Below are 57,671 nucleotides of genomic sequence, written 5' to 3' on the forward strand. Positions count from 1 at the left end.
GCAACTCCGAAGTAGCCGGTGCAGTGGATACTGCAGTGGGAGAAGCTCTGGGACACTACCTGGAAGAGAATCCCAAGCAAGCGAAGATGATAGTGGACAAGGTCGTATTGGCGGCAAAGGCACGTATCGCTGCTCGCAAGGCGAGAGAGATGGTACAGCGCAAGACACCTATGTTCGGAGGAGGACTTCCGGGCAAACTGTCGGATTGCAGAAGCAAAGATCCTGCACGTTGTGAGCTGTTCCTTGTCGAGGGAGACTCGGCGGGCGGTACGGCGAAGCAAGGTCGGGACTCCATGTTTCAAGCGATCCTTCCATTGCGCGGAAAGATTCTGAACGTAGAGAAAGCCATGCCGCACCGTGTCTTGGAGAGTGATGAGATACGAGCCATGTACACTGCGTTGGGAGTAACCATCGGCACGGAAGAAGATCCCAAGGCACTCAACATCTCGAAGCTGAGGTACAACAAGGTGATCATCATGACGGATGCCGATGTGGATGGAAGCCACATTGCCACGCTTATCCTTACGTTCTTCTTCCGCCACATGCGTGTCCTTGTGGAGCGTGGTTGCATTTACCTTGCCACACCACCGCTTTATCAGTGCAAGATGGGAGATGTCGTGGAGTACTGCTGGGACGATCGCCAACGGATGGAGTTCATCCAGAAGTATGCGGAAGGAAACGAGTCGAAAGTCATTACACAGCGTTACAAAGGTCTTGGAGAGATGGATGCCGAGCAGCTTTGGGAGACAACAATGGATCCGGACAATCGTCTTCTCAAGCAGATCACGATAGACAATGCGGTTGAGGCGGACGTTGTGTTCTCCATGTTGATGGGAGAAGATGTTGCTCCTCGTCGCGACTTTATTACGGCGAATGCGGACTATGCGAATATAGATGCCTGATCGAATAGGGCAACGTTAGTCGATAACGTACCAATACACAGAGCCTGAGAGTAAATAGCTACTCTCAGGCTCTTTTTGAAAATTAGTCCTTATCATTTTTCGGATTTGTAATTATCGTTTTTGAGGTTGATAATTATCATTTCGTAGATTGGTAATTACTGTTTTGTGGATTGGTAATTACTGTTTTGTGGATTGGTAATTACTGTTTTGTGGATTGGTAATTACTGTTTTGTGGATTGGTAATTACTGTTTCGTGGATTGGTAATTACTGTTTCGTAGATTAGTAATTACTGTTTCGTAGATTAGTAATTACTGTTTTGTGGATTAGTAATTACCGTTTCTCGTTTTGGTAATTACCGTTTCTCGGATTGGTAATTATCAATCTTTGTCTTGATTGTCGGCTTGTACGGAAGAGGGCAGGACGGTCTCTTTCGGGAGATGGAGAGAGGTTTTGTATTCTTCCGTAAGTGGGGGAGGAGTGGGGAGGTGCATTCCATTGAGATTGGGGCATTATTGTTATCTTTGTTTTCGTCTATTTGACGGATGGTTTTTATTGATAATATCAGAGAAATAGTAGTTATGAGAAGAAAGTTAGCGGTACTCGCATTGGTTGCGGCAGGGGCGATTCAGCTCTCTTACGGACAGAACGGAGGGAAGCAGCTTACGATAGATTCGATCACGAACGGAACGTTCGCGGCAAAGAGTGCCGGCGCGGGGTTCCGTCCCATGGAGGATGGAGCGCATTATTCCGTGGTAAGCAAGGATAACAGAGCCGTGCTGAAGTGCAGCTATTCCACAGGAAAGGTGGTGGATACGCTCTTTTATACGAAAACGGCAAGGGAGTGCGAGTTCGAGACGTTCGACGATTATGAGATAGCTCCGAACGGTTTGCAGATCCTGCTGTTTAAGGATACGGAGTATATATATAGAAGGAGCCGGAAGTTTAATGCGTACCGGTATGATGTGAGGCGGAATTTGGTGCAGCCTCTGTCTGCTTCCGGGGGAAAGGTGCGTATCCCGACGCTCTCTCCAGATGGGCGGATGTGCGCTTTCGTAAAGGAGGATAATAATATATATGTTGCGAAGTTTGACTACAATACCGAGTCTGCCGTAACAACAGATGGTAAGCCGAACGCGATCCTGAACGGTACAACAGACTGGGTCTATGAGGAGGAACTCTATGCCACGAACCTTATGCAGTGGGCAGACTCTTCGGAGCAGCTCATATTTGTGCGAACGGATGAGTCGAAAGTACCTCTCTACAATATGCAGATCTTTGGAAACAGGCTTTATCCTGAGGATTATCGCTACAAATATCCTAAGCCGGGAGAGAGAAACGCAGAGATCTCTTTGCGTTCGTTCGATATTCGTTCCAAGAAAACGGAGGTGATAGAGTTGCCGATTCGTGGCGAGTACTATATCCCTCGCTTGGATTATGCTCACGGTGCGCTTCAGGTGTTTACGTTCAACAGGAATCAGACCCACTTCCGACTCTTTACCGTGAATCCGAAGAGCGGACTCTCGAAGCTGCTCCTTGAAGAAAAGAGCGAGAGATACATAGACCCGGAATGGGCAAGACAGCTGGCATATACTTCGAACGGATTTACTTATGTCAATGATAAAAGCGGCTATAATCAGCTCTATCTCTATTCCAAACAAGGTGCTGTTCAGAAGAAGATCAGCAGAGACAATGCAGATGTTACTGCTTTTTACGGTGTGTCGAATCAGGGAGAAGCAATCTATGCCATGGCTTATCCGACCCCTATGGACAGGATAATAGTGGCAACAAATCTGAAGAACGGAAAGAGCCGTACTCTCTCTCCGGAAAAAGGAAACAGCAGAGCCGTATTCAGCAAAGATATGAGCTATTATCTGCTCACTTCGTCCAATATGGAAACGCCTGCAAGATACTCGCTCAACAGAACAAAGGATGCTAAAGAGATGGTGCTGCTCGAAGATAATGCCGCTCTTCTGTCCAAGATGAAAGAGTATTCGTTTGCTCAAAAGAGATTCTTCCAAGTAACCACCGCTTCCGGAGTAACCCTCAACGGCTATATCATCACACCCAAGAATATGGAGCCGGGAAAGAAATATCCTGCTCTGTTTACACAATACAGTGGTCCGGGCTCTCAAGAGGTGCAGAACAGATTTAAGTTCGACTGGGAATACGTGCTTCCTGAGAACGGCTACGTTGTGGTCTCTCTCGATGGAAGAGGAACGGGAGGACGAGGAGCAGAGTTCCAAAAGTGTACCTATCTCAATCTTGGTCTCCTTGAGTCGCAAGACCAGTGCGAAGGAGCCACCGCCACGGCCAAGCTCTTCCCATATATAGATGAAGAGAGAATGGCTATCTGGGGCTGGAGTTTCGGCGGATATACTACTCTCATGGCGATGTCTCACACCTCTCCCGTGTTCAAGGCAGGTATAGCGATAGCTCCTCCTACATCGTGGCGTCTGTATGATACGACCTATACGGAACGTTTCATGCGTACTCCGCAGGAAAACAACTCCGGATATGACCGTACTTCTGTCATGACGAGAGCCGCGAATCATTCCGGTAATCTTCTTATCATACACGGTTCTGCGGATGACAACGTGCATGTCCAAAATACAATGCAGTATGTGGAGGCTCTTGTGCAGGAGGATAAATACTTCGAGATGCTGATATATAAGGATCGCAACCACAGTATCTACGGAGGGAATACGAGAAAGCATCTCTACAACAGTATTCTAAGATTTTTGAACAGATCTCTTTAATTCCGAAAATGGTAGAAAAGAAAACAGGAAGAACATATATACGTAAACCCGAATGGCTCAAAATCAGCAGAGCCAGCATAGACAGCTACACGCACACCGGACGAACCATTTCTCAGGGAGCACTCAATACGATCTGCGCAAGCGGAAAGTGCCCGAATCAGGCAGAGTGCTGGAGCAGAGGGACAGCTACGTTTATGATCTGTGGCAATGTCTGTACTCGTGCGTGTCGTTTCTGTGCCACTCAGAGCGGAAAGCCCGACTCTCCGCCCGATCCGGTAGAGCCTTTAAGACTTGCGGCTTCTGTTTCGCAGATGAAGTTGAAGTACGCAGTCATCACATCCGTGGATAGAGACGATCTGCCGGATTATGGAGCCGGACACTGGGCGAGCTGCATCAACGAGATACGCAAACGCTCTCCGGAGACTAAGATAGAGGTGTTGATTCCGGACTTTCAGGGAGACGAGGCGTGTGTGGATATGGTCATAGAGACAGCACCGGACGTGATCGGACATAATCTTGAGACTGTTCGGAGACTCACACCGCAGGTCAGACATCGCGCTACCTACGATTGCAGTATGAAGGTCTTGAAGCAGATTGTCGACAGAGGCGCCATAGCCAAAACGGGAATCATGGTAGGGTTGGGAGAGACAGAAGAAGAGGTTGTGGAGCTGATGAAAGATATTGCGGCGATCGGAGTATCTACCCTGACCATCGGGCAGTATCTGCAACCGACATCGAGGCACATCGAAGTGAAAGAGTATGTGCATCCCGACCGGTTTGCACGCTATAAGCAGCTCGGAGAGAGTCTTGGCATCACTCACGTGGAGAGCGGACCGCTCGTGCGTTCTTCGTACCATGCAGACGACCATTTCAATCAGGCATCGAAAAAGAAACTCGATCTGAGAAAGATCGGAAAAGGAAGCGCTTAGCTCGTAACGGCTTCGGCTTACACTCGAAAAACAAATCTTCTTGGAGCATTACCGCTCAGATATTCGGACATGAAATACTTACACTCAAAGGCGACACTCCTACCGCTGCTCGTATCTTTTGCTTTGGCTCTCTTCTCTTGCGGAGAGGGCGGGTCGGCTTCGTCATATAGCGATGTTGTGAACATCTCATCCGTAGAGATCAGCAGAGACAGTGTGTTATACGCCGAGCCGGGCTTCTTGCAGGGAGTTTCCGGAGCGTTCGGAGGAGCTGTCGGGGATACATATATATATGGTGGCGGGTGCAACTTTCCGGACATCCCCGTGGCAGACGGCGGACAGAAAGTCTTCTACAAATCTCTCTACGCACTCTCCGGGAAAGGGGAGAGTTGGGAGACAACTTTCATTTCGTTCCTTCCCAAGTCTCTTGCTTATGGGGCATCTGTCTCTCTCGGCGGGGGAGATATGCTTTTGCTTGTGGGAGGTGTGGGAGAGCGGGGAGCTTCCGGTGAGATCATGATGCTCTCCAAGATGACAGACACCGGGGAGATCAGGCTCTCCAAGTATCCGTTTGCACTTCCTTTCGGGTGGTATGAAGGTGCGGCGGCGGAGCATGGAAAAAGTCTTTATTTCACGGGCGGATGGAAAGATGGGGAGCTTGTGACGGATCTTTATGCCTTTTCGTTGAGATCAGGAGAGACAACGAAAGTGATTTCTCTGCCCGATGGTGCAAGGCTCCAGCCCAATCTCTTTGTCATCGACGGCTATCTGTTTCTTTTCGGAGGCTTTTTCCCCGGTGGCGATGTGCGGATTCCGGGGCAAGAGCCTTACGTTCACAGGACGGCATGGAAGCTGAACCTGAGTGCACCGAAGAGCTGGGAGAAGCTGAATACTCCCGAAGCGATGCCCGGTTCTCCGCTCAGCTTCATCGGTGTCGCCGTGGCACAAGACCAAGTTTCCGGGGCGGTTTATGCTGTCGGCGGTGTCGATCCCGTGCTGTTTCAGGACGCCATCTCTCGCGGTTATCTTCTGAAGAAGGCGGTATTCCGTCGGGATGCCGAGGCGGAGGCGAGGCTGAAGGAGGAGCACCGCTCTTACCTCTTGCAGCCGGAGAGCCGCTACCGCTTCTCGCCGCGTCTGCTCCGGTACGACCACAGGCAGGATCACTGGAATATTTTGAAAGACTCTGCGATCTTCTCCACCGCGGGAGCCGTTTTGGCTGCCAAGGGAGACGAGCTTCTGATGATAGGCGGCGAGCGAAAGCCGGGCGTGCGTACCTTCGATGCCTATCTCTGTAACATGAAATAAGACGACCCACAGAAAAAAACTGTTTCTCATGCGGATAGATATTATCACAGTGATACCGGAGATGATAGACGGATGCGTCAACACCTCCATCCTCAAGCGCGCACAGGACAAAGGTCTGGCGGAGATACACCTCCACAACCTCAGGGACTACTCCACGAACAGGTGGAAACGGGTGGACGACTACCCGTTCGGAGGAGAAGCCGGCATGGTGATTCAGGTCGAGCCTGTCGATCGTGCCATCTCCCACTTGAAGAGCCAACGGGCGTACGACGAAGTGATCTTCACCTCTCCCGACGGCGAACTTTTTTCGCAGCCGTTGGCAAACAAACTCTCTTTGCTGCAGAACATCATCATTCTCTGCGGACACTACAAAGGGATAGACCACCGGATCCGCGAGCATCTCATCACGAAAGAGATTTCGGTGGGCGACTATGTCCTCACCGGAGGGGAGATGCCGGCAGCCATCATCGCGGACGCGGTGGTTCGGCTCATACCGGGAGTCATAGGCGACGAGCAGAGCGCGCTCTCGGACAGCTTTCAGGACGGACTCCTCTCCGCACCGGTCTATACCCGCCCTGCGGACTACAACGGCTGGAAAGTGCCCGACATTCTTCTCTCCGGGCATGAGGCAAAAATCGCCGAGTGGCGTCTCCGACAAGCCGAAGAGCGCACCCGTCTGCTACGCCCGGAGCTGTTGAAGCCGAACAGATAGCCCCTCCCGCTCCGAGAGGTGCGCAGAGCACTCTGCCTGAAAGGCTCCCCGGCTTTCGTGGGAAAGGCACGAAGGAGCTGATATAAGCCATTGAAAATCAAAAAAATAAGAGGATGTTTTGACACTTCTTTCGCAACGCGTGAAAAGTTTCGTGAGTACGGAAAAATACTTCCAAGCTCACGAAACTTTTTTTCTGTGCGCACGCGGATAAATTTCTGCATATGCAAAAAATTTTTTTCGCATATGCAGAAATTTTTTTTGTATATGCAGAAATTTTTTTCTGTGCGCACGTAAATATTTTTTTGTGCGCACGTAAATATTTTTTTGTGCGCACGTAAATATTTTTTTGTGCGCACGTAAATATTTTTCTGTGCGTACGTAAATTTTTTTTGTGCGCACGTAAATTTTTTTCTATGCGCACGTAAATTTTTTTTCTATGCCCATGGAAATTTTTTTCTATGCCCATGGAAATTTTTTTCTATGCCCATGGAAATTTTTTTCTATGCCCATGGAAATTTTTTTCTATGCCCATGGAAATTTGTTGGGTGGTATTGCCCGATATAAGTATGATAAATATATTCTCTCTTTTGTCGTGGAAAACCTTCTGAACAAGAGTGTTTTTGCCTACACCGTTCGTGATGCTTTACAGTCTCATTCGGCATCTTATCCTTTGAGAGGACGTTCCGTAAGACTGGATTTCTCGTATTACTTTTAGGACAATCCCGTTTGGTCGGGGCTATAAACGAAAAGCTGTGCCGAAGGGATCCCTTCGGCACAGCTTTTCGTTTGTACTTCAATAGAGTTATTTCGTCTTATATATCCAGGCGTCTTTGAATCTCTTCTCCCGATGAAGCTCTCTCATCTTGTTCAGAGCCTCCTCTTGGGAGGCAAAGTTGCCGAGATAGAGTCTGTACGATTTGCCTCTGCGATCTATGCCAAACTCCGGATAGTCGTTCAGCTTATGGTAGCCGACAAACTCTTCCACCTGTTTTTCTGTGGAGAGTGTGGCTATTACCACAAGAAATCTGTTGCTCTCCACGTGAGTCTCCTTAGGAGCTTCCACGCTCTTTTCTTCGGTTACTGCTTTCGCTTCTACCGCTATTGCAGGTTCTTCCGCTTTTGTTGTTTCAGCTGTTTTCTCTGTCAGGAAGTGAGGCACAAAACCGGCTTGGTACTCTTTCATCTCGGTCTCCACAGCGCGGAACGGCATCAGCAGACCCAGCGTTAAGATCACCATGGCGGCAGTAAAGTACTTCAATGCTTTCACATTGATAGGCAGATAATAGGTGTTATCTGCCACCTCTTTCGTCTCTTCTCCCATAACAAGCAGCTTGGGCAGAGACGCAATATCGGTAAGGCTGTACAGATTTGTTGCAAACGGATGGTGCGGATTCGGTTCAAATATGGGAGTGGCTCCTTCCGAGCTGTGTCCCAAGCGAATGCGCCCGATCTCCTCCAGCTCCACGTAGGTACGGCTGCCGAGATGATGCAGTAGAGCCTCTACATCTTTCGTCAACATCTGTTCTGCTCTTCTGTAACTTATGCCGTACCGAGCGACATAGCTGTGTATCAGAATACCGTCCGAGACGTGTTTCAACTCGGCATTGAAGCAGAGTGATACCTTACCCGGTCCGAGCATGCCTCCTGTGGAAGAGTGCTCTTCGGCTTTTATGAATGCACCCAACTGTGGTACCACCACACACGGATGCTTGAACAGACAACGCTGCAGATGTTGTACTACTCTTTGCATGATCGGTTTACCATTGGGAGAAATAGAGCTTCAGACCTGTGCTGAATGTCGAAACATTCGGTCCGAAATCTTTTTGGAAAGGAGAGATGGGGGAGTAGGTTGCAAAAAGACCGAAGTTGCCTATACCTGCCTGGACGATAAAGTCGAGGTGTACAGGTCTTAGTCCCAAGCCTTTATCTATGATCTGCTTGGATGCAGAGTGATTCTCTTCCGATGCTGCCCACCAAACTTTCGAGCTAGAAGCTGTCTTTACCTTGAACAAAACACCGAAGTTGAAGAACATCGGTGATGATGTCCCGTGTCGCTTACCGCTGTTTACCTCTATGAGAGCAGGGATCTTCAGGTATGTCGTATGAAATCTCGCATTGGACATATTCTTGCCTGCCGGGATGTCATCGGTAACGAATGCTTGATTTTTGGCAAAGTTCAAGAAGTGGTTCTTGGTAAAGTGGATGGAGTTGAACTCGATACCCAAACCGCTGACAAAGCTAAGATTATTCGCTCCCAATGAATATTTGACATCAAAGAAAGAGAGATCGTACTTCAAAGACGAAGACATATCCACATTTCTCGCCATATCTTTACCGCTGTCATCCATAGGACTCATAGAGATGAAGCCTACTCCGAAGCCACTGAAATGTGCTGTCTTGGAATGTCCGCGATACATATCTTTTCTTCCGGTAATGTCTTTTCCCATAACCAATCTTCTCTCTCGGTGAGAGTATGTGGTCTCTTTATCCGTATCACCCACGATGATGGTGTATTGTCTCTTCTTCGCCGGTTGAGAAGGAGGTGTCTGAGTTTCTTCTACTGTATTCACTGTCTCCTCTGTTGCGGCATAAACACCAAAACTCATGGATGCCAAAAGGACCCAAGCAAATGAAATTAGCGTCATTTTTCTCTTCATAGCTCTGTTTTTCTGTTATTTAGATGTTATAAATATCCATTTGTTTTGTCTCCTCTTATCTTTTAACCATCATGGTTGAAAGTGAAAAAGAGGTGTTGATGAGATTGAATTTGCGACACATCAGCGGAGCAAAACTCCGGCAAAGAGTCCGAAAGCTTTGTTGCTCTGCTTCTACCGCACTACTCTTCTCCCTACAAATGTAGCAAAAAATGAGTATAGGAGCTTTATTCTTGCTCTTTTTCGGGGATAAATACTCCTTTTTCTCCTTTATACTCAAGGCTGTAGATATATTAAAAATATGTACCTTCGTGTCGATGAAAGCAGAAATTCTAAATAAATATAATATTCCTGTTCCACGATATACCAGCTATCCGCCGGCAAATCTGTTCTCTCCTTTGTACGATTCTGTGCGGTACGAGACAGATCTGTTGCTTTCCAATAGTAATGGTACGGACAAACTCTCCTTCTACATACACATTCCGTTCTGCAACAGCTTGTGTCTCTATTGCGGTTGTAATAAGCAAGTGATGCCGAAAGAGGGGGATGGGGTGGCTCTTTATGTGGACTATCTTCTCAAAGAATTGGAGCTGTTGTCTCAAAAGATAGACCCTCTCCGAAAGGTTTATCAGATCCATTTCGGTGGCGGATCGCCGACCTCTATCCCATTGAACCATATAAAGAAAATTTTGGAAGCGATACGATCGAAGTTTGTCATCGCACCCGAAGCAGAGGTGGCTATCGAATGTCATCCCGGATACCTGAATGAGCAGGCTTGGAAAAGCCTTATAGATATGGGATTTACGAGGATGAGCATCGGTATTCAGGATATAGACAGCAAAGTCTTACGGCAGGTAAAACGGACAGAGAGCAAGCTCCCTCTTCACGAGATTGTCTCTCTCCTGCGTTCCAATGGTATCGAGATCAACATAGATCTTATATACGGTCTTCCGTTGCAGACGGCAGAGTCGTTCGGTAAAACCATCGAAGCGGTGTTGGATCTGAGACCGGACAGAGTCGTAACCTTTTCGTATGCTCACGTTCCATGGGTTCATCCCATACAGAAAGCATTGGAAAGAGTGGGGCTGCCTACCCCGCAGGAGAAAGCCGTGATGTACTCCAAAGCATTGGGTGTCGCTTTGGAAAGAGGTTATGTACAGATTGGTCTGGACCACTTTGTCCTTCCCACAGACGCTCTTGCCATGGCTCTTCAAGAGGGGAGTCTGCATCGAAACTTTCAAGGCTACTGCACAAAAGAGATCACCGGACAGGTCTATGCTTTGGGCATTACAGGCATCTCTCAGCTTTACGGCTCATACGCCCAAAACTGTAAAGATATTTCGACCTACTACTCATTCCTGAATCGTGATACGCTTCCCGCAGTTACCGGGTACAGCCTTACCGAAGAAGAGCAGGTTATTAAAGAGATCATTACCGAACTGATGTGCAACTATCGCTGCAATCCTGTTCGGATACTTTCCGATTTCGGCATAGATACGGATAGCCTGCATACCATATCATTTCTCAAGTATGATGCTCTAAAAGAGATGGCGGAGGACGGACTCTGCTCGGTGGATGAAGATACCGGAGAGATTGTCATGGAGAAAAGCGCACATGCTTTTGTACGAAACGTTGCAGCGTGCTTTGATATTCACTACAATCCTAAAGCTCCTGCCGGATACAGCAAACCAATATAAACAGATAAACAGATGGAACAGACAAGAGAAATATACCTCGCAGGAGGTTGCTTTTGGGGAGTGGAGCACTATATCAAGAAGATTGCCGGCGTTTGCTCTACACAGGTAGGATATGCCAACAGCCTTATTGCCACCCCCACTTATAAGGAGGTGTGCAGCGGACGGACAGAGGCAGTGGAGACCGTAAGAGTGATTTACGACCCCTCCAAAATAGCTTTGAGCTACCTGCTGTCTGCTTTTTATCGCATCATCAACCCCACTTCTCTCAACAAGCAAGGTGGAGATGTCGGAACGCAGTACCGTACGGGAGTTTACTATACAGATCCGAAGGATGCCGTTATTATTGCAGACAGCCTGGCTCTACTGCAGAAAAAGTACACGAAGAGTATCGTTGTGGAGTGCATGCCGTTGAAGAACTATTTCAGTGCAGAGGAGTATCATCAAGAGTATCTCACCGCCAATCCCGCAGGGTATTGCCATGTGGCTCTTGAAAACTTTGCTTTGGCAAAGACCTTTGTTTGCCCTACCGAACAGATAGAACGGGATGAGAAGCGACGAAACGAGTAGTCTGCTCCCTGCGAAGATAGACAGAGAGAGTCCGGCAATGGTGTCGGACTTTTCTTTTTAACGCTTCCGAAATATCCTCTTACCACTTTAATATTTTCCGTTTATCGTGTTCGGAACTCTTTTTCAAAGTTCGGTTCCTGCAAACCGGGCTTTGAATTGTGCAGATCAAATGTTGATTTTTACAAATCAAGCCTTGAAACCGGATTCTATGTACTTTTAGACCGGTTTATAATAGTGTTTAGCTCATTTTGCAAACGGGTTAAACGAAAAAAAAGACTGCCGAAGAGAGATCTTCAGCAGCCTTTCTGCAATAATCTTTGCGTGATCGCGACAGGATTCAAACCTGTAACCTTCTGATCCGTAGTCAGATGCTCTATTCAGTTGAGCTACGCGACCGATATAATCATTGTCAACAAAAAATTTGTGATCGCGACAGGATTCAAACCTGTAACCTTCTGATCCGTAGTCAGATGCTCTATTCAGTTGAGCTACGCGACCCTATCCTTTTCAGGAAAGACGGTGCAAAGGTAGGTATTCTTTAGGATATATCAAAACGCTACTCTGCTTTTTTGTCAATCTCTTTCCCTTTATGACTCTTTTTGCCTATGTCGCAAGCATTGCAGCCCGGACACTTGTCGTTCTCTTTCGGAGCCTTGAAAAGCTTCGCCGCATTCCGTAGCAGAATGAGCGTTACAGCACCTATGATGATATATACTATAATGTCTTGAAGCATGGTTATAGGAATAAGGACTATGTGAACAGCTTTCCGACCAGTGTGGCAGTAAAGGCTACCAACCAAGCCAAAGAGCAGGAATATATCATGCTAAAGAGTGCCCACTTCGCACTGCCGCTCTCTCTGCCGATCGCAACTATCGTTGCAATACAGGGGAAATAGACCAGCACAAACAGCATGAAGGAGAACATCATTACAGGAGTATAGGCAGGAGAACCATCGGAAAGCGTGGCTTGAGAAAGCTTGTCCTGTAGTCCGGCTTCGTTTTCCATGTCTCCGGTGTACAACACTCCCATAGTGCTTACCACAACTTCCTTGGCAGGCAGTCCGCTAAGCAGTGCCATGGTCAGCTTCCAATCGTAATCCATGGGTGAGAATATCGGTTGGAGAGCTTTTCCCATCTTGCCTATGTAAGAGTTTTCCTGCTGATACATGGATGCCAACTGATCGTCAGAGAGATCTTGGAGCGTGTTGTTCTCTGCTTTCATCTGCTCTATACCCGTTGCAATGTCTGCTTCGTTTCCTCTTGGGAAGTAGCTTAAACACCATATCACAATGGATGCAAGCAGAATGGTGGTACCCATTTTGGTGAGATACTGCTTAGCTTTATCCCACATATGCAACAGAATACTCTGAGTGGTGGGAAGGCGATAAGGAGGCAGCTCCATAACGAAAGGTATATCTTCTTCCTTGATAAAGAATTTTCTGAGGAAGAATGCCGTGAGCAGTGCAAGCAGTATACCTATAATGTAGATGGAGAAAACCACAGTCCCGGCGTAGGCACTGAAGAACGCACCCGTGAGTAGAATGTAGACCGGAAGCCTTGCGCTGCAACTCATAAAGGGAAGTATCAGCATCGTGATGAGTCTGCTGTTTTTGCTCTCTATCGTTCTGGTTGCCATGATAGCCGGAACATTGCATCCGAAGCCCATGATAAGAGGAATGAAACTCTTCCCATGAATGCCCATGGAGTGCATTAGCTTGTCCATGATAAAGGCTGCCCGCGCCATATACCCGGTGTCTTCCATAAAGGATATAAAGACATAGAGGATCATGATATTGGGCAGAAAAACTATGACGCCCCCTACTCCTCCGATGATACCATCGCAGATAAGGTCTTGAAGAGCCCCTCCCGGAAGAATGCTTCGTACCGCTTCTCCCAGCCACGCAACACCTGCTTCGATCCATTCCATAGGATATTCTCCCAATGTGAATGTGGTTTGGAACATCAGGTACATGAAGAGGAGAAAGATAGGGAAGCCCCAAATACGATGCGTGAGCCAGTAGTCTATCTTTTGATCTCTGCCTTTGAGGTGATCCACTTTCGAGTCGAGCGTCTCTCTTAACGCACCATTGATAAATCCGTAGCGGGTATCGGTGATTACATCCGAGAGGTGTCGAGAGTAGCTTTCGGAGTATGTTTTAGAGATGTATCTTGCTTTGGTGAGCAGAAAAGCTCCTTTCGGGATCTCTTTTTCCACCTTGCCGGTGTAGAGAGGATCACCTTCCAAGAGTTTTATGGCAATATACTCTTCGGCACCATGACACCATGAAAGGTGTGGCTGATCTGCTGTTGCCTGTCGTATAAACTCGGCTAACTCGTCCCGATGCTTGACGATCTCCAAAGAGTAAGGCATAGGCACTTTGCGCTGAAGGGTGCAAGAGCCGGCATAGACCATGTGAACACAGTTGAACAGCTTCTCTTTTCCTTCTCCTTTTCTCGCTACGGTCGGAACAACCGGCGTCCCTAATAGCTGGGACAACAAGGGTATGTTGAGCTTGCTGCCACTGGCTTCAAACTCATCGAACATATTCAGAGCGATAACCATGGGGATACCCGTCTCAAGCAGTTGGGTTGTGAGATAAAGGTGTCTCTCCAAATTGGTGGCACTGATGACATTCACGATAACATCCGGTCGCTTATCTCCCGCAAGGAAGTCCTCTATATACTTCTCTTCCGGGCTGTATGAGGAGAGAGAGTAAGTACCGGGAAGGTCTATGATGTCGAAGTTTATGTCGCCTGTTTTATACTTGCCATGCTTGGCATCGACCGTAACACCGGAATAGTTGCCCACGTGTTCGTGTGTTCCGCAACAAGCATTAAACAGAGAGGTTTTTCCGCAGTTCGGATTGCCTAAAAATGCAACGGAGATTTTTGTATCGGCAGGGATCTCTTTTTTTGTCCCATTCCCTAAAATATCGGGATGGATATTGGGGTCGTGCTTAACGACAGGAGCCGATGCGTTGGTGCTGTGCTCCTTGCTTAAACTCTTGTTTACATAGATATGCTGAGCCTCTTTTCTACGAAGAGAGACCTCATAGTTCATTACCTTGTACTCTATCGGGTCTTGTAGCGGAGCATTACGAACGACCAGAACATCCTGCCCCGGAACAAATCCCATTTCGAGAATACGTTTTCTAAAATGCCCGGTCAGACGGACATCAACAATACTACCGGATTCTCCTTCTTTAAGTTCAGAAAGTTTTACTGTCATGGTTCAAATATACTTTCTTTGTCTATACCCCAAAATACCTATATATAGTTATTTAAGTGAATGGTATCGATCAGCTTTTTTTGTTTCCGAATATTTTGTAAGCGATGAGGCTGCTCAAGAAACCGACCAATAAGATTGTGAAGATGGAGACAACAATATCCAAGAATCTCAACTCTACCGGATACGAGTCTATGAGAAAAGCTCCACTGTTCGAGGTGGCAAGCTTTACAAGACCGAACTGTGCCTGTAAGACTACCAGGAAGATACCTGTGGCTATTCCTATAACCCCTCCCATAAAGGAGAGTATAAACCCTTCCGTGATGACGATACTTCTGGTCATCCACTTTTCTGCACCCAATGCTCTGAGCGTTTCTGTGTCTTTACGCTTCTCGATGATAAGCATCCCTAATGTGCTTACAATGCTAAACAGAGAGAGCAGGAGTACAAATAGCAGGATGGAAAAGGAGATCCATTTTTCGATCTTATTGATTCGGAAGATGTCGGGATGCTGTTGTTCCCGGTCTTTGACCACAAAATTGCTTCCCAGCAAGCGAGATAGTCTTTCCGCTGTTCGTTTTGTGGTGCTTTCTTGAGCAAGTTTCAGAGATATTTCGCTTATGGTATCCGAGTCGTACTGAAGGAGTGTGCGGAGAAGCTCAATGGGAAGAAAAGATATTGTACCGTCTTCACTCTGATCGACTCGAAATACCCCGGAGATAAAAACATCCGATGTCCTGAAGTTTCTATCCGGTCTTACCATGGAGAGAGAGCCTATCCGCCGAGGCACGATAATCTGTACCGGCAGATCCATACCGGCATTGACGCCGAGCTTGGAAGCTATCCCTACTCCCGTTATGAGCTGTGGAAGAGAATCTTTTTCCAGCAGAAACTCTCCATCGAAGAGGCTTTGATGAAGCGGAATGACTTGAGAAAAATGATCGTCTATACCATAAAGAATGACCGGAATGGTATTCTCTTCAAACACAAGCATGGCTTGACCTTTCAGCCCGAAAGCGTATTTCTCAATCTCCGGATCGTTATCCAGCAGTTCGGCGACAGTGCTTAAAGAAAAAGGCTTACCCTCTTTCTGCTCTACGATCAGGTCGGGAGTGAAATTTTTGTACAGCCCTTTCGTGAAACTCTCAAAGCCGTTAAAGACGGAAAAGAGAATAACCATCGCAATACCGACCACGGCAATGGAAGATGTGGCAATGGTTGCGATAATGTTTACAGCGTGTGTGGATTTCGGAGCATGGAAGTATCTCCATGCAATGAACAGGATTGTCTTCCACTTATTAAAGATCATTGCTTCAACAGCTCATCTATTCTACTTATGATCTTTTCACTATCATCTTTGAGGAAGATAAGCTCCGGAATGATTCGCAGCTGTGTATGTACTCGCTTCCCAAAGTCGTATCGGATTGTCGCTGAATTCTGTTGAATTGCTTTTATCAGCTCGTCAGCCTTACTGTCCGGAAAGATACTGAGGAACACTCTTGCCTGACTAAGATCCGGCGTTACGCGTACTTCGCTCACGGTGATCAGTACTCCCGGAGTTTTTTTAGTCTCAAGGAGGAAAAGCTCTCCCAGCTCTTTTTGAATCAGACGAGAGATCATGCTCATTCTTTTATTGTCCATACTATTGTCGTGTGTCTGTTTGTTTAATGCTTAGAGTGAGTCCGTCTCGCAGAGGGAGTATGACGGTGGAGAGTTCGGGCTGCTCTAAAAGATAGTAGTTAAAGTTTCTGATGGATACCGTTTGCTCGTCCTGTGCCTCCGGTTCTATCACTTTCCCGTCCCAAAGAGTATTATCGGAGATGATGAGCGAACCTGCCGGCAGTCGCTTCAAAACCAGCTTGACATACTCGATATAGTGCCTCTTATTGGCATCTATATATACGATGTCTGTCTCTTCAAGCGGAAGAGTAGGAAGAATCTCCAGAGCATCTCCAAAGTAGAGACGGATCTGCTCTTTCTGTTCGCTTTGGTCGAAATATCGTCTGAGAAAATCCTCCATTTCGTCATTCAGCTCAATAGTGTGGACTATCCCTTTTTCGGATAATCCCTCAGCCAGACAGAGTGTGGCATAGCCGGTATAAGTGCCTATCTCTATAATATTCCGAGGAGATTTGAGCTTGGACAGAAGAGCCAGTAAACGCCCCTGATGATGCCCGGACATCATTCTCGGTCTCACCAGATGGGTATGTGCATCCCTGTACAGCTTCTTGAGGAGTGGCGGTTCCGGAGATATGTGCTCCAGTATATACTCCTCCAAAGCCAGTAGTTCTGCCTCTGTTTTATCGTTCTGTCCGGATATCATTACTGCTTATCGGGGTTGTTTTTATGGTAGAAGTCCAAAGCCTCCTGCACTTTATTCAGTTCCAATCTCGTTGTACCCACTTCTTCTGCCAAAGTACCGCTGACGTAAGCGACCATATCCTCTTTCTCTATCTGTCCCTTACGCAAAAGCTCTTTCAGCGCACCTATGTAGTAGTCTATCTTACCTCCGCACTTCTCTTGTACAACGGCCTTTACGCCATAAGAGAGAGCAAGTTCTCGTGCCGTCCGTTCCTTATAACATATTGCAAATACGGTGGCACGCCCTCTGTATGCTGCGATATTTCTGCAAGTGCGTCCGGTAAAGCTGTCTGTAACAATCGCTTTAACTCCCAGTTTACTGATGCTCTTCACGGCTTGTTTGGATAGAAAAGAGGTAACGTCTAAGTCTTGAGGCTCTATCGGTACCCTTATATCCTGCTCTTCGAGCTTGCTTTTCTCTGCCTCTCTTATAATGCTCGTCATGGTTCTTACAGCCTCTACCGGATATTTCCCATTGGCGGTCTCTCCGGAGAGCATCACGGCATCCGTCCTGTAAAAAATAGCGTTGGCAACATCGGAGACCTCGGCTCTTGTCGGGCGAGGCGAGTATATCATGGTGTGCAACATCTGTGTTGCTACTATCACAGGCTTTTTCTTCGCAATGGCTTTCCGTATGAGCAGACTCTGTATAGCCGGAATTTTCTCTTGCGGCACCTCTATGCCGAGATCTCCCCGTGCGATCATGATACCGAAGGCATGGTCTAATATCTCATCTATATTGTCTATACCCTCTTGGTTTTCAATCTTTGCGATGATCTTTATAGGGCTGTTGTGGCGATCCAAAATCTCTTGGATGTCCAAGACGTCCTGCTTGTTTCTGACGAAAGAGTGTGCTATAAAGTCCACATCTTTCTCTATGCAGTAGTTGATGGTCTCTATGTCTCTTGGAGTGAGAGAGGGCAGATTGATCCTGACACCCGGTACATTTACGCTCTTTCTGCTACCCAAGATACCATCGTTAAGTACAGAGCAGACGATCTTATCCGGAGTCTTCTCTATGACGCAAAGCTCCAAAAGTCCGTCATCTATAAGGATGTGAGAGTCGGGAGCTATATCCTTGTGAAGATCCCGATAGGTTACGCAGATACACTCTTTGGTTGTAAGTGTATCCGGATCGCTTTTCAGCAGAACGGTGCTTCCTCTTCTAAACTCTATGGGTTCGCTACATATCGTTGTCCGGATCTCCGGTCCTTTCGTGTCCATTAAGATAGCAACATCCCCGGCTACGGCGCGAGTGTTATCCACTACCCGGTCAAAGCCCTCTCTGTCCATGTGTGCAGAGTTGAGCCTGACAACATTGACACCCTCCTCTATAAGCTCTTTAAGAAAAGGGATGTCGCACTTTCTGTCCGATATCGTTGCTACGATTTTGGTCGCTTTCTTCATATCTGTTTTTCTAAATCTTTAATATATCCGCTTCGGATAAACCTTTCTCGGACTATCCGTTACGTCTCGACAACAAGTGGGCTATGGCAAGTCTGTAGCCATCCAGCCCAAAGCCGGAGAGTATTCCTGCTGCTTCTGCAGCCGTGACCGACTTCTGTCTGAACTCTTCCCGCTTGTAGAGATTGGATATGTGCACCTCCACCACAGGAATAGTTATGGCAGCGATGGCATCTCTAAGGGCATAGGAGTAGTGTGTCAAAGCTCCCGGATTGAGAACAATGCCTCCGGAGAGCGATCTTATATCGTGCAGATAGTCTATGATCTCGCCTTCATGGTTGCTTTGGAAATATCTGATATCCACGTTGTGGTATATATCTCTCAGCTTCTCCAAGTATTCCTCAAAGTCCGTACTCCCGTATATCTCAGGCTCTCGTTCGCCCAAAAGGTTCAAGTTGGGGCCGTTGATGATGTGAATTATCTTCATATCCGCAATCTCTATTTCTTATTACACAAAGGTAGGATAATTGCTTCACTTTATAAAATAGAGGTGTTGAAAAAGTATCGGTCGTTGTAAGATGCAAAAAGGTTGGTATTTGAGATCCTTTTTGCATTCGTTTGCCTCACGAGTGGGCCTCTGTTTTTATATATTTCATCCCCTCTGGAAAATGCGTTTTTCTCCTTTCTCTATTTTCTCTTTTCGGGTTGTTTTCAGAGTACATCCGAGTTGTTAAATCGGGGTCGTTTTATTAACACAAATTTTGATGCCTGTTCACCCAAAACGGTAAAGCAATATATTTTGTCGGCTTAACGTGTTTAATTTTTCAGTGAACACGTTTACTGATTTCATTTAATACGTTTACCGGATTCAATTAACGTGTTTAGAATTTTTATTAGTGCGCTGATAATTAGGTGTTTATCGTTTTGCTCCATTTTTGAGGCTCTTTGGTGTGATTTCTTCATTAAGATTTCTAAACACAATAATGAGGATAAATTGATCTTTATTAACTCGAAAACAGCCCATGAAACCGACCGAGAGGAGAAAAGTTTTGGAATCAGCCCTCTTTTTTATCCTTTTGGTTATTAGTGGTTTGTGTCGGTTTTAGTGTGATTGGCTCTATTTTTCTTCAAAAAATCCTCTTTCGGAAGGAATTTTTAGGGGTGAAACACGAACCTTTTGGGGAGTTTTTATATAAAAGAAATGTTATAAATGGGTCTTTGTTTGAGATTATGGCGGTGTGCAAATGTGATATTTATTTTTGTGATGTCTTGATTTTGATAATTGATGATATAAAAAGAAAATTGGAGGAGTGGCTTAATCGGGATAGATGGTCTTGTGCCTTCTTTGGTTGTTCCCGGTTTATTGTATAAGTCTGGCTCTGTTTTACGAAGAAAGTAGTTGATAATTATTGATTTGTATTGTGTCCGAAATGATGCGTGTGGCTTTCGGAATGAGGTAATGACTCCTCCTTTTATTCCCCCTTTCCACATCCTCTTTTTATCGTTTCCAAGTGTACGCTTTTCCCGTGATATTAACACCGCTTAAGTGTTTGATGTTGGGTGGTTTTTAACTTCCGATACGGGGATGCAGAATATCACTAATTATATGTATCTTTGCAAGCGTATTAAACGAACTAAGAAGAATATATGAATCGCTGGTTGAAATATCTACTCATAGCCATGTGGGGCTTATTCCTTTTGATAGGAAGCGGAACCCTGCTTATGTTCTTTCTTATAGCCAAGGGTAAGATAGGCTATATGCCACCCATTGAAGACCTTCAAAATCCGATAGATAAGTATGCTTCTCAGGTGATTTCGGAAGATGGACAGCTCTTGGGATCTTATGCTCTGAAAAACAATAATCGTATATACATCACCTATCAGGATCTCTCTCCTGCTCTTGTCAATGCCCTTATATCCACAGAAGATGTCCGGTTTACCCAACATTCGGGTATAGATATGCGCGGATTCTTGCGTGCGGTAGTGAAGACAGGATTGATGCGGCAGAAGAATGCCGGTGGGGGTAGTACCATAACTCAACAGCTCGCAAAGCAACTCTATTCTCCCTCCGCAGACAGCAAGGTGGAGCGGCTTTTACAGAAGCCCATAGAATGGGTTATAGCTGTCGAGCTTGAGAGATATTATACCAAAGAGGAGATTATCAATCTCTATCTGAATAAGTTCGACTTCCTCTACCAGGCAGTGGGTATAGAGAGTGCCTGCAAGACATACTTCGATGTCAAGCCGAGAGACCTGAAAACGGAACAGGCGGCACTACTGGTAGGAATGTGTAAAAATCCATCGTTGTACAACCCGGTGCGTTATCCGGAAAGGGCTATGCAGCGTCGCAACGTGGTATTGGACCAGATGAGGAAAGCCGGACACTTGACCGCCGTGGAGTGCGACTCGCTAAAGAACATCCCGGTAGAGCTTCGTTTCCGCGTGAGAAACCACAGAGAGGGGTTGGCAACCTATTTCAGAGAGCATCTGAAGCAGGTGCTCATGGCAGATAAGCCGGAGAGAAGCAAGTATCAAAAGTGGCAGAAAGATCAGTATGAAAGAGACTCTGTGGCCTGGGCTACGGATCCTCTCTACGGCTGGTGCAAGAAAAATAAGAAGAGCAACGGGGAGCATTATAACCTCTACACCGATGGGCTGAAGATATACACCGGTATAAATGCCATAATGCAACGCTATGCCGAGGAGGCTGTAAGAGAACATCTCGGAAATGATCTGCAAAAACGCTTTGAGAGAGAGAAGAAGGGCAGAAGCTATGCCCCCTATTCCAGAAATCTTTCTACGCAGGAACGTGCCAAGATATTGCGCAAATCTTTGGAGCAGAGCGACAGATACAGAAAGATGAAAGCTGATGGCAAAAGCGAAAAAGAGATAGACATCGCTTTCGATACCCCTACCGAAATGAACGTCTTTACGTGGAAAGGGTATAAAGATACCGTGATGACCCCAAGAGACAGTATCCTTTACTATAAGGGTTTTCTGCGTAGCGGATTTATGGCGATGGATAATCTTACCGGACAGGTAAAGGCATACGTCGGAGGTATAGACTATACGGCATTTCAGTATGACATGGTTTCGCTCGGGCGCAGACAGGTCGGCTCCGTGATGAAACCGTTTCTCTACTCCATGGCGATGGGGGAAGGCTTTACGCCTTGTGACGAAATGCTTCATGTGCCTCAAAGTATTACGACCGAAGCCGGAACGGTATGGACTCCTAAGAATGCAAGGAGTACGAGAGTGGGTGAAATGGTTAGCATCAACTGGGGACTCCAAATGTCGGACAACTGGGTTACGGCTTGGCTTATGAGTCATCTCTCTCCGTATGCGTTCGTGGATCTGTTGAGATCTTTCGGTATCACAGGACATTTGGATCCTGTGCCGAGTATTTGTCTCGGAACGCCGGATATATCCGTTTCGGAAATGGTGAGCGGATACTCTGCTTTTGCCAATGGCGGACTTCGTGTTGCACCTCTGCTCGCCACACGGATAGAAGACCAGTATGGAAATGTACTGGCTACATTCCAGCCTAAGATGTATGAGGTGTTGTCGGCAGAAGCTGCATACAAGACGCTCTACATGTTGCGAAACGTAATGGATGGCGGTACCGGTAGCCGGGTAAGATATCGCTACAACGTGAAAGCACCTATGGGCGGAAAAACAGGTACTTCTCAGAGACACGCCGACGGGTGGTTCATGTGCTTTACTCCTTCTTTATCTACAGGTTGTTGGGTAGGAGGAGAAGATCCGGATATTCACTTCGATACTATTGCAGACGGTCAGGGTGCTTCCATGGCACTGCCTATCGTCGCTCTGTTTATGCAAAAGATATACAACGACAAAGTGTTAAAGCTCAATCCGAACGAGGACTTTAACGTGCCCGAAATGTATCGCTCTCCATGTAGAAATCTGTTCAATCTTGAGACAGAGGCTGTTTCGGAGGGAGTTATAGATTCGGACTTTTCTATGTAAGTAGGATAAATAATTTTGTAATCACTTATATATAAACAATTAAGCCAAAAATGTCAAAAAAAAGAGTTTACACCTTCGGTAATGGAGAAGCCGAAGGCAAGGCAGACATGAAGCTGCTATTGGGAGGTAAGGGTGCTAACCTCGCCGAAATGAATTTGATCGGTGTTCCGGTTCCTCCGGGATTTACTATTACAACAGAGGTGTGTAATGAGTACTATGAAGTAGGACAAGACAAAGTAGTAGAACTATTGAAGCCGGAAGTAGAAGCAGCAGTTGCGAAGATTGAAGGTCTTATGAATGCTCAGTTTGGCAGCATCGAGAATCCTCTTCTTCTTTCTGTCAGATCCGGTGCACCTGCTTCCATGCCGGGTATGATGGATACTATCCTTAACCTTGGTCTTAATGACGAAGTGGTAGAAGGTCTTATCCGTAAGACAGGTAACGCACGTTTTGCTTGGGACTCATACCGTCGTTTCGTTCAGATGTACGGAGACGTGGTACTTGGTATGAAACCAACCAGCAAGGAAGAAATAGATCCGTTTGAAGCTCTTATAGATGAGTTGAAAGAAGAAAGAGGAGTAGAACAGGATACTGATCTTACTGTTGAAGATCTTAAGGTTCTTGTTGCTCGCTTTAAGAAAGCAGTTAAAGAGCAAACAGGAAAAGACTTCCCAACAGACTCTTATGAGCAACTTTGGGGTGCTGTAATGGCCGTGTTCCGTTCATGGATGAACGAACGCGCTATCCTCTATCGTAAGATGGAAGGTATTCCTGCCGAATGGGGTACTGCAGTAAACGTACAGGCAATGGTATTCGGTAACATGGGTGAGACATCCGCTACCGGTGTATGCTTCTCTCGTGACTCTGCAACAGGTGAAAACCTTTTCAATGGTGAGTATCTTATCAATGCTCAAGGAGAAGACGTGGTAGCCGGTATCCGTACACCTCGTGAGATCACAAAGATCGGTTCTCAACGTTGGGCTGAAAGAGCAAATGTTTCTGAAGAAGAACGTGTACGCGAAATGCCTTCTTTGGAAGAAGCTATGCCGGAAATCTATAAGGAACTTCACAGACTCCAACTAAAACTCGAAGAGCACTATCGTGATATGCAGGATATGGAGTTTACCGTTCAAGAAGGTAAGCTTTGGTTCCTTCAGACAAGAAGCGGTAAGCGTACAGGACAGGCAATGGTAAAGATTGCCATGGATCTTCTAAAGGAAGGAAAGATTGACGAGAAGACAGCTATCAAGCGTATCGAACCAAATAAACTTGATGAACTTCTTCACCCTGTATTCGATAAGAAGGCTCTTGCAAAGGCAACAGTAATTACAAGAGGTCTTCCTGCATCTCCGGGTGCTGCGACAGGACAGATTGTATTCTTCGCCGAAGATGCCGACAGACTACACAACGAAGGCGGACAACGTGTGATCCTTGTTCGTCTTGAAACATCTCCGGAAGACCTTGCAGGTATGCAGGTGGCAGAAGGTATCCTTACTGCAAGAGGCGGTATGACATCTCACGCAGCGGTTGTTGCTCGTGGTATGGGTAAGTGTTGTGTGTCCGGAGCAGGTGCTCTTCAAATAGACTACAAGGCTCGTACGCTTACTGTGGATGGAAAGGTTTATCGTGAAGGAGACTTCATTTCTCTTAATGGTACAACAGGAGAAGTATATGAAGGCATGGTGGACACCAAGGCAGCAGAAATGGATGCAGACTTCTCTGCTCTTATGGAGCTTGCCAACAAATATTCTCGTCTGAAAGTTCGTGCAAATGCAGATACCGGACATGATGCTGCCGTAGCTTATTCTTTCGGTGCAGAAGGTATCGGTCTTTGCCGTACAGAGCATATGTTCTTTGAAGGTGAAAAGATTGTTGCGATGCGCCGTATGATTCTTTCAGATTCTACCGAAGGAAGAAAAGAAGCACTTGCAAAGATTCTTCCATTCCAAAAAGAAGACTTTAAGAATATCTTCCGTGAAATGCACGGTCATCCTGTAACTGTTCGTCTTCTTGACCCGCCTTTGCATGAGTTCGTTCCTCATGACGCAAAGGGACAAGAGGAGATGGCTAAAGATATGGGACTTGATGTAGAAGTTATCCGTCATCGTGTATCAAGCTTAATGGAACATAACCCAATGCTTGGTCATCGTGGTTGCCGTTTGGGTAATACCTATCCGGAAATTACAGAAATGCAGACACGTGCCATTATCTCTGCAGCTCTCGAACTTAAGAGAGAAGGTGTAATGTCTGAACCGGAAATCATGGTTCCTCTAACAGGTATCGTATATGAGTTCAAGGAGCAAGAGAATGTTATTCGTGCAACAGCCGAAGCGGTATTTGAAGAGTACGGCGATCGTATAGACTACAAGGTTGGTACCATGATCGAAATTCCTCGTGCGGCTCTTACTGCAGACAAGATCGCTGCATCGGCAGAGTTCTTCTCATTCGGTACCAATGACCTTACTCAGATGACATTTGGGTATTCTCGTGATGACATCGCTTCTTTCCTTCCAATCTATTTGGAGAAGAAGATTTTGAAGGTAGACCCATTCCAAGTATTGGACCAAAACGGTGTTGGTCAGCTTGTTAAGATGGCTACAGAAAAGGGTCGTGCAAAACGTCCGGAACTTAAGTGTGGTATCTGCGGCGAGCACGGTGGTGAGCCTTCATCAGTGAAGTTCTGTCACAAAGTAGGTCTTAACTATGTATCATGTTCTCCATTCCGTGTGCCTATTGCTCGTGTTGCAGCAGCACAAGCGGCAATAGAGGAAGCATAATCGTCATAGTACAAGTACATAGAAATACTTGATATTAGATCGCAGCACTCAAAGAGTGTTGCGATCTTTTTATTACTATTTGCCACAACATTTTTATTAAATTTGCAGACAGGTAAAGCTATAAAAGCCGGATTACTTAAAAATCTAACCCAATAGCCATGACAGCGATTATCTTTGGATCAAAATATCCATCGAAACCCCTTGAAACACTATTAGACATCTTTAGAATCATAGATGAGAGTGGTGTGAAAGTTTGGATTCATCTGGAGTTTCTTAAATTCTTGGAAAGCAAAAAAGTGGTTTTGAAAGATGTCAATTCCTTTACGGATATGACCTCTTTGCCAGTGGCTATTCTAAAAGATAAGGATACTATTGCCATTAGCATTGGGGGAGATGGTACTTATCTGCGTACAGCATGGCAAGTGATGGAGTATAAACTCCCTGTATTGGGTGTCAATCTTGGCAGACTCGGTTTCTTGGCTGCAATATCCGGAGATGTATTCAGGCAGGCATGGGAACATATTCTTAGGAAAGAGTATCGTGTCATAGAACGTTCCATGATAGATATCTATACAGAAAAAGAGGGGCATACTACCGAACAGGGTACAGTCTTGAACGAAGTAGTTGTCTCGAAGAAAGATTCAGGTTCTATGATTTCCATTGAGGCTCAGATTGACGATCAGAGAGTAGCCACCTATCTGGCGGATGGACTTATCATCTCTACTCCAACCGGATCTACCGCTTACTCTCTTAGCGTTAATGGTCCTATCATAGCTCCTAATACCTCGACATTTTGCCTTACTCCCGTAGCTCCTCACATGCTGAATATGAGGCCGCTTGTCGTTGCGGATGACTCTGAGATTCGCTTGAAAGTTTCTGCTCGAAATCTCTCTTTTCTTCTTGTCGCCGATGGAAAGACCTCCTCTTTAAGTTGTAACACGGTGCTTTGTCTGAAAAAATCAAAGGAGAATATCCGATCTATTCAGATATTCGGCTACAATTTTTACCAAACTCTCAGAGATAAGTTGATGTGGGGTATAGATCCGAGAGAGGTATAAAACTTGGCATATATATTGATGGGCAATAGCATAACAATAGCGAAGAATAGATATGACAAATAATATAGATGATATGATGGAAGAGATGGAACCATCTTTTTCCACAATGCACATGGTTTTTCCTGATGAAGAGATGGATAAACTCACTACTCTTCCGGAGAATATACCTCTTGTGCTTCCCGTTTTGCCTCTTCAAAATACCGTATTGTATCCTAATGTTACGGTTCCCGTAATGAACGATACAACTTCCAATCCGGAGTTTCTAAAGTATTTGGAAGAGTCTAAAGACAAGCACGTAATTGTCGTTACTCAAAAAAACAGAGCTGCAAAAGATCCCAAGCTGGATGATCTTATGCCTATTGCTGTAATAGCAGAGGTGATGAGAGTTTTGGATATTTCGGAAGAGGGAGCCACTTTGCTTGTGATGGGCAAGAAGAAGGTTGAGATCAATACCATTATTGACAGCAACCCTATTCTTACGGCAAGCTATACCCTTATAGATGAGATTGTACCTCCAGCTTCGGATATGGAGTATAAGGCTCTTATCCCACTTGTACAAGAGACTACGATGAAGGTATTGCTCTTGGGTGGAGAGATGCCCAAGCCAATGATCAAATCTTTCTCCGAACTCAAAGATCCTACAAACATTCTTGGATTTGCTTGTACACATCTGCCGATAGATATAGAGGAGAAGTATGCTCTTTTGAGTCATAATGACCTAAAGACAAGGGCTTTTACTCTTTTGACGACAGTCAATACAATGCTTCAATTGCTGGAGATGAAGGCGACTATCGCCATGAAAACTCGTTCCGAACTGGATAAGCAGCAGAAAGAGTACTACCTCCAACAGCAGATGAGGGTCATACGAGAAGAGTTGAACGATGGCGGAGATGACGATGATATAGCAGAACTCAAGAAAAAGGCTTCTAAAATAAAGTGGCCCAAGGGTGTTTATGCCACAGTAAAAAAGGAGATAAAAAAATTGGAGCGGCTCAATATCCAAAGCCCCGATTACAGCATACAGCTGCAGTATCTTCAGACTGTTCTTGATATTCCTTGGGATAAAGTTACTCAAGACAACTTTGATACCACCAATGCAGCCAAGGTTTTGGACAAAGATCATTTCGGTTTGGAGAAAGTCAAAGAGCGTATCTTGGAACACTTGGCTGTGCTCAAGCTGAAAGGAGATTTGCGTTCTCCGATCATTTGTCTCTACGGACCTCCGGGAGTCGGGAAGACTTCCTTGGGACAGTCCATAGCGAAAGCCCTTAACCGGAAATATGTTCGTGTCTCTCTCGGAGGGCTTCACGATGAAGCCGAAATTCGTGGACACAGACGTACATACATAGGAGCAATGCCGGGTCGTATTATCAAAGGGCTCATCAAGGCAGAAGCAGCAAATCCTGTATTTGTTCTGGATGAGATAGACAAGCTGGCAAGCGACTATAAGGGAGACCCTTCTTCGGCTCTTTTGGAAGTGCTCGATCCGGAGCAGAACAACACTTTCCACGACAACTATCTGGATATCGACTACGATCTTAGCAAGGTTCTCTTTGTTGCCACGGCGAATAACATCGGAGCCATTCCCGGTCCGTTAAGAGATCGGATGGAGATGATAGAGGTCGGCGGATATATCTTGGAAGAAAAGCTGGAGATTGCCAAGAGACACCTCATACCGAGAGCATTGGAAGCCCACGGACTGAAAGCCAAGCAGGTCAAGATTCCTAAGAATACTCTTTCGGCTCTTATTCAAAGCTATACGAAGGAGAGTGGCGTTCGGGAGTTGGAAAAACGTTTGGCGGCTCTGATGCGCAAAGTAGCCAAAGAGGTCGCCGCGCAGATAGATCGTGCAGAAGCAGGAGAGGAGACCGACTCTTCTTTTGTTTACACCATAACACCTGATAAACTTCAAGATATGCTGGGGGCAGCCAAATACTCCACAGATCTGTACGAAGGCAATTCTTATGCCGGTGTTGTAACCGGTTTGGCATGGACATCCGTTGGAGGAGAGATCCTGATGGTAGAGAGTGCCATGAGTCCTTCACGCAACGGCAAGATGACCATAACCGGAAACTTGGGTGATGTCATGAAAGAATCTGCCCTGCTTGCTTTGGAATACATAAAGAGCCACAGTGATCTTTATGACATCCCCAAAGAGCTGTTCGAGTATTGGAATGTCCACATACACGTACCGGAAGGAGCTATCCCGAAAGACGGTCCGAGTGCCGGTATTACCTTGGTAACCTCTCTTATATCGACCTTTACACAAAGAAAAGTGAAGTCGTCCATAGCAATGACCGGCGAAATCACGCTCAGAGGAAAAGTGCTTCCGGTGGGAGGAATCAAGGAGAAGATATTGGCGGCAAAGCGTTCCGGCATCAAGACCATCATACTATGCTCAGAGAACAAAAAAGACATAGACGAGATCAAAGAGATCTACCTGAAAGGTCTTTCATTTGTTTACGTAGATGACATAACGGATGTGATTACCCATGCACTCTCTAAAGAGAAAGTTTCATCTCCCATCAACTACATGGAGCATATCAAAAACTCCGAAATCAGATTCTCGGCACCAATATCTGCAAAGTAAGAGATTCGGAAAAAGTTCGGACAAAGAACGCACCAATCATTTCATCCGTCTGTAAGTTTCGGCTTGCAGACGGATTTTTTGTTTAGTTTTCGCAGGCAGGATCCGTTGTTGGCTACGCAGATACCTAACGCTCATCCCTTTTGCCTTTGCGGAGGAAATTTTTCCTATACGGCTTTTTGCCAAAACCTTTAGAGCTTTTGTCTGAAACCTTTAGAGCTTTTGTCTGAAACCTTTAGAGCTTTTGTCTGAAACCTTTAGAGCTTTTTGCCAAAACCTTTAGAGCTTTTGTCTGAAACCTTTAGAGCTTTTTGCCAAAACCTTTAGAGCTTTTGTCTGAAACCTTTAGAGCTTTCGTCTGAAACCTTTAGAGCTTTCGTCTGAAACCTTTAGAGCTTTCGTCTGAAACCTTTAGAGCTTTTGTCTGAAACCTTTAGAGCTTTTGTCTGAAACCTTTAGAGCTTTTTGCCAAAACCTTTAGAGCTTTCGTCTGAAACCTTTAGAGCTTTTGAGGGGGAGGTGAGGAGGATCGGTAGGGAGGGAAGAATCAGACTTTTATTTCTATCTCTGCTATCCAAATCTGCTTTCTGTCGGGATCGGACAGCTGTCGGAGCAGGCAGGCTTTGTCGTATTGTACTTTTTTTCGGAAGAGTCGCTTGCCATTCACGAAGATGCTTACTGCTTTTTTTGTGTTCACCATTTCGGGCGAGATCTTTATTCGGAAGGCTTTCACGCAGGAGGTCGATATGTGGAAGCTGTTGTCCCGATACTCTGCACGGATTTTTGCGGACTTGCGAGGAAAGTCGAAAGCTTTCTTTTTCACCTTTATGGTTTGCAGCCGATCCTGTTCATCGTACTGTTGCCACTCTGTTATATCGAAGTTGAGATCTTTGTGCCACTGCGCTCTCGGAGCTATGGTATCCATTCGGATGTCGGAGATCCAGTCTATTGCGTTGTATTGTTGGTCGTCATATTCCCATGTGAGCTTCGAGGGAAACGGATGACGTTGTCGCCGAACGAGGTCTTCAAAAAGGAGACGGAAGCAGGGCTCGGACTCGTCAAACCTTGGGAACCAGTGCGGAAATCCTTTTGTCCGGATCTCTTTGTAGTCGGCTCCAAGCCGGGTCATCAGCCGCCTTATGCTGTCATTGGCATTGGGCGGATAGTAGTAGTCTTGATCCGTGGTGAAGGAGAGAAGAGAGCGGTTGAGGATATTTTCTATAAAGGTGCCGCCGGTACGCACCTTCGGATAGCCGTTGAAGCCATAGAACGAGGCAAATATCGTGGGTTGCTTCATGAGGTAAGAGAACGCTCCGGTAGCTCCGTTGGAGTGTCCCGAAAGGAATACTTTGTTGTCGTCTATGTTGATAGCCTTTTTCACTTCGCGTATCATCTCAGGTACCATAAAGAATCCGTCATCCGGCATCATCCAGTTGTACTCTCTGCTTCCTTGCGGAATGAGAAGTACGACACCGTGTTGATCCGCATACTTGGTATAGAATCGGTTGAAGCCCTCAAGGCAGATCTCCGGTGTGAGAAACTCCAATAGAGAGTTGTTCCTCACCGCTCCGTGCAGGATCACAAGCATAGGATAGCTCTTGTCGGGGGAGTAATCTGCCGGGAGATGAACGTAGTAAGAGGTGAGGGCAGAGTCGTTTATCCTGAACTTGATGGAGTAGTTTCTCTCTTTCTTGGGCAGATACCCTCTCTCCTTTTGCAACTCTCCGTACAGCTCTTCCGGCGTGAGTGTGGTGTCCGGAGCGGTGTATGAGGAGGCGAAGAACTCTTCTTGAGAGAGGGCAAGCCTTTTGTCGAACAGCGCTTTTCTTCTCTCCACATCTTTGAGCATTTCCTGCCATCTCGGATCGCCGATCAGGTTGGGATACTCCTTCCCGATCTGCTCTTCGGAAGCGATGGTAAACCATCCGGGAAATCCGTATTCATCTTTTTCAAGCGCGTTCATGCTGTGGAGGAACGAGAAAGCGCGCTCTTTCCGATCCAGTCTCGCCGCAAGGACAGAGGCATGATACAGCCCTGCGACATCTATGCTATCGGGATAGAGGCGGAATGCATCGTCGAAGATCTGCATCGCTTTGACATATTTAACGGAGTCCGCCCCGTTGTACATCAGGTCGGAGGCCTCTTCTATGAGTCTGTTATAGCCTTTTTGTGCATATACCGATGCGGTACAGCAGAGTAGAAGAAGCAGGGTAAGGATTGTTTTTCCCGGTTTCATGTGGTCCGATTTATGGTTTTGTCGTGTAAGTTTCTCAAACAGTGTCTCAAATATACGGCTTTTCGGGCTCTCCTTAATGACCGGATTGTCATTTTTTTCTTCTATTTTTGTGCCGAATATTTATGGGCAGCAGGTTGTATGCTCCCCGAAAAAGCGAAAAGAATAAACTGTAATACTCTCGCCGGTATGGCGACACACTGATAAACCAACATATCAACTAACAAACAAAAAACTACTGTAACAGAATGAACGTATTAGAAAACATGATGCAGGACCTGAGCCACTTCAACATCAAGGATGTCGTGGGGGCTTTTGTGATCCTCTTTGTGGCAGTCGATATTATCGGCGCCATACCTATCGTCCTTAGTCTGAAGGATAAGGGACAGACTTTCAGCACCGTAAAAGTGAGTCTCTTTTCAGGCATAATGATGTTGGCTTTCCTGTTTATCGGAGAGCCTATGCTGAACTTTTTCGGGGTGGATATCTCTTCGTTTGCCGTTGCCGGGGCTATCGTCCTGTTCGTAATGGCTGTGGAGATGATCTTTGGCGTGCAGATCTTTAAGGATGACGGGCCATCGGGCAGTGCCACGATCGTTCCTTTGGTCTTTCCACTCTTTGCCGGTGCCGCAACATTCACCACGATTCTGACTCTGCAAGCGGATGGCTATGCGGCTACGAACATTGCCATTGCGTTGCTACTAAATGCATTGATGATATACTTGATGCTCAGGTTCGTGAATCAGCTGGAACGCTTCTTCGGGAAAGGCGGTGTGTATGTTTTGCGTAAGTTTTTCGGCGTTATCCTTTTGGCTATCTCCGTGAAATTCTTCATGGCAAACATCGTCAAGATTATCGAGACCATAGGAGCAGCATTGAGTAAGTAAAGTTTATTTTTTATCCTCAAATCATCTTGTTTATCCCTGCTTCCGGTATCGGAAGCAGGGATTTCTTATTATTAAAGATTCGGTTGCGGAAAGGGTACAACCTCTTTCAAATTTGATTTTATAAGGGACAAAAAGTTGTCCGAAAGCATTTGATGTTTCCCTTAAACCTTTTCAGAAGTTGAAATAGAGGCGTGGTCGGTGGTATTCGTGCTTTGGTACATAAAAATCAAGGCTTGATTGTTGCAAATCAAGCCTTGAATTTTACTTCCGAACAGGTTTGGAAAAAGATGTAAATATGTTCAGAAGATTTTGTAAACCTTATTCTCTGAAGTAATGGCGCGCTATACGGGAGGAGATGGAGGTGATGATCTCATACGGGATAGTGCCAAGTGTGGAGGAGAGACGCTGCAGAGGAAGCTGCTCATCGAAGATCACGACCTCCTCTCCTTCGCTTACGGATGAGGCTTGAGTGAGGTCTATCATCATTGCATCCATGCAGATATTTCCTATTGTCGGTGCCAACGAGCCGTCTTGCAGGCGGACGGACATATTGCCGTTGCCTAACCGCCGGTCTATTCCATCGGCATATCCTATCGGCACTATGCCTATTCTTCGGGGAGTGTCGGCAGTGGCGTGAGTGCCGTAGCCTACGGAGTCTCCTGCCGGAATCTGCTTGATCTGCAAGATGATGCTTTTGAGGGAAGCCACTGCACGGAGTGAGGTCTTGAGAGTTCCCTTGTCCTCGTAGGGTGGATAGCCGTACAATCCTATTCCGAGACGCACCATATCCATGCTGTATTGCGGAAAGCGGGAGATACCGGCGGAGTTGAGCGCATGCTTCAGAACGGTATAGCCGAGTGTCTTTTCCAGCTCTTCTGCCCATGTTTGGAAGGTGTGGAGCTGTCCGAGAGTCTTTTCATCTGCCGTAATATCGTCTGCCGCAGCAAGGTGTGTAAAGATGCTTTTGACCCGAACACGGTTGGTGGACTTCAATTTGTCCAGAAGCAGCAGAAACTCCTCATGGGTATCGAATCCCAAGCGATGCATTCCGGTATCGAGCTTTATGTGTATGGGATAGTGTGTGATGCCAAGCCGTCTGCAGCTCTCTATGAGTTTGTCCAGCAAAGCAAGGCTGTACACCTCCGGCTCCAAGCTGTGTTTGCACATGTGGGAAAGGGCGGAAGACTCCGGGTTCATCACCATGATGGGCATCCTTATACCCTCTTCTCGCAGCTTCACACCCTCATCTATGAGAGCCACGGCAAGGTAATGGCAGTGGTGTGCTTCCAATAGCCGGGCTATCTCTACGTCTCCGCTACCGTATCCGAACGCCTTTACCATGGCGACAAATCGGGTCTCCGAAGGGACAAGGGAGCGGTAATACTTCAGATTATCCAGCAGTGCCGTGAGGTTGATGTCCAAAATGCTCTGATGTCGTTTGGGATGAAACAGAGCGGAGATCTTTTCAAACTTGAAGGTTCGTGCTCCTTTGAGCAGTATGGTATAGCCTTTCAGCGTCTGAGGATCGAAGGTTTCGAGGAAATGATTGGTACTCTCGAAGCAGAGAGGAGTCGAAGTCATTCCGGAGAGTTCTGCAGTCAGTGCGGCAAGCTGTTTCCCTACAAATATCAGTTTGTCGGGCGGCATCTTCCGTATCATATCCGATACTTGAGACAGAAGAGCCTCACGGAGATGCGGAGCAGACATACCTGTCATGTCCGAAAGAATGAGACAGGATGGAGTTTGAGATTTTTCGGAGACTCTTTTGAGCTGTTCCAAAGCAAGCAGCAAGGCAGAAGCATCGTTGTTGTAAGCATCGTCGATGATGGTGGTATCGTATATCCCGTTGAAGATTTCCAAGCGCATCTCCACCGGTTCAAGCTGACTCCAGATGGTGGTATCGGGAGAGAGCGAGGGCACAAGCTCATCCAAGAGAGCCATGATAGCCGATAGATTTTCGGGGAGAAGCAGCTCGGCAACGGATACGGGAGGGGTGAGTCTGCTCCGATGCTCTGTATATGAACGGCATAGAGGCGGTGGGCTGATGACGGAAACAGCTTCCGACAGCACCTTATCCCTGCCATTGTAGAGCAGCAGAGCCGGCGAGGAGTGTGTCGCAAGCTTGCATTTCTCCTCCGCTTTCTGCTGTAAGGATGAGAAGTTTTCCTGATGCGCTTCTCCGATATTGGTGATGAGGACGATGTCCGGATCCACAATCTTGGCAAGCCGTTCCATTTCTCCCGGTTTCGATATTCCCACTTCCACAAGACACACTTCCGCTTCGGGGTCTGCCTGCCAAAGGGAGAGAGGAACACCGATCTGCGAGTTGAAGCTTCGAGGAGAGCGGTCGGCATTCACTCCGGCGGTAGTGAGAAGCTGGTAGAGATACTCTTTTATGGTCGTTTTGCCATTGCTCCCGGTGATCGCCACCACTTTCCCTTTGAAGCTTTGGCGTCTTTCTGCTCCGATTTTTTGCAGTGCATCGAGAACATCCGGAACGATCAGAAATTGTGCTTCGGGATATTCACTCTCTTCTTTTTGCAGCTTCTCCACAACAAAGGCACGTACTCCGGCGTGGTAGAGTTCATCTATATAAAGATGTCCGTCCCCCGTTGGGGTGATGAGAGCAAAGAATAGAGTGGATGAGGGAAATGTGAGCTGCCTGCTGTCTGTAAGGAGTACTTCTATTTCTCTATCGTGGTCGATCCGTTGGATGCCGAGTATGGATGCCAGTCGTGATAGCTTCATGGTCGTGTGGTGAGAGGAGGGTAGAGGGTGTCTCGTTCGGTTCGGAGAGATTCAAAGAGCATATAGACCTCTCTCTGATGCGCTTCTTTTCCTTTCTCCGAAGGTGTGTGCTTGGCGAGCTTGTACGCTTTGCGCCACTCTTCTGCAAAGGAGAAACTTTCGGGGTCCAACATAAACGCTTTTGCCTTTTCCATGATGTAGGAGATGGCTAAAGGCGATGGGTGAACCATATCTTCGGCATAGAAGCGGTAGTCTCTGAGTTCGTCCAAAACAATTTCGTAGGAGGGGAAGTAAGAGATACGTTCCGGGTATCGGAGTCGTAGCTGTTCTATGGCGAGTTGAAGCGTTGCCTTGCTGAGAGTGTTGGCGTGTATGCCGTCTCTGTAATGGCGTATGGGGCTCACGGTAAGCACTACTCGAAGATTGGGAAATCTTTCCCAAAGTTTTTGCAATAGGGCGTCCCAAACGGCAACAATCTCCTCTACGGAGATGAGACGACGCTTAAAGAGTTTTTCGGGTTGCTTATGACAGTTGTTCACCACTACGTCATCTTTATAATAGACATAGGCTGTACCCCACGTGGCAACCAGAAGACGAGTGTGCTTCCAAATGATACCGTTTTGAGCAGAACGCTCGTTGATAACAGAAGCTAAGGCTTCCATGCTCTCGCCTGATATGCGACTATGGTGCATGTAGCTGTAATAGTTCCCGTCCCGTTCGGTAAACAGAGAGGGATCTGCCTGCGTACCGTCAAGAACGGAAGCGATGCCGGAAGCGATGCTGAGAGGGTTGTACATGGTACCGAACGGTGAAGGAAATACACGGTAGCCCCCTTCGAGGAGATACTTGTACATCTCGTCCGCAAAGCAGGAACCCCACACTTGTATGAGGTGTCTGTGCGAGTAAAGAGAGGGAAGTGGCTCTATCTGAAATGTCTTATGGAGTATCATGATGAGGTGTCAGGTATTGTACAGGTCTCGATAGAAATCCATGGCTTCTTTGCACAGAGTGGGAGAGAGAGGTGTGCCGTAAGCATACAGACCGATGTCCTTGAGCAGTGCGGCGGAGATAACCTTGCCACGATTTTTTTTGTCCTGCTCCATGTAGGCAATGAGAGTGTTGTAGGCTTTGCAGTTGAACGGAACAACCGGATAGGTATCTCGTATGTAGTAGCAGACCTTAGTGAGAAGCTCTTGTGGAAAACCGAGCAGCTTGAAGCTCAAATAAAGCTCCATGATGATGCCGGCAGCCACTGCAAATCCGTGTGGCAGCTCTTTCTTTCTGTTATGAAGCATATCGGCTTCCACAGCGTGTCCGAACGTATGCCCAAGGTTGAGCATCTGTCTGACGCCGTTTTCGTATGGATCCTCTTCGACGATGCGCTGTTTTGTCCGAATGGATCGGGAAATCAGGTTGCCCCACTCTTGAAGAGAGAGAGTTTCCGGCTGTCGATCTTCTTTCAGCAGCTCTATAAGTGCTTTTCTGTCCGGCTCCAAAAGGGCATGTTTCAGTATCTCCGCCCATCCGCTAAGCTTTTCTGTCAGGGGAAGTGTGCGGAAAAATCCGGGGTCCAATCCCACATAAGAAGAGGGGTAGAACGAACCGATGATGTTTTTGGTCTCGTTGAAGTTGAAACCTCTCTTGCCTCCGACAGCGGCATCAACGGCAGCCAAGATGGTTGTAGGTACATTGATGCAAGGCATCCCACGCTTGAAAGTGGATGCGGCAAAACCTCCTATGTCCAAAAGAGAGCCACCTCCAAGAAGAATGACAACGGTTTTGCGAGAGAGGTTGAGGTGGTAAAACCTGTCCCACAAGAGGCTTATCGTCTCAAGACTCTTGTTTTGTTCTCCCGGCTCTATGGTGATAACTTCGGGAGTATATGAGCCGAGACGGGAGAGAAGATGCGGAAGACAAAGCTCCCGGGTATGGGTATCACAAACGACAACCACGCCATCCGGCTCCATTTCAAGCAAGACATTCGAGAGCAGATCTGCCTCGATGTCAAGTCGAATGATGGTATCCGAACAGCGTGGTTGCATATCGAGTTTATGTTTATCTCAATTGGAGTTCGCCCAATATGAAGTCCAATGCTTCATCGAGTCCTTGAGGATTTTTACCTCCTGCGGTTGCGAAGTGAGGCTGACCACCTCCACCACCTTGGATGAACTTCCCTGCAGCTCTCACCAAAGCGCCTGCGTTGGCACCCTGACTAACGACAGCGTCTCCCAACATCAGTGTTATGGTACACTTTTTCTCTTCTTCGGAGTAAGAGCCTGCAAGGCATACAAAACTGTCTGTGCCGATTTCCGCCTTTACCGTAAAGGCTACGTCTTTGGCGATTTCGGGTTTGAGGTTTTGCTTGATCTGGATCACCTTAACGCCATTCACGACCGGATGATCTTGTGAAAGCAGTTCTTTGATGATTTGTCTCTTGGACAGCTCTGCCGCCTCACGTATCTCTCTTCTGAGAGCTTCATCTTCTTCGAGCAGCTTGTGTATTGCCTGTACAACGTTCGGAGCATTGTGGAACAGCTCTTGTACGGACTGAATGGTGGTCTGCATACCGTACAGATAATCTTCTGCATGCTTTGCGGTAACTGCTTCTATACGTCTGATACCTGCTGCAATGGAGGACTCTGAAACAATTCTGAATGTTCCGATGCGTCCCGTAGCCGATATGTGCGTACCACCACAAAGCTCGACGCTGTTGCCGTAACGAATCACGCGAACCTCTTCACCATATTTTTCACCGAACAGAGCCATGGCTCCCATTGCCTTTGCTTCAGCAATAGGGATGTTGCGCATCTCTTCTCTTGTGAGGTTTTCACGTATCTTTTCGGTAACCTTACGCTCTACAAGACGTATCTCTTCCTGTGTCATCTTGGAGAAGTGAGCGAAGTCGAAGCGTAAAACTTCAGAGGATACATAAGATCCTTTCTGCTCTACGTGTGTACCCAATACCTCTCTGAGAGCTTCGTGAAGCAGGTGCGTTGCGGTGTGGTTACACTCTGTTGCAATGCGTTTTTCCACATCGACCTTCAAGGTAAATGGCTGTGAAGGGTTCTTCGGAAGAGCTTCAACGATATGTATGGGCAGGTTATTCTCTCTCACCGTATCTTGTATGGTGATGCTCTCACCATCTTCCGCGCCGATCATTACGCCGGTATCTCCTACCTGTCCACCCATTTCGGCATAGAATGGAGACTTGTCCATCACGATCTGATAATAGGTTTGCTTCTTCTTCGTAACCTGACGATAGCGGAGAATATGAGCATCTGTGGTCTCAGTGAAATCGTATCCGGTAAATTCGGGAGACCCTTCGGACAGTTCGACCCAATCTTTTGCTTCGATGGCGGCAGCGTTACGAGCTCTCTCTTTCTGCTTGTTCATTTCCACCTCAAAGCCTTTCAAGTCTGACTCCAAACCATGTTCGCGAAGGATTAGCTCCGTTAAATCCGTAGGGAAACCGTAGCGGTCGTATAACTCAAACACCCTACTGCCTTGAAGAACCTTGTTCCCTTCTGCTTTAAGAGCCTCTACATATCCTTCAAGAATGTGAATACCGGTCTCAAGAGTACGTAGGAAAGACTCTTCTTCCTCTTTCATCACTTTCTGTACCAGATTTTGCTGTGCCGGCAGTTCCGGATAAGCTTCTCCCATAACCTCTATGAGTGTAGGGATGAGGGAGTACATATAAGCCTCTTTGCGTTCAAGGAAAGTATAACCATAGCGAACAGCCCGACGAAGGATACGGCGTATCACATAGCCTGCTTTCGCATTGGACGGCAGCTGTCCGTCCGTGATGGAGAATGCAATAGTACGGATATGGTCTGCAATAACGCGCATCGCCACATCTGTCTTGGGATTGCTGCCATACGGTATGCGGCAGTCCGATGCAATTTTTTGGATAATCGGCTGGAAGATGTCGGTATCGTAGTTGGATGTCTTGCCTTGAAGAGCCATGCAGAGACGCTCAAAGCCCATACCGGTATCTATTACCTTATTCGGTAATGGCTCCAAAGTCCCGTCCGCTTTCCTGTTATACTGCATGAACACCAGGTTCCATATCTCTATGACCTGCGGATGATCATGGTTCACAAGGCTTCTGCCCTCTACCTCACGGCGTTCGTTATCCGGGCGAAGGTCTATATGAATTTCGGAACAAGGACCACAAGGACCTGTATCTCCCATTTCCCAGAAGTTGTCTTTCTTATTACCGTCTATGATTCTGTCTTCAGAAAGGTAGGCTTTCCAGAAAGAAGCTGCTTCGTTGTCTCGTTCAAGATTTTCTTCCGGCGAGCCTTCAAAGACCGTTACATATATTCTGTCTTTGTCCAGACCGAGAACATCCACAAGGAACTCCCAAGCCCATGAGATGGCTTCTTGCTTGAAATAGTTGCCGAAAGACCAGTTACCAAGCATCTCAAACATGGTATGGTGATAGGTGTCATGCCCTACCTCCTCAAGGTCATTGTGCTTACCACTTACGCGGAGACACTTTTGTGAGTCTGCTATACGAGGGTACTTGATGGGAGCATTGCCCAATATTATATCCTTAAACTGATTCATCCCTGCGTTGGTAAACATCAACGTCGGGTCATCTTTAATAACCATTGGAGCCGAGGGCACTATATGGTGCTCCTTCGAGGCGAAAAAGTCGAGAAACGCTTGCCGTATCTCTGCTGATGTGAGCATATCTAATTCTTTATTTTGTAGTATTATCTTTTATCTTTTTTGCACTCAATCTATTTTCCACAAGCCGTCTGTTATAGTCCATGACAACGGCTGGAAGCATTTTATCTGTTATAACATGAGATTGTATCGTATCTCTTTTCGGGAGCAGATCCGAGTCAAGATCCAATCTTTTACGTTCTCCGGTCTGTTCGTTAAGAGCAAACACTCCGTCCTTTGAGATCAGATTATACTCTCCGCCGAATACCACGGCGTATGAAGTGGAATGCGGATCGAACAGATTGTGTCCGTATGAAACGATCTCATCTTCTATGCCCAACAAGTAGAGTAGAGACGGATAGATGTCTGCCTGTTGCACTACTTTGTTGGTGTATATATCTTGTGGCAAAGGCTTACCGGGTATATACCAGAGAAGCGGTATGGCAAATCGTCCTACAACATTGGCATATGCAGGATTTGCGCTTTGCGAGGTATGGTCTGCGGTAATGATAAATATCGTTTTATCGAACCATGGTTCGGAAGATGCTTTTTCAAAGAACAACCGGAGGGCATCATCCGAATAGCCGATCATCCGTTGCAGATCCACCTTTCCCTCCGGATATTTTCCTTTCTCCTCTTTAGGCAGCTTAAACGGATGATGACTCGACAGTGTGAATATCGTTGTAAGCCATGGAGAGGATTGTCCGGTAACCACCGGAGGAAGTGTCGGTAAGAATTTCTTATCCCATATTCCCCAAGCATTGTCGTAGTCGGCGTCGTTGTTGTACTCTTTCATGCCGTGATAGCCGGTGTATCCCATGTGTGTAGAGAAGGCATCGAATCCCATAGAGCCGTTTGGTGCACCGTGCATAAAGACCGCCTCTTTATAGCCATGTCGCATAAGGCAACTGCCCATACCGTCTATCTCATTGCCGGAATAGTTGCTGGTAACAAAGTTCAATCCCAATGCCGGGATGCTTGCCACTATCGACGGCATAGCATCTATGGACTTCACGCCATTGGCGAAAGCGTAGGGGAACGAGAGTGTTGCGCTGTCTCGTATGACACCATCCAGGAACGGAGAAAACCCTTTGCCGTCCGGCTGTAATGCCCCTATGTGTTCTTTTGCAAAGCTCTCCAAGATCAGGATCATCACGTTATAATCTTTGTATGAACCAAAAAGAGAGTCTTGCTCTCCGAGTGGAGCGGCTTTATATGTTGCGGAAAAGAGGGCCTCTGCCTCTTCTCGTGGGATGTAGTCTATCAGTTTGAGCACCTTCTTGTCTGCTGTTCGTATCATGCAGAAAGGTGTGTTGAGGACAAGATCACGGTCTTTAACCTCTTTCACATACGAGTGTGCATTGAAAGGGGAGAGCGGACGTATGCTGTGAACAAGCCCTCCGCGTATTCCGACGACCGTAACAAACGCTACGGCAAGAGCCTTCCCCGTGGTGATGATGAACCTCCAAAGTGCAGAGGTGTTTGTGGTGCTGCGATATTTTATCCTGCCGTAAGCCCATATCAAGAGAGCAATCATGACTATGGCAACCGAGGTAAGAAGCGGATTTTGCCACGCAAGGCGCAAGACGAGAAAGAACGGATTGTCTCCGCCGAACTCTTGAAAGACGGTGGACGTCATTCTTTTGCGAACAAAAGGAAAGTATCCGGCATCTCCCACATTGAGGATGACTGCAGCAATATTCGGTATCAGGAAGAGCCACTTGACCAGATGATAGGAGATTTTGCTCTCTCTTACTCTGCCGGGGAAGTAGCCTAAAACGATGAATGCAAACATATAGAGGCTGTTGATGTAGCCCATTGCCGCAATGTCGAATCGCTGTCCACCGAGCCATGCAGTCCAGATTTCACCTGCCGAGAGATGGTCGTAAGATGAGAGGTTATGGATATAAAATACCAGACGTCCTATGTTAAACATCAGCCACGAGAGTAGCAGATGGTAAAAAAATATCAGGTAGCTGTGTCCTGTAAATTTTGTCTTCATTTCGTTACGATGTACGCGTCAAATCAGTTAGGAATGTTCTGATTTTTCTCTTCGCTCGATGATGTAGTCGCACTGCTCTATCAAGGCATCTATCCCTGCCTTTATCTCCATGAGCTTATCCACGACACTTTTACCGTCCGAAGGCTGTTTCTCAGAGAGTTTTCTCTTTGCAGCCTCCACGGTAAAGCCTTGTTCTTGCACAAGGTAATAGACTCTGTCCACCTGTTCCACATCTTTTTTATGGTAGTATCTGGTACCTTTTTTAGACTTTCGGGGGGATATCAGCTTGCACTTCTCCCAGTAGCGCAAAATGCTTTCGGTGATGCCGTACATCTGCGCCAACTCTCCTATGGTCATACATATCTTTGTACCACCATCTTCCTTCCAGTTGATATGTTGTTTTTTGCTACTGAACATTAGGTTTAGAGTCTTGTCTTTTTCTTCTCTGTGCAGCTTGCACGGAGCAAGAAAAGGAGCTTAGAGTCTTAATGCACAAAGATAGCTATTTTTTATTATCTGTATCTGGTTTTTGGAGGATAGGAATGATACTTCAATTTTGCCCTTTTCAAGAGGCTTTTTGTCCCGATTCAAAAGGGGCTTTTGGCGGAACTTTTATATAAAAACGAACTCTTGATTTTGCCCGATTTTCCCTCCCTCTCTGTCTTGATTTTCTCTTTGGAAAATTTTCGGCATCTGTTAAGTATTTGATTTTTAGATTTTTGCCGAAAATCTTAAATTCGGAAAAATTTTTTCTTCAGTCCGTTTGATGGGGCTTTTTCGCGTTAATATGGGTGAATTTTAACAGGGTGTTGTGTAAATAAATCCTAATCCTATTTTATGCTCGAAAACGGCAAAAAAGAGGAGAAAAACGGTAAAATGTTAATAGCCAGAACTATATGTGAAAATTCTAAACACGTTAATTGAATCCGGTAAACGTATTAAATGAAATCGGTAAACGTGTTCATTGAAAAATTAAATACGTTAAGCCGAAACAATATGCTTGTTTACCGTTTTTGCTTAACGGGTATCGGAAATTGTGTTAATAAATCGGGGCTGATTTAACAATTCGGTCGCGCTCTGAAAATACTATCTCTGATTAAAATAGAGAGTGATAAAAATAGGGTGTTTTAGGTGGTATGGAATATATAAAAATGGAGAGGGAAAAGGGGGTTAAAAAGGAATGGGAAAAAGAGCTTTTATCTTGCGAATTTCTTGTGAAGAGGAGAGTGAAGAATTAAATCCCTATTTCTTCTTTTTATTTCAGGAAATAATACGTAGCTTTGCGAGGAGATAGGGCAGAGACGTTTCCGTGTCTTTGTCTTCTTTGAATAGCTTATGTCTTATATTAATATTATTAAGTTTCAATGAAAAACCCAGATTGGAGCCAACTTACATTTGGTTATTATCCTACGGACTACAACGTAAGATGCGAGTACAAAGATGGTAAATGGGGAGAGCTACAACTTTCTCAGGATACTAACATCAACATCCACATGGCATCTTCGTGCTTGCACTATGGTCAGGAAGCATTTGAAGGTCTAAAAGCTTTCCGAGGCAAAGATGGTAAGATTCGTCTTTTCCGTCCGGAAGAGAATGCTCGCCGTTTGGCAGATTCTGCTCATGGTATCATGATGGCGGAGTTCCCGGTAGAAAAGTTTCTCGAAGCCGTTAAGATGGTAGTCAAAGCAAACGAACACTTTGTTCCGCCTTACGAAAGTGGGGCATCGCTTTATATCCGTCCGTTGCTTATCGGTGTAGGTCCTTTGGTAGGCGTGAAGCCTGCTTCGGAATATATGTTCTTGGTGTTCGTTACACCTGTTGGCCCGTACTTCAAAGATGGATTCAAGCCTACTCCAATGGCTATCATGCGTGGCTACGACCGTGCAGCTCCTCTTGGTACAGGTACTATCAAAGTGGGTGGAAACTATGCTGCCAGCCTTAAACCGGGTCATATTGCCCACGAAAAAGGCTACTCTGCGGTGCTATTCCTTGACGCTAAAGAGAAGAAGTATCTTGACGAATGCGGTCCGGCTAACTTCTTTGGAATCAAGAATAATACATACATTACTCCGGATTCTCCTTCCATTCTTCCTTCTATTACAAACAAGAGTCTTTGCCAAATCGCAGAGGATTTGGGTATGAAGGTTGAGCGTCGCCATATTCCGGTAGAAGAGCTCGAAACATTTGAGGAAGCCGGAGCTTGCGGTACTGCTGCAGTGATCTCTCCAATATTGAGAGTGGACGACCTTGACGAGAATAAGAGCTACGTCTTCTCTAAAGATGGCAAGGCCGGTCCTATATCCACAAAGATGTACGAAACCCTACGCGGTATCCAATATGGTGATGTAGAGGATAAGCATGGCTGGGTAACTATCATAGAATAAAACCACAAATACTACAAACAACAATGATAATAGGTATTCCAAAAGAAATAATGAGTGGCGAGCATCGCGTCTCTGCCACTCCCGATACCGTGCGCAAATTTGTGCAAGATGGTTTCCGTGTCCTTTTTGAAGCGGAAGCCGGAGAGGGTGCTCTCTATCACGATGAAGACTACAAGGCTGCAGGTGCTGAAATCCGTACGGATGTGAAGTCCATCTACAATGATGCAGATCTTATCTTGAAGGTGAAAGAGCCTCTTTTCAATAGTGTTCTCAACATTCATGAAGTGGACATGATGAAGGAAGGACAAGTGCTTATCACTTTTATCCACCCTGCATCTCCGGTGAACCACGATATGGTAAGAAATCTTGCAAAGCGCGGTGTTATTTCTATTACTCTTGATGGTATTCCTCGTATATCCAGAGCACAACAGCTCGATGCACTTACATCCATGAGTACATGTGCGGGTTACAAGGGTATTATCATGGCTGCGGACGATATGGTGAAGTTTATACCTCCTATCTTCTCTGCGGTTGGTTCTATGCCTCCTGCTAAAGCATTGATCATCGGAGTAGGTGTAGCCGGTCTTCAAGCTCTTGCAACTGCTCGCCGTCTTGGAGCTACCACTTACGCTATGGATATCCGTCCTGCTGCTCGCGAACAGGCAACAAGTCTTGGAGCCAAGGTTATCGAAACTTCTGTTCCGGATGAACTCGGTGTTGGAGAAGGCGGATATGCAAAACATTTGCCTAACGAATGGTTGCTTAAGGAGAGAGAAGTGATCCGTGAAGCCATCAAGGACATGGATATAGTATTCTTGAGTGCTCTTGTACCGGGTAAGATTGCTCCTGTGCTTATTACCGAAGATATGGTCAAAGGCATGAAGCGTGGCTCTTGTATAGTGGACATCTCGATAGACCAAGGTGGTAACTGTGAGATCACACCTCCGGGTAAGAAAGAGATTAAACACGGAGTGATACTCAATGGTATCAAGAACATTCCGGGTATGATCCCTCAAGCCTCCACTTATATGTTCTCTGAGAACATGTATCAGATGGTAAAATATTTTGTTCCGGGAGGCAAGCTTAACCTCGATATGACGGATCAGGTGGTATCCAGTGCATTGGTAACCAATAACGGAGAGATACTTCACGTCGGAACTAAAGAAGCAATGGGTATTGCGTAATCATAAATTTTTTAGAGACCACTCGGAAAGTTCATCCTCAAAGGACGGGTTTGCGAGTGGTCTTTTTCTTTTTATAAAATCAGGATAATCAGATCACATTTATTATGAGTCCGCTTGTTCTTGTACTCCTCTTCGTAGTTTCGTCCATAGTGGGGTACCTTATCATTAGTAAGATTCCGAGTTTGCTGCATACGCCACTTATGTCCGGCATGAATGCTTTATCGGGTATAACCATCTTGGGATCCATATCTGTTATTGTGGCATTAAGGGTACTGCCTGCCGGTTTTGGAGTAACATTGCTCTATATTATTGCATATTCGGCACTTATTCTTGCCACTATCAACATTGTGGGTGGTTTTGGTGTTACCGAAAGAATGCTGGGTTTCTTCAATAAAAAGAAAGGAGGGAAGGACGAATGAATCTCTCTCCATCAGTTGTAGTAATCCTTTCTATCGCTATCTCTCTTCTCGTTATCCTTGGTCTTGTCATGATGACAAAAGTAACCAAGGCACGGCTTGGAAACAGAGTGAGTGCGGTAGCCATGTTTTTGGCGGTACTGCTTACCGTTGTACGTTTCAATTTTGCAGCACTCGTCCCCATTATTATCTGTATTCTTATCGGCTCTGTTGTCGGGATCTGGTTATCCAGAACAGTCAAGATGATACAGATGCCACAGCTTGTGGGTTTGCTCAATGGTATCGGAGGTTTGGCCTCTATGCTTGTAGGTGCTGTGGTGATGAGCGGAGCAACCATTGCTTATGATCTTTCGGCATTGGAGCATCTGACCTTTGGAAATATCACATCCATGCTTGCCATTCTTATCGGTGCGCTTACGTTTACAGGCAGTTTGGTTGCTGCGGCAAAGCTTCATGGCGTATTTCCGGGAAGACCCATTGTGATACCGAGACACCGTTCCGCTCTTATGGGAGCAGCTACCATCATGGCTGTTTGCCTTGTTTGGAGTGCCATCGTAGGTGCTGATGTCTTGATAGGTTCATCTGCAATAGTCTGGATCATCATCGCTATTCTCAGTGCCGGACTCTTTGGGCACCTCTTCGCCATCCGTGTAGGTGGTGCGGATATGCCTATCACCATCTCACTGCTTAACTCTCTTTCCGGAGTGGCAGGCGGTATAGCCGGTATGGCATTGGGCGATCCTCTCCTTGTTATAGTCGGAGGTATCGTTGGAGCATCGGGTCTCTTCCTCACACAGATTATGTGTAGAGCGATGAATAGAAGCCTTATGAATATCCTCTTCCCGAAAGATACTCCTGCTCCGGTTGCTCAAAAGAAGCAGGCGGAACCTGTAAAAGCAGAAAAGCCACAAGCTGCTGCTCCTTCTTTGGGTACAATCGTTCAGAGTGCCAAGCGTGTTATCATCGTACCGGGTTACGGTATGGCTCTTGCACAAGCACAGCAGCAGGTTGCGGCATTGGCAAATGCTTTGAGAGGTAGAGGTGCAGATGTTAAGTTTGCAATCCATCCGGTTGCCGGTCGTATGCCGGGACACATGAACGTCCTATTGGCAGAAGCAAACGTGGATTACGAAGAACTCTACGAAATGGAGCGTATCAATCCGGAGTTTGCCGCTACTGATCTTGTCATCGTAATCGGCGCAAACGATGTGGTGAACCCTGCCGCTCGTGAAGCGGAAGGCACTCCTATCTACGGTATGCCTGTTCTTCTTGCCGACCAAGCCAAGCATATCATCTTCTGTAACTACGATCTCAAGCCGGGTTATGCCGGAGTAGAGAACCCATTGTACAGCAATAAAGAAAAGGTAACAATGCTTCTCGGTGATGCCAAAGAGAGCATCGCCAAGATAGATAAGGCTCTTAATGAATCGCTTGAGTCTGCTCCGGAGGAAGCTCCAAAGGCTGCGGATCCATCTTTTGCTTCTGTATTACAGACTGCTAAGCGCGTCATCATCGTACCGGGTTACGGTATGGCACTCGCGCAAGCACAGCAGCAGGTTGCGGCATTGGCAAATGCTTTGAGAGGTAGAGGTGCAGACGTGAAGTTTGCAATCCATCCGGTTGCCGGTCGTATGCCGGGACACATGAATGTTCTACTCGCTGAGGCAAATGTGGACTACGAAGAACTTTACGAAATGGATCGCATCAACCCTGAGTTTGCAGCTACCGATCTTGTAATCGTAATCGGCGCAAACGATGTGGTGAACCCTGCTGCTCGTGAGGCGGAAGGCACTCCTATCTACGGTATGCCTGTTCTTCTTGCCGACCAAGCCAAGCATATCATCTTCTGTAACTACGACCTCAAGCCGGGCTATGCCGGAGTAGAGAATCCGTTGTACAGCAATAAAGAAAAGGTAACAATGCTTCTCGGTGATGCCAAAGAGAGCATCGCCAAGATAGATAAGGCTCTCAATGAGATAGTAGCAGAAGCTCCGATGAGCAGCAATTCCGGAACAGAGCTTTCTCTGTCTGCTCTTCTTAACGATCTACAACGTGTCATTATCGTACCGGGATATGGTATGGCACTTGCTCAGGCACAGCAGCAGGTGGCAATGTTGGCACAATCTCTTCGCAAGAAAGGTGCTGATGTCCGTTTTGCAATCCATCCGGTTGCCGGTCGTATGCCGGGACACATGAATGTTCTATTGGCTGAGGCAAACGTGGATTATGATGAACTCTACGAAATGGAGCGTATCAATCCGGATTTTGCCTCTACCGACCTTGTTATCGTAGTGGGAGCAAACGACGTGGTGAACCCTGCCGCTCGTGAAGCAGAAGGCACTCCAATCTATGGTATGCCTATTCTTCTTGCCGACCAAGCAAAGCGTATCATCTTCTGTAACTACGACCTCAAACCGGGTTATGCCGGAGTAGAGAATCCGCTTTACAGCAACAAAGAAAAAGTGCTTATGCTTCTCGGTGATGCCAAAGAGAGCATCGCTAAAATACAAGCAGAATTAGCTTAATCTCTCCAAAGAGAGAATAGATAGAACCACCGCTGTATGAACTTTTCATACAGCGGTGATTTTGTTTTATATCCACATTCCCCGAAAGCGAAGAGAAGCCATAGAAATAGACTTTAACAGGTTCGGATGTTTCACTGAATACATTTATATCTTACACTCAACGGATTAAGGTTTTGAAATCGAGGTGTGATTTGTAGAAATCAAACCTTGAAAAGTGCGGAGCAAGCTTTGAAGTAGGGAAGTCGAGCCTTGATTTAGGATACTGAATAGCTTTAAGGCAATTTGTATTGCCGTTTAGAGCATCTTTTTATAGTGTATAGGGACAATTTTTTCTACTAACGGAGTGAGAAGTAGAGCTAAAGATGAGAGTAGGGAACATATTCGTTTTTTGCCTTTACAGATGTGAAAAATAGTATATTCGGCATGAATAAAATATGTATATTCGCAGGGTGTTAATACGTTTGGAAAGCAGTAAATAACATTGAAATGAGACGCAACTTACTTACCCTTTTTCTCTCTATTTGTGTGATGGGAATCTCCTATGCGCAAAACAGTGATACAATTACAATTTCAGGGAGAGCAACAGACTTTAATGGCAATCCGATTGACAGCTGCTTTGTTGCTCTATTTTATCCGAACTTCTCTGTTGCCTATTCTGCGTATACCAATAATGAGGGCTTTTACTCTATCCCGAATGTTGAGAAAGGAAAGTACATGGCAATCTATGCCATCCGACCCAATGAATATCCGAAGGAACTGAAAGTCGAAGAGAAAGATATGCGGCTGGAGTTTTGGGCTTGGAATGTTGTAGCGGATAAGGATCTGACAATCAATCCTCGGTATCATCGTCTCGAACTGTATGGCACTACCGTTTTCAGTGTAAATGGAGGTTATCCGAGTATGATTATTTATACTCGTCCGATGAGCTTGGGCAGACTGCTTTCTTACGGGCAGGATGTTTGGAGCGGTAAGGTGAAATCGGAAAAAACAGAGGAGGTCGATCTTTCTGTCGAGCCTGATCAAATTGAGTTTAAGGTGTATGCAGATGATGTTCCGGTGGCTATACAGTCCGTACAGGCAGTAAGAGAATTTATAGGAGGTCCAAGGCAAATGGCTTACTTAATCTATATCGACTTGCCTAAGAAACAAGCCGGGAAATATTCTATCTTTCGTGTAGAGGCATTTAACAAGGCTTATGGCGGAGAAAAAGGAGAGAATATCTACTTCTACGAAATACCGGATTATAAAACAAAACCGGTGTCTAACCCTTGATGTCAGCCATAAGGGAAATAAAAAGAGCCGTTGGTAGGCTCTAAACTTAAACATAGACTATTTATGATAAACTATCTCAATGAGGCAGATATTGCCGTAACCGTCTGCGATAAAGACGGCATCATCATAGAGATGAACGAGCAAAGCAAAAAGGTGAATCAGAAACCGGGACAGAATCTGATAGGGAGCAATGTACTGGATTGCCACCCTGAACCGGCGCGTTCCATGCTAAAAGAGATGATGGAAAAGCAGACTAAGAATGCCTACACAATAGAGAAAAACGGGGTGAAGAAGCTCATCTACCAAATCCCTTGGTACGAAGAGGGGAGTTATATGGGCTTTGTGGAGCTTTCTATGATCATTCCGTTTGAGATGCCTCACAAGATAAGAGTCCCGAAAACGGAGTAGCGACCATCATAGCAGAAGGAGTATTCCGCAAACGATACCGACACTGAGCAGTGTAACGACAGAGACTACCCGACAGCCTCTGATGAGATCTGCGTGAGTGATGTCCCGTTCGATCTCTCCTATGTATGGTTTCTCCACCAACTTCCCATGGTAGACATTGGGACCCCCGAAACGGCAACCTAAAAGTCCTGCCATGGCAGACTCCGGGTATCCGCTGTTGGGGCTGGAGTGCGCACGTGCATACCTCCGGATGTGATGCCATACCTGCCGGGTGGGGTGAAGCATCCAGATGAGTATTGCAGTGATTCGGGCGGGGAGATAGTTGGCCCAATCGTCCAGGATTTTGGCGGCAAAGTAGCCGAACTCTCCGTATCTCTCGTTCTTGTATCCTATCATGGAGTCCAGCGTATTTATCATTTTATATCCCATCATAAGCGGAACGCCCCCAATGGCATAGAAGAAGAGGGGAGCGACGACACCATCCGAGAGATTTTCTGCCAGTGTCTCCAGTGTGGCTGTGCGTATCTGATTGAACGAGAGGTTGCTTGTGTCTCGTCCTACAATATAGCCCACTCTGTGCCGTGCCCCCGTAAGATCGTCTGTTTGGACAAAGTGCTCTACGGCAAGAGCCTCTTTCACAAGCTGCCTTGCACTTAGTCCGTAGAAAATAAAGATCGCTTCAAAGATGCCTTTGAACAGGGGATAAGGGGAGAGGAGATAGGTTGCCAGCCAAAAGACTCCGATAACCAACCCAACCAAAAACAGCGATAACAGTGTCCCTTTGAGCCTGCGATGAGAACCTCTGTTCAGTATCTTTTCTCCGAAAGCAATAAGGTTTCCGAAGAGCCGGATAGGGTGTGGGAGTGAGTAAGGATCACCTATAAGAGCATCTATGCTCCAGCCTAAAAGAAGAGGTGCTACGGAATAGATCATGAAATGAGGGCGGTTGCCGTTTTAGATGGAAGTCTGTGAGAGATAGTCCTGAAGAGCTTCGAGCAGTCTGCGGTTGGCTTCCGGACCTTGCACCGATACTCTGAAATGTTGAGGGGAGAGCCCTCTGAAGTTGTCGGCATTGCGGATAAGGATGCCGTGCTGCTCTATCAGGTACGACTTCAAGCTCTTTGCATCCCCTTTGGAAAGCTGTGCCAGAAAAAAGTTGGAAGAGGTGGGGGAGATCGTCAGCCGGTTTATCTCGTTCAGAAGTTCACCTCTGAAGAGTCGGCACTCTGCTATCAGCTCTTCCGATGGAGGGAGCAGCTCCTCGTAATGTTCCATGATGTAAGATCCTGCTTCCTGCGCCAAAGCATTGACCGACCAGGGCATACGCATGGATGAGACCTGCTCGGCTATCTCTTCGGATGCAACGATGTAGCCCAAGCGAAGCCCCGGAATGGCGAATGTCTTGGTCAGAGAATGGATGGTGATAAGGTTGGGATAACGGCTGTGAAGGCTATCTATCCGAATGGGAGTGTGAGAAAGTTCGGAGTAGGCGGTATCTACCACGACAAGCGTATCGGGACACTGTTCCAATATATCGGTAAGGATGTCGGTGGAAATAATATAGCCGTCCGGATTGTTCGGATAAGCCATCCAAAGCATATCGTATGGCTTCACCTTTCTGGCTGTAATCTCCGGATATGTGAGGTAGGAGATCCGATGTCCGAAACGAGAGCAGGCATCTTCGTACTCGGCAAAAGAGGGGATGGCAACCATGCTTTTTGCCCCTTTGTAAGCCTGAGCCGTGATGTAGAATGCCTCTGTGGAGCCGTTGGTTACGACTATCGAGTTCTCCTTTTGCCGTTGTCTCCGGGCAAGCAGAGAGGTAAGCTTTGAAGCATTGGGATCGGGATAGTTTTTTATCCGAGGCAGTACCTCTCGGATGTGAGCGATGATCGCGTCCGAGTGGTTGCGGTAGGGGATGTTTGAACTAAAGTCCAGCAGACCCTCCCGACCGAATAGATGTGAGTCGTCTCCGTGTCCGTTGATCATTCCTGCTTCATTGTTTGGTAGATATAGTCCATATCCACGTGGGTTCGTATGAGGTCTGCAAGGGCATTGAAACCCTTCTCTTTCTTTGCTTTGTAGTCTATGTCGGTGTGGAAGTTGGGATCTATTTCCTGTATGATACGGTTGATCACCGAAGCATTATCCAGGATGCCGTGAAGATATGTGCCCCATGTGCGAGAGTTCAGAATATAGCCATCCTCTTCATTGTGGCTCGTTCGGAGGAGAGGTTTGTCCGTTTTCGTTACACCCATGTGTATCTCATAACCCGTTCCGTGAATGGATTCGTTCATGAACGAGAACGTACAGCTCTTGGTGCTTTTCTCCGTACTTATAATAGTATCTACGGGAAGAATGCCCAAGCCGTTGGTGTATTCCTGATCGCCCTCAATATGGTGAGGATCTTGAACGCTCCTGCCCATCATCTGGTATCCACCGCATATACCATAGAGAGATTTGCCTGCTTTGTGATGCTTCAATATCACTTCCGCCATGCCGTTTTCGTGCATACGTTCCAAGTCTGCAATGGTATTTTTTGAACCGGGAATGATGATGATGTCCGCTTTGGCTATCTCCATGGGGTCTTCGGAGAAGTAAAGGTTGATTTCGGGTATCTGCGAGAGCATATCGAAGTCGGTAAAGTTGGAGAAGAGTTTGTGCCGAACCACCCCGATGTTGATTTTTCCCTCCTTCGATTTGGTCTGCAAACGTTCCAGCACAACGCTGTCTTCCTGCTCGATGTATATATCCGGGGCGTAAGGCAAAACGCCTACAACGGGTACGCCGGTAAGCTCTTTGATGATCTTTTTCCCCTCATCGAATAGAGAGATATCGCCTCTGAACTTGTTGATGATAACGCCCTTTATGCAGGCTCTCTCTTCCGGAGGCAGAAGCATGATACTGCCATAAACACTTGCAAACACCCCGCCTCGGTCTATGTCCGTAACAAGGTAAGTAGCTGCCCGGGTTGCCACGGCAACTCGCATATTGACAATGTCTTTATCTTTCAGGTTGAGCTCGGAAATGCTCCCTGCTCCCTCTATCACGATAGGGTTATGCTTCTGCTCCAATTTGTGATAAGCCGTGAGAACATGCTCGAAAAGATCTTGACGGAAGTTGCCTCGAAAATAGCTCTTTGCCGTAGCATTGCCGCATGGTTTTCCATTAACAATCACCTGCGAAGTGAGATTGCCGCTCGGCTTGAGGAGTATCGGATTCATCTCCACCGAGCATGCCAGTCCGCACGCTTCTGCTTGTGCTGCCTGCGCACGCCCTATCTCCAAACCATCCGGCGTAGCATAGCTGTTCAGAGACATGTTTTGTGCCTTGAACGGAGCAGGCGAGTAGCCATCCTGTAAGAATACACGACAGAAACCGGCATTTACAACCGACTTCCCGACATCCGAACCTGTTCCGACAAACATAATGGGGTGCAATTTATCCATCTTTCTCTTTCTCTTCTTTCTGTTATGCAGGACATAAAGATATAGAAAAGGCAGAAAATAGCCATTTCAACAGAAAAAAATGAAGAAAAATGGGCGAAACATTTGGAGATTCAAAAAAAAGATCTACCTTTGCAAGCGAATCACGATCAAGTGATGGTGCCATAGCTCAGTTGGTAGAGCAAAGGACTGAAAATCCTTGTGTCCCCGGTTCGATTCCTGGTGGCACCACAGTAAAAAAGTAGCGCAATGTAAACCTCCCAATTTCAAAATGAAATCGGGAGGTTTTATTTTGTTTGTTGATGTGCGCGGATATTTTGAAAATTGCTTAGAAAATCTCTTCTTTGTTGGAAGATATAGGAGAAGGTATATTTAATCCCATAATGAAAAAAGGTCTTTTATAAGAAGAGTATATTTATAATTCAATCAACAACTTATTACAATGAGCAAAAAAATCACCCCTCAACAAAATCATTCAAATCAAATTAACGCCAATAAAGGAACAGATGGAGTTAACAGACAATATTCTCAGGTGCATGGGAATAGAGGAAAGCAGTTAAATCCAAATCAAACCTCTAAAAACAAATAAAAGCTTTTTGAAAAGATAGATAACAAAGAGGATCTCTTGCCCATGTCGTGCAACTCAGAATATCTGAGAGCGACAGAGCAAGAGATCCTTGGTTTATGACTCGGTGTTATGGAGGATGGTTCGGAGGAACCGGTTCGAGAGTGTGCCTCGAAAGAATGCCGAGCTTATGAAGTTGGTGTTATTTGTTGCCTTTGAGAGATGCGACATGTTCCCAAGTGCCACCATTGAGGACATTGGTGAAGCCGCTGCGTTCAAGAATGCTTTTTGCCTGACCACTTCTGTTACCACTGCGACAGAATACTATGATGGTCTTCTTGTCTTTGAACTCGTTGAGACGAGACTCTATCTGATCCAACGGAATGTTCACAGCTCCGGAAACAGAGCCGGATGCAAACTCGCCCGAAGTACGTACGTCTACAAGGAAAGCTCCGGAGCGGATAGCTTCTGTGAGAGCCTGATCGTCAGGCTGAGAGAAAAGGTTCTTTAGTAATCCAAACATGAGAAATGCTATAATTATAAGTAAGGAAAATGATATTATCTTTTTGATGTTCTGCTTTGACATACAAAATCGGTTTTAGGGATGTCTGTTTGTGCTATGCTGCCAAAGCCACCTTCAATGTCGGTAAAGTTGCGATAGCCTCTCGCCTGCAGGATGCTTGATGCGATCATGCTGCGGTAGCCGCCTGCACAGTGGATATAGAAGTGTTGGTCTTGAGGAAGGTCTGAAATCCAATCGTTGATATAGGCGAGCGGACGGCTGTAAGCCTCTTCCACGTGCTCTGATGCGTATTCGCTCTCTTTGCGGACATCTATCACGAGAGTCTTTTCGGAAGCGAATCGTTGTGCAAACTCTTCCGCAGTGATGCATTCCACCCGGTCTGTCTCTTTGCCCGAAGCTCTCCATGTATCGAAACCTCCGTCCAGATAGCCAAGTACGTTATCAAAGCCCACGCGGCTCAGTCTTGTGATCACCTCTTCTTCTCGTCCGACATCCGTTACGAGGAGTAGTGGCTGTTTGACGTCAACGATCATTGTACCGACCCATGGAGCAAAGTCGCCATCTATACCTATGTTGATAGAGCGAGGGATGAAGCCCTGCGCAAATGTACCGGGAGCTCTCGTATCGAGGATGAGTGCTCCGGATCTTTCTGCCATTGTCTCAAAATCTTCAGCCGAGAGTGCAGACAAACCTCTCTCCAGTACGGTTTCGATGCTATCGTACCCTTGCTTGTTCATGGCAACATTTCCTCCGAAATAGGCAGGAGGAGGGAGTAAGCCTTCTATTACCGATGCTATGAATGCTTCTTTGCTGGGTTGGTTAAGGGCATAATTGACCTTTTTTTGGTTTCCAAGGCTGTCCACTGTCTCTTTCATCATATTCTTTCCGCATGCCGATCCTGCACCGTGAGCCGGATAGACCGTTATATCGTCCGATAGGGGAAGAATCTTGTTATAGAGACTATCATAGAGCAGACCTGCCAGCTCTTCTTGGGTCAGATTCGCCGCCTTTTGTGCAAGATCCGGTCTGCCGACATCTCCAAGGAAGAGTGTGTCTCCACTGAAAAGAGCTGTCTCATGTCCCTCTTCGTCTATAAGAAGGAAGCAGGAGCTTTCCATGGTGTGTCCCGGAGTGTGGAGCACTTTGATTTTGGCTTTACCCAATTGGAAGACTTGGTTATCTTCCGCAACGATGGCATCAAACTCCGGTTTGGCTGTCGGTCCGTAGATGATCGGTGCTCCCGTTGCACGACTCAGGTCGAGGTGTCCGCTCACAAAGTCGGCATGGAAATGGGTTTCCAGTATATACTTCAGTTGTACCCCGTCACGCTTTAGTCTCTCGAGGTATGGAGCCACTTCACGGAGAGGGTCGATGATGGCAGCTTCCCCCATTGAGGTGATGTAGTATGCGCCCTGAGCAAGGCATCCTGTATAAATTTGTTCTACTTTCATGGTTGTTGAATGCTTGAATATTTGCTTAACGATACAAAGATGCAGCTATTTCTTCTCTTGTACAGCTACTTTAGTCACACAACGTTTACTTATGCGAAGATTGTCTCTTTCAGGATGATATATATTCCCATCACGAAGACGAACCAGCCGAAAGCCGGTTTCAGTTTTGCTCCATCAATGTACTGAGACAGCTTCATCCCGATGAATATTCCGACTATTGCGAATCCGGTAACCGACAACAAGAGAGTCCGGTCGAGTCCCGGGAAATTACTCTCTCCGAGGAATCCGAGAAGAGACTTGGCGGATATGATCACCAGGGAAGTACCGATGGCTTGTTTCATGGGAAGCCCCCCGAGCACCACCAAGGCGGGAATGATCAGGAAGCCGCCACCTGCGCCGACAAGACCGGTGAGCGAGCCTACCACGGCGCCTTCGATCAGGATCAGAAGATAAGGAAAGCGTCCGAACTTGCGACCGTTATCTGCCTTGCTCTCCCTTTTGCCTCCCGGTCTGATCATGCTGATTGAGGCTGCAAGCATCAGTACCGCAAACAGAAGCATCAGGAACATACTCTTGTCAAGCACGAAGCCTCCCACTCTCAAGATCTCCTGCGGGATGGCGGGAATGATATAGGCTCTTGTCAGAAAGACCGATACGATGGACGGAATGCCGAACACCACAGCCGTCCGCACATCCACCAGCGAGCGACGGAAGTACGAGACGCTCCCCACGGCGCTCGTGGCTCCCACAATGAAAAGAGAATAAGCTGTGCCCAAGACGGGATTCACGCCAAACAGATAGACAAGGACCGGGACGGTCAGAATACTTCCTCCGCCCCCGATGAGTCCGAGAGAAAGACCGATCAAGACGGATGCCAGATAACCTATTACATACATAAACTCTTCTGTTTTATCATGGAACAAAGGTCGCCATCTTTGCCGGTTCTCACAGCTACTTTAGTCACACAACGGAAATCTTGTTGCGCCCCAGCCGCACGATGCCTGCCTCTTCGAGCTGTTTGAGCAGGCGCGAGACCACGGCTCTTGCAGTCCCCAGCTCGCCGGCAAGCTGTTCGTGAGTGATCTGGATCGTGTTGTTTCCGGTCAGCTCTACCTTCTTCCGGATCAGATCCAGCAGACGTTCGTCCATTCTCTTGAAGGCGATGGCATTGACTGTTTCCAACAGCTCCTCGAACCGCTTATGATAAGAGCGGAAGATATAATCCAGCCACTCCGGATGTTCCCTCATAAAGAGCGAAACCTTGTCTACCGGAAGGAAGAGGATCTCCGCGTCCTCCTCGATCTCCACCCGTACTTTGCTCGTCTCATGGTGCAGACCTCCGAGGAAAGACATGATGCAGCTCTCTCCCGCACGGATATAATAGAGCAGAATCTCCCTGCCGTCTTCCTCCGTGCGCAACACCTTCATCACGCCTTTCATCACGATCGGGATAGAGCGGATGTGCGCATTCTCATTCAGAATAACGCTGCCCGCCTCATAAACTTTCAATATGCCGTACCTGTACAGCTTCTCCACAAGCTCCGGAGAGGAGCGAAACTCCGAGATCTCTTCCAAATATTTCATGAGGACAAACTTAATAAAAAATGCCCGCATCCTCCTGTTCGGAGCCTTTCCGGCACCTTTCCTTTTCTCGAAGATCTTCTTTCCGAGCTCTCTTTGCATCATCTTTTTTCTCTTCTTGAGACTGAATCTCCTTTGGCTCAACAGCTTTTCGTCAAGCCCGGATCTTCTTCTCGAACGGATGTTTGTGCCCGTACAATGGTTGAAAAGCGATAAAGTGATAATCCGAAAGCTGCCGTTCGGAAGCTCTATTTCCAGTGATCTGCACCCCGAAAGCTGCCGTTCGGAAGCTCTATTTCCAATGATCTGCACCCCGAAAGCTGCCGTTCGGAAGCTCTATTTCCAATGATCTGCACCCCGAAAGCTGCCGTTCGAAAGCTCTATTTCCAATGATTAAAAATTAAAAAGTTGCCAATCAAAAGTTCTATTGTTAATTATCAATTCTATATT

At 46.5% G+C, this 57,671-nt stretch carries 43 protein-coding genes and 3 tRNA genes (1 of these 46 only partly in view); 21 read left to right on the forward strand and 25 right to left on the reverse strand.

Annotated features, from left to right (window positions below):
• The 6 genes from gyrB to HQ43_RS01010 all read left to right on the forward strand — a co-directional run.
• Positions 1-902, forward strand: partial view of a DNA topoisomerase (ATP-hydrolyzing) subunit B gene (gene gyrB / locus HQ43_RS00980; protein WP_394358407.1) — the 3' end only. The gene continues 1,042 nt to the left of window position 1, outside the view; the window shows 902 of its 1,944 coding nt (coding positions 1,043-1,944); the start codon falls outside the window, past its left edge; it ends in the stop codon at positions 900-902.
• 579 nt (positions 903-1,481) lie between these two features.
• The gene (locus HQ43_RS00985) at positions 1,482-3,659 is read left to right on the forward strand and encodes a S9 family peptidase (protein WP_036789023.1); all 2,178 of its coding nucleotides are present in this window, start codon (positions 1,482-1,484) and stop codon (positions 3,657-3,659) included.
• An 8-nt stretch (positions 3,660-3,667) separates the two neighbouring features.
• Complete coding sequence (lipA, locus tag HQ43_RS00990; RefSeq protein ID WP_036788583.1) at positions 3,668-4,588, forward strand: lipoyl synthase; 921 nt, start codon at positions 3,668-3,670, stop codon at positions 4,586-4,588.
• A gap of 69 nt (positions 4,589-4,657) precedes the next feature.
• Entirely contained in the window at positions 4,658-5,893 is a 1,236-nt protein-coding gene (locus HQ43_RS00995; protein WP_036788586.1) for a hypothetical protein, read from the forward strand.
• A gap of 28 nt (positions 5,894-5,921) precedes the next feature.
• Positions 5,922-6,605 carry a tRNA (guanosine(37)-N1)-methyltransferase TrmD gene (gene trmD, locus HQ43_RS01000; RefSeq protein ID WP_036788589.1) on the forward strand — a complete coding sequence of 228 codons (684 nt, stop codon included), beginning with the start codon at positions 5,922-5,924 and terminating at the stop codon, positions 6,603-6,605.
• 508 nt (positions 6,606-7,113) lie between these two features.
• Positions 7,114-7,320, forward strand: coding sequence for a hypothetical protein (locus HQ43_RS01010; protein WP_152567442.1), 207 nt, complete (start codon positions 7,114-7,116; stop codon positions 7,318-7,320).
• An 87-nt stretch (positions 7,321-7,407) separates the two neighbouring features.
• On the opposite strand, the gene HQ43_RS01015 is transcribed toward HQ43_RS01010, so the two are convergent.
• Together HQ43_RS01015 and HQ43_RS09375 are read right to left on the reverse strand one after the other, a co-directional pair.
• Complete coding sequence (locus tag HQ43_RS01015) at positions 7,408-8,355, reverse strand: HU domain-containing protein (protein WP_036788599.1); 948 nt, start codon at positions 8,353-8,355, stop codon at positions 7,408-7,410.
• Between the two features lie 7 nt (positions 8,356-8,362).
• Positions 8,363-9,262, reverse strand: coding sequence for a hypothetical protein (locus tag HQ43_RS09375; RefSeq protein ID WP_052102984.1), 900 nt, complete (start codon positions 9,260-9,262; stop codon positions 8,363-8,365).
• Positions 9,263-9,576: 314 nt separating this feature from the next.
• Between HQ43_RS09375 and hemN the strand changes: the two genes are divergently transcribed.
• The gene (gene hemN, locus HQ43_RS01025; RefSeq protein ID WP_036789027.1) at positions 9,577-10,956 is read left to right on the forward strand and encodes an oxygen-independent coproporphyrinogen III oxidase; all 1,380 of its coding nucleotides are present in this window, start codon (positions 9,577-9,579) and stop codon (positions 10,954-10,956) included.
• 12 nt (positions 10,957-10,968) lie between these two features.
• On the forward strand, positions 10,969-11,523 hold the full coding sequence (gene msrA, locus HQ43_RS01030) for a peptide-methionine (S)-S-oxide reductase MsrA (protein ID WP_052102985.1): 555 nt from the start codon (positions 10,969-10,971) through the stop codon (positions 11,521-11,523).
• Positions 11,524-11,845: 322 nt separating this feature from the next.
• On the opposite strand, the gene HQ43_RS01035 is transcribed toward msrA, so the two are convergent.
• From HQ43_RS01035 to aroQ, 9 genes are all read right to left on the reverse strand, one after another.
• Positions 11,846-11,919: transfer RNA gene (locus HQ43_RS01035), tRNA-Arg, on the reverse strand.
• A 28-nt stretch (positions 11,920-11,947) separates the two neighbouring features.
• Positions 11,948-12,021, reverse strand: a tRNA-Arg gene (locus tag HQ43_RS01040).
• Positions 12,022-12,079: 58 nt separating this feature from the next.
• The gene (locus tag HQ43_RS09860) at positions 12,080-12,256 is read right to left on the reverse strand and encodes a hypothetical protein (RefSeq protein WP_160216124.1); all 177 of its coding nucleotides are present in this window, start codon (positions 12,254-12,256) and stop codon (positions 12,080-12,082) included.
• Between the two features lie 17 nt (positions 12,257-12,273).
• Complete coding sequence (gene feoB, locus HQ43_RS01045) at positions 12,274-14,751, reverse strand: ferrous iron transport protein B (protein WP_036788602.1); 2,478 nt, start codon at positions 14,749-14,751, stop codon at positions 12,274-12,276.
• Positions 14,752-14,821: 70 nt separating this feature from the next.
• Complete coding sequence (locus HQ43_RS01050; RefSeq protein WP_036788605.1) at positions 14,822-16,057, reverse strand: FtsX-like permease family protein; 1,236 nt, start codon at positions 16,055-16,057, stop codon at positions 14,822-14,824.
• The gene (gene rbfA / locus HQ43_RS01055; protein WP_036788608.1) at positions 16,054-16,389 is read right to left on the reverse strand and encodes a 30S ribosome-binding factor RbfA; all 336 of its coding nucleotides are present in this window, start codon (positions 16,387-16,389) and stop codon (positions 16,054-16,056) included. The genes HQ43_RS01050 and rbfA overlap by 4 nt, the downstream gene beginning before the upstream one ends.
• 1 nt (position 16,390) lies before the next feature.
• Positions 16,391-17,071: an O-methyltransferase gene (locus HQ43_RS01060; protein WP_052102986.1), complete on the reverse strand. Its 681-nt coding sequence runs from the start codon at positions 17,069-17,071 to the stop codon at positions 16,391-16,393.
• Positions 17,071-18,516 carry a pyruvate kinase gene (pyk, locus tag HQ43_RS01065; RefSeq protein WP_036788610.1) on the reverse strand — a complete coding sequence of 482 codons (1,446 nt, stop codon included), beginning with the start codon at positions 18,514-18,516 and terminating at the stop codon, positions 17,071-17,073. The genes HQ43_RS01060 and pyk overlap by 1 nt, the downstream gene beginning before the upstream one ends.
• Before the next feature lie 52 nt (positions 18,517-18,568).
• Positions 18,569-19,000, reverse strand: a complete 432-nt coding sequence (gene aroQ, locus HQ43_RS01070; RefSeq protein ID WP_036788614.1) for a type II 3-dehydroquinate dehydratase — start codon at positions 18,998-19,000, stop codon at positions 18,569-18,571.
• Positions 19,001-20,160: 1,160 nt separating this feature from the next.
• Here aroQ and HQ43_RS01080 point away from each other — a divergent pair.
• The 4 genes from HQ43_RS01080 to lon all read left to right on the forward strand — a co-directional run bounded on the left by HQ43_RS01080 (position 20,161) and on the right by lon (position 28,925).
• Positions 20,161-22,500 carry a transglycosylase domain-containing protein gene (locus HQ43_RS01080; RefSeq protein WP_052079572.1) on the forward strand — a complete coding sequence of 780 codons (2,340 nt, stop codon included), beginning with the start codon at positions 20,161-20,163 and terminating at the stop codon, positions 22,498-22,500.
• Positions 22,501-22,550: 50 nt separating this feature from the next.
• Positions 22,551-25,277, forward strand: coding sequence for a pyruvate, phosphate dikinase (gene ppdK / locus HQ43_RS01085; RefSeq protein WP_036788620.1), 2,727 nt, complete (start codon positions 22,551-22,553; stop codon positions 25,275-25,277).
• A gap of 158 nt (positions 25,278-25,435) precedes the next feature.
• Entirely contained in the window at positions 25,436-26,335 is a 900-nt protein-coding gene (locus tag HQ43_RS01090; RefSeq protein ID WP_036788623.1) for an NAD kinase, read from the forward strand.
• Positions 26,336-26,387: 52 nt separating this feature from the next.
• Positions 26,388-28,925: an endopeptidase La gene (gene lon, locus HQ43_RS01095; RefSeq protein ID WP_052102987.1), complete on the forward strand. Its 2,538-nt coding sequence runs from the start codon at positions 26,388-26,390 to the stop codon at positions 28,923-28,925.
• Positions 28,926-29,469: 544 nt separating this feature from the next.
• On the opposite strand, the gene HQ43_RS01100 is transcribed toward lon, so the two are convergent.
• The gene (locus tag HQ43_RS01100; protein ID WP_052102988.1) at positions 29,470-31,158 is read right to left on the reverse strand and encodes an alpha/beta hydrolase-fold protein; all 1,689 of its coding nucleotides are present in this window, start codon (positions 31,156-31,158) and stop codon (positions 29,470-29,472) included.
• A 245-nt stretch (positions 31,159-31,403) separates the two neighbouring features.
• Here HQ43_RS01100 and HQ43_RS01105 point away from each other — a divergent pair, with 245 nt between their 5' ends.
• Positions 31,404-32,042 (forward strand): MarC family protein, encoded by a 639-nt coding sequence (locus tag HQ43_RS01105; RefSeq protein ID WP_036788627.1) that lies wholly within the window; start codon positions 31,404-31,406, stop codon positions 32,040-32,042.
• Positions 32,043-32,360: 318 nt separating this feature from the next.
• On the opposite strand, the gene alr is transcribed toward HQ43_RS01105, so the two are convergent.
• Genes alr through HQ43_RS01135 form a run of 6 tightly spaced genes read right to left on the reverse strand, consistent with a single transcriptional unit; the run spans position 32,361 to position 41,883 of the window.
• Positions 32,361-34,790 carry an alanine racemase gene (alr, locus tag HQ43_RS01110; RefSeq protein ID WP_036788630.1) on the reverse strand — a complete coding sequence of 810 codons (2,430 nt, stop codon included), beginning with the start codon at positions 34,788-34,790 and terminating at the stop codon, positions 32,361-32,363.
• Positions 34,787-35,740 carry a GSCFA domain-containing protein gene (locus HQ43_RS01115; RefSeq protein WP_036788633.1) on the reverse strand — a complete coding sequence of 318 codons (954 nt, stop codon included), beginning with the start codon at positions 35,738-35,740 and terminating at the stop codon, positions 34,787-34,789. Before HQ43_RS01115 ends, alr begins: the two co-directional genes overlap by 4 nt.
• 9 nt (positions 35,741-35,749) lie before the next feature.
• Positions 35,750-36,832, reverse strand: coding sequence for a 3-dehydroquinate synthase (locus tag HQ43_RS01120; protein ID WP_036788636.1), 1,083 nt, complete (start codon positions 36,830-36,832; stop codon positions 35,750-35,752).
• Positions 36,833-36,845: 13 nt separating this feature from the next.
• Positions 36,846-39,488 carry an alanine--tRNA ligase gene (alaS, locus tag HQ43_RS01125; RefSeq protein WP_036788639.1) on the reverse strand — a complete coding sequence of 881 codons (2,643 nt, stop codon included), beginning with the start codon at positions 39,486-39,488 and terminating at the stop codon, positions 36,846-36,848.
• 10 nt (positions 39,489-39,498) lie between these two features.
• Positions 39,499-41,466, reverse strand: a complete 1,968-nt coding sequence (locus HQ43_RS01130; RefSeq protein WP_081964504.1) for an LTA synthase family protein — start codon at positions 41,464-41,466, stop codon at positions 39,499-39,501.
• Positions 41,467-41,493: 27 nt separating this feature from the next.
• Positions 41,494-41,883 (reverse strand): MerR family transcriptional regulator, encoded by a 390-nt coding sequence (locus tag HQ43_RS01135; protein WP_052079251.1) that lies wholly within the window; start codon positions 41,881-41,883, stop codon positions 41,494-41,496.
• A gap of 947 nt (positions 41,884-42,830) precedes the next feature.
• On the opposite strand from HQ43_RS01135, the gene HQ43_RS01140 reads away from it, so the two are divergent.
• The 6 genes from HQ43_RS01140 to HQ43_RS01165 all read left to right on the forward strand — a co-directional run bounded on the left by HQ43_RS01140 (position 42,831) and on the right by HQ43_RS01165 (position 49,655).
• Positions 42,831-43,850: a branched-chain amino acid aminotransferase gene (locus tag HQ43_RS01140; RefSeq protein WP_036788647.1), complete on the forward strand. Its 1,020-nt coding sequence runs from the start codon at positions 42,831-42,833 to the stop codon at positions 43,848-43,850.
• A 23-nt stretch (positions 43,851-43,873) separates the two neighbouring features.
• Complete coding sequence (locus tag HQ43_RS01145; protein WP_036788650.1) at positions 43,874-45,034, forward strand: NAD(P) transhydrogenase subunit alpha; 1,161 nt, start codon at positions 43,874-43,876, stop codon at positions 45,032-45,034.
• Between the two features lie 104 nt (positions 45,035-45,138).
• On the forward strand, positions 45,139-45,453 hold the full coding sequence (locus HQ43_RS01150) for an NAD(P) transhydrogenase subunit alpha (protein WP_036788653.1): 315 nt from the start codon (positions 45,139-45,141) through the stop codon (positions 45,451-45,453).
• On the forward strand, positions 45,450-47,975 hold the full coding sequence (locus HQ43_RS01155) for an NAD(P)(+) transhydrogenase (Re/Si-specific) subunit beta (protein ID WP_036788657.1): 2,526 nt from the start codon (positions 45,450-45,452) through the stop codon (positions 47,973-47,975). Before HQ43_RS01150 ends, HQ43_RS01155 begins: the two co-directional genes overlap by 4 nt.
• A 486-nt stretch (positions 47,976-48,461) precedes the next feature.
• Positions 48,462-49,247 (forward strand): carboxypeptidase-like regulatory domain-containing protein, encoded by a 786-nt coding sequence (locus HQ43_RS01160; RefSeq protein ID WP_036788660.1) that lies wholly within the window; start codon positions 48,462-48,464, stop codon positions 49,245-49,247.
• 63 nt (positions 49,248-49,310) lie between these two features.
• Complete coding sequence (locus tag HQ43_RS01165; protein WP_036788663.1) at positions 49,311-49,655, forward strand: PAS domain-containing protein; 345 nt, start codon at positions 49,311-49,313, stop codon at positions 49,653-49,655.
• Between the two features lie 6 nt (positions 49,656-49,661).
• On the opposite strand, the gene cbiB is transcribed toward HQ43_RS01165, so the two are convergent.
• From cbiB to HQ43_RS01180, 3 genes are read right to left on the reverse strand one after another with little or no spacing between them, the layout of a single operon-like run.
• Positions 49,662-50,588, reverse strand: coding sequence for an adenosylcobinamide-phosphate synthase CbiB (gene cbiB / locus HQ43_RS01170; RefSeq protein WP_036788666.1), 927 nt, complete (start codon positions 50,586-50,588; stop codon positions 49,662-49,664).
• 21 nt (positions 50,589-50,609) lie between these two features.
• A complete protein-coding gene (locus HQ43_RS01175) occupies positions 50,610-51,644 on the reverse strand; it encodes an aminotransferase class I/II-fold pyridoxal phosphate-dependent enzyme (RefSeq protein WP_036788669.1) in 1,035 nt (344 codons plus the stop codon).
• Positions 51,641-53,104 (reverse strand): cobyric acid synthase, encoded by a 1,464-nt coding sequence (locus tag HQ43_RS01180; protein WP_036788672.1) that lies wholly within the window; start codon positions 53,102-53,104, stop codon positions 51,641-51,643. Before HQ43_RS01180 ends, HQ43_RS01175 begins: the two co-directional genes overlap by 4 nt.
• A 155-nt stretch (positions 53,105-53,259) precedes the next feature.
• On the opposite strand from HQ43_RS01180, the gene HQ43_RS01185 reads away from it, so the two are divergent.
• Together HQ43_RS01185 and HQ43_RS09980 are read left to right on the forward strand one after the other, a co-directional pair.
• Positions 53,260-53,332, forward strand: a tRNA-Phe gene (locus tag HQ43_RS01185).
• A gap of 211 nt (positions 53,333-53,543) precedes the next feature.
• A complete protein-coding gene (locus HQ43_RS09980) occupies positions 53,544-53,690 on the forward strand; it encodes a hypothetical protein (RefSeq protein WP_200878525.1) in 147 nt (48 codons plus the stop codon).
• Between the two features lie 178 nt (positions 53,691-53,868).
• Here the strand turns inward: HQ43_RS09980 and HQ43_RS01190 are convergent, their stop codons facing one another.
• From HQ43_RS01190 to HQ43_RS01205, 4 genes are all read right to left on the reverse strand, one after another.
• On the reverse strand, positions 53,869-54,189 hold the full coding sequence (locus HQ43_RS01190) for a rhodanese-like domain-containing protein (protein ID WP_235300051.1): 321 nt from the start codon (positions 54,187-54,189) through the stop codon (positions 53,869-53,871).
• 35 nt (positions 54,190-54,224) lie between these two features.
• Entirely contained in the window at positions 54,225-55,640 is a 1,416-nt protein-coding gene (locus HQ43_RS01195; RefSeq protein ID WP_036788678.1) for an MBL fold metallo-hydrolase, read from the reverse strand.
• An 89-nt stretch (positions 55,641-55,729) separates the two neighbouring features.
• On the reverse strand, positions 55,730-56,536 hold the full coding sequence (locus HQ43_RS01200) for a sulfite exporter TauE/SafE family protein (protein ID WP_036788682.1): 807 nt from the start codon (positions 56,534-56,536) through the stop codon (positions 55,730-55,732).
• Between the two features lie 64 nt (positions 56,537-56,600).
• Positions 56,601-57,326, reverse strand: a complete 726-nt coding sequence (locus HQ43_RS01205) for a Crp/Fnr family transcriptional regulator (RefSeq protein WP_235305935.1) — start codon at positions 57,324-57,326, stop codon at positions 56,601-56,603.
• Between the last annotated feature and the right edge of the window lie 345 nt (positions 57,327-57,671).

Source organism: Porphyromonas canoris (assembly GCF_000769115.1).
Taxonomy (GTDB): domain Bacteria; phylum Bacteroidota; class Bacteroidia; order Bacteroidales; family Porphyromonadaceae; genus Porphyromonas_A; species Porphyromonas_A canoris.

What these genes read in the sequence shown, in the direction of transcription:
- HQ43_RS00985 (WP_036789023.1), top strand. Translation starts at nt 1,482, where the DNA reads ATGAGAAGAAAGTTAGCGGTACTCGCATTGGTTGCGGCAGGGGCGATT.
- lipA (WP_036788583.1), top strand. Translation starts at nt 3,668, where the DNA reads ATGGTAGAAAAGAAAACAGGAAGAACATATATACGTAAACCCGAATGG.
- HQ43_RS00995 (WP_036788586.1), top strand. Translation starts at nt 4,658, where the DNA reads ATGAAATACTTACACTCAAAGGCGACACTCCTACCGCTGCTCGTATCT.
- trmD (WP_036788589.1), top strand. Translation starts at nt 5,922, where the DNA reads ATGCGGATAGATATTATCACAGTGATACCGGAGATGATAGACGGATGC.
- HQ43_RS01010 (WP_152567442.1), top strand. Translation starts at nt 7,114, where the DNA reads ATGGAAATTTTTTTCTATGCCCATGGAAATTTGTTGGGTGGTATTGCC.
- HQ43_RS01015 (WP_036788599.1), bottom strand. Translation starts at nt 8,355, where the DNA reads ATGCAAAGAGTAGTACAACATCTGCAGCGTTGTCTGTTCAAGCATCCG.
- HQ43_RS09375 (WP_052102984.1), bottom strand. Translation starts at nt 9,262, where the DNA reads ATGAAGAGAAAAATGACGCTAATTTCATTTGCTTGGGTCCTTTTGGCA.
- hemN (WP_036789027.1), top strand. Translation starts at nt 9,577, where the DNA reads ATGAAAGCAGAAATTCTAAATAAATATAATATTCCTGTTCCACGATAT.
- msrA (WP_052102985.1), top strand. Translation starts at nt 10,969, where the DNA reads ATGGAACAGACAAGAGAAATATACCTCGCAGGAGGTTGCTTTTGGGGA.
- HQ43_RS09860 (WP_160216124.1), bottom strand. Translation starts at nt 12,256, where the DNA reads ATGCTTCAAGACATTATAGTATATATCATCATAGGTGCTGTAACGCTC.
- feoB (WP_036788602.1), bottom strand. Translation starts at nt 14,751, where the DNA reads ATGACAGTAAAACTTTCTGAACTTAAAGAAGGAGAATCCGGTAGTATT.
- HQ43_RS01050 (WP_036788605.1), bottom strand. Translation starts at nt 16,057, where the DNA reads ATGATCTTTAATAAGTGGAAGACAATCCTGTTCATTGCATGGAGATAC.
- rbfA (WP_036788608.1), bottom strand. Translation starts at nt 16,389, where the DNA reads ATGGACAATAAAAGAATGAGCATGATCTCTCGTCTGATTCAAAAAGAG.
- HQ43_RS01060 (WP_052102986.1), bottom strand. Translation starts at nt 17,071, where the DNA reads ATGATATCCGGACAGAACGATAAAACAGAGGCAGAACTACTGGCTTTG.
- pyk (WP_036788610.1), bottom strand. Translation starts at nt 18,516, where the DNA reads ATGAAGAAAGCGACCAAAATCGTAGCAACGATATCGGACAGAAAGTGC.
- aroQ (WP_036788614.1), bottom strand. Translation starts at nt 19,000, where the DNA reads ATGAAGATAATTCACATCATCAACGGCCCCAACTTGAACCTTTTGGGC.
- HQ43_RS01080 (WP_052079572.1), top strand. Translation starts at nt 20,161, where the DNA reads ATGAATCGCTGGTTGAAATATCTACTCATAGCCATGTGGGGCTTATTC.
- ppdK (WP_036788620.1), top strand. Translation starts at nt 22,551, where the DNA reads ATGTCAAAAAAAAGAGTTTACACCTTCGGTAATGGAGAAGCCGAAGGC.
- HQ43_RS01090 (WP_036788623.1), top strand. Translation starts at nt 25,436, where the DNA reads ATGACAGCGATTATCTTTGGATCAAAATATCCATCGAAACCCCTTGAA.
- lon (WP_052102987.1), top strand. Translation starts at nt 26,388, where the DNA reads ATGACAAATAATATAGATGATATGATGGAAGAGATGGAACCATCTTTT.
- HQ43_RS01100 (WP_052102988.1), bottom strand. Translation starts at nt 31,158, where the DNA reads ATGAAACCGGGAAAAACAATCCTTACCCTGCTTCTTCTACTCTGCTGT.
- HQ43_RS01105 (WP_036788627.1), top strand. Translation starts at nt 31,404, where the DNA reads ATGAACGTATTAGAAAACATGATGCAGGACCTGAGCCACTTCAACATC.
- alr (WP_036788630.1), bottom strand. Translation starts at nt 34,790, where the DNA reads ATGAAGCTATCACGACTGGCATCCATACTCGGCATCCAACGGATCGAC.
- HQ43_RS01115 (WP_036788633.1), bottom strand. Translation starts at nt 35,740, where the DNA reads ATGATACTCCATAAGACATTTCAGATAGAGCCACTTCCCTCTCTTTAC.
- HQ43_RS01120 (WP_036788636.1), bottom strand. Translation starts at nt 36,832, where the DNA reads ATGCAACCACGCTGTTCGGATACCATCATTCGACTTGACATCGAGGCA.
- alaS (WP_036788639.1), bottom strand. Translation starts at nt 39,488, where the DNA reads ATGCTCACATCAGCAGAGATACGGCAAGCGTTTCTCGACTTTTTCGCC.
- HQ43_RS01130 (WP_081964504.1), bottom strand. Translation starts at nt 41,466, where the DNA reads ATGAAGACAAAATTTACAGGACACAGCTACCTGATATTTTTTTACCAT.
- HQ43_RS01135 (WP_052079251.1), bottom strand. Translation starts at nt 41,883, where the DNA reads ATGTTCAGTAGCAAAAAACAACATATCAACTGGAAGGAAGATGGTGGT.
- HQ43_RS01140 (WP_036788647.1), top strand. Translation starts at nt 42,831, where the DNA reads ATGAAAAACCCAGATTGGAGCCAACTTACATTTGGTTATTATCCTACG.
- HQ43_RS01145 (WP_036788650.1), top strand. Translation starts at nt 43,874, where the DNA reads ATGATAATAGGTATTCCAAAAGAAATAATGAGTGGCGAGCATCGCGTC.
- HQ43_RS01150 (WP_036788653.1), top strand. Translation starts at nt 45,139, where the DNA reads ATGAGTCCGCTTGTTCTTGTACTCCTCTTCGTAGTTTCGTCCATAGTG.
- HQ43_RS01155 (WP_036788657.1), top strand. Translation starts at nt 45,450, where the DNA reads ATGAATCTCTCTCCATCAGTTGTAGTAATCCTTTCTATCGCTATCTCT.
- HQ43_RS01160 (WP_036788660.1), top strand. Translation starts at nt 48,462, where the DNA reads ATGAGACGCAACTTACTTACCCTTTTTCTCTCTATTTGTGTGATGGGA.
- HQ43_RS01165 (WP_036788663.1), top strand. Translation starts at nt 49,311, where the DNA reads ATGATAAACTATCTCAATGAGGCAGATATTGCCGTAACCGTCTGCGAT.
- cbiB (WP_036788666.1), bottom strand. Translation starts at nt 50,588, where the DNA reads ATGATCTATTCCGTAGCACCTCTTCTTTTAGGCTGGAGCATAGATGCT.
- HQ43_RS01175 (WP_036788669.1), bottom strand. Translation starts at nt 51,644, where the DNA reads ATGATCAACGGACACGGAGACGACTCACATCTATTCGGTCGGGAGGGT.
- HQ43_RS01180 (WP_036788672.1), bottom strand. Translation starts at nt 53,104, where the DNA reads ATGGATAAATTGCACCCCATTATGTTTGTCGGAACAGGTTCGGATGTC.
- HQ43_RS09980 (WP_200878525.1), top strand. Translation starts at nt 53,544, where the DNA reads ATGAGCAAAAAAATCACCCCTCAACAAAATCATTCAAATCAAATTAAC.
- HQ43_RS01190 (WP_235300051.1), bottom strand. Translation starts at nt 54,189, where the DNA reads ATGTTTGGATTACTAAAGAACCTTTTCTCTCAGCCTGACGATCAGGCT.
- HQ43_RS01195 (WP_036788678.1), bottom strand. Translation starts at nt 55,640, where the DNA reads ATGAAAGTAGAACAAATTTATACAGGATGCCTTGCTCAGGGCGCATAC.
- HQ43_RS01200 (WP_036788682.1), bottom strand. Translation starts at nt 56,536, where the DNA reads ATGTATGTAATAGGTTATCTGGCATCCGTCTTGATCGGTCTTTCTCTC.
- HQ43_RS01205 (WP_235305935.1), bottom strand. Translation starts at nt 57,326, where the DNA reads ATGATGCAAAGAGAGCTCGGAAAGAAGATCTTCGAGAAAAGGAAAGGT.